51 protein-coding genes and 1 tRNA gene (2 of these 52 running past the window's edge) are annotated in these 55,734 nt (G+C 64.1%); 28 read left to right on the forward strand and 24 right to left on the reverse strand.

The window, feature by feature from the left end; translation table 11 throughout:
* From NCS00_RS14865 to NCS00_RS14880, 4 genes are all read left to right on the forward strand, one after another.
* Window positions 1-1,388: the 3' portion of a GMC family oxidoreductase gene (locus NCS00_RS14865; RefSeq protein WP_250440388.1), read on the forward strand. Its footprint begins 208 nt before the window's first position; the window shows 1,388 of its 1,596 coding nt (coding positions 209-1,596); its start codon lies beyond the left edge, outside the window; it ends in the stop codon at window positions 1,386-1,388.
* Window positions 1,385-2,593 (forward strand): cytochrome c, encoded by a 1,209-nt coding sequence (locus tag NCS00_RS14870; protein WP_250440390.1) that lies wholly within the window; start codon window positions 1,385-1,387, stop codon window positions 2,591-2,593. The genes NCS00_RS14865 and NCS00_RS14870 overlap by 4 nt, the downstream gene beginning before the upstream one ends.
* A 153-nt stretch (window positions 2,594-2,746) precedes the next feature.
* Window positions 2,747-3,484, forward strand: a complete 738-nt coding sequence (locus NCS00_RS14875; protein WP_250440391.1) for a metallophosphoesterase — start codon at window positions 2,747-2,749, stop codon at window positions 3,482-3,484.
* Between the two features lie 73 nt (window positions 3,485-3,557).
* Window positions 3,558-4,886, forward strand: a complete 1,329-nt coding sequence (locus tag NCS00_RS14880) for a DNA topoisomerase IB (RefSeq protein WP_250440393.1) — start codon at window positions 3,558-3,560, stop codon at window positions 4,884-4,886.
* Between the two features lie 13 nt (window positions 4,887-4,899).
* Here NCS00_RS14880 and NCS00_RS14885 read toward each other — a convergent pair whose 3' ends face one another.
* The 3 genes from NCS00_RS14885 to NCS00_RS14895 all read right to left on the reverse strand — a co-directional run bounded on the left by NCS00_RS14885 (window position 4,900) and on the right by NCS00_RS14895 (window position 6,434).
* Window positions 4,900-5,631 carry an RES family NAD+ phosphorylase gene (locus NCS00_RS14885; protein ID WP_250440395.1) on the reverse strand — a complete coding sequence of 244 codons (732 nt, stop codon included), beginning with the start codon at window positions 5,629-5,631 and terminating at the stop codon, window positions 4,900-4,902.
* A complete protein-coding gene (locus NCS00_RS14890; RefSeq protein WP_008353999.1) occupies window positions 5,631-6,068 on the reverse strand; it encodes an MbcA/ParS/Xre antitoxin family protein in 438 nt (145 codons plus the stop codon). The genes NCS00_RS14885 and NCS00_RS14890 overlap by 1 nt, the downstream gene beginning before the upstream one ends.
* A 93-nt stretch (window positions 6,069-6,161) precedes the next feature.
* Window positions 6,162-6,434: a DUF2866 domain-containing protein gene (locus NCS00_RS14895; RefSeq protein WP_008353997.1), complete on the reverse strand. Its 273-nt coding sequence runs from the start codon at window positions 6,432-6,434 to the stop codon at window positions 6,162-6,164.
* Window positions 6,435-6,710: 276 nt separating this feature from the next.
* Here NCS00_RS14895 and NCS00_RS14900 point away from each other — a divergent pair, with 276 nt between their 5' ends.
* Both NCS00_RS14900 and NCS00_RS14905 read left to right on the forward strand, forming a co-directional pair.
* On the forward strand, window positions 6,711-6,935 hold the full coding sequence (locus NCS00_RS14900; protein WP_008353996.1) for a hypothetical protein: 225 nt from the start codon (window positions 6,711-6,713) through the stop codon (window positions 6,933-6,935).
* Between the two features lie 17 nt (window positions 6,936-6,952).
* Window positions 6,953-7,261, forward strand: a complete 309-nt coding sequence (locus NCS00_RS14905) for a hypothetical protein (RefSeq protein ID WP_008353995.1) — start codon at window positions 6,953-6,955, stop codon at window positions 7,259-7,261.
* A gap of 82 nt (window positions 7,262-7,343) precedes the next feature.
* On the opposite strand, the gene NCS00_RS14910 is transcribed toward NCS00_RS14905, so the two are convergent.
* Together NCS00_RS14910 and NCS00_RS14915 are read right to left on the reverse strand one after the other, a co-directional pair.
* On the reverse strand, window positions 7,344-7,502 hold the full coding sequence (locus tag NCS00_RS14910) for a DUF3309 family protein (RefSeq protein ID WP_008353994.1): 159 nt from the start codon (window positions 7,500-7,502) through the stop codon (window positions 7,344-7,346).
* A gap of 318 nt (window positions 7,503-7,820) precedes the next feature.
* Complete coding sequence (locus NCS00_RS14915; protein WP_250440397.1) at window positions 7,821-9,407, reverse strand: inorganic phosphate transporter; 1,587 nt, start codon at window positions 9,405-9,407, stop codon at window positions 7,821-7,823.
* A 182-nt stretch (window positions 9,408-9,589) separates the two neighbouring features.
* Here NCS00_RS14915 and NCS00_RS14920 point away from each other — a divergent pair, with 182 nt between their 5' ends.
* Together NCS00_RS14920 and NCS00_RS14925 are read left to right on the forward strand one after the other, a co-directional pair.
* Complete coding sequence (locus NCS00_RS14920; protein WP_250440399.1) at window positions 9,590-11,047, forward strand: CHAD domain-containing protein; 1,458 nt, start codon at window positions 9,590-9,592, stop codon at window positions 11,045-11,047.
* 38 nt (window positions 11,048-11,085) lie between these two features.
* A complete protein-coding gene (locus tag NCS00_RS14925) occupies window positions 11,086-11,910 on the forward strand; it encodes a TOBE domain-containing protein (protein WP_034471893.1) in 825 nt (274 codons plus the stop codon).
* A gap of 29 nt (window positions 11,911-11,939) precedes the next feature.
* Here the strand turns inward: NCS00_RS14925 and NCS00_RS14930 are convergent, their stop codons facing one another.
* Complete coding sequence (locus NCS00_RS14930) at window positions 11,940-12,626, reverse strand: phosphatase PAP2 family protein (protein WP_175982511.1); 687 nt, start codon at window positions 12,624-12,626, stop codon at window positions 11,940-11,942.
* A gap of 331 nt (window positions 12,627-12,957) precedes the next feature.
* Between NCS00_RS14930 and NCS00_RS14935 the strand changes: the two genes are divergently transcribed.
* Together NCS00_RS14935 and NCS00_RS14940 are read left to right on the forward strand one after the other, a co-directional pair.
* Window positions 12,958-14,118, forward strand: a complete 1,161-nt coding sequence (locus NCS00_RS14935; RefSeq protein WP_008353987.1) for an extracellular catalytic domain type 1 short-chain-length polyhydroxyalkanoate depolymerase — start codon at window positions 12,958-12,960, stop codon at window positions 14,116-14,118.
* Window positions 14,119-14,257: 139 nt separating this feature from the next.
* Entirely contained in the window at window positions 14,258-14,431 is a 174-nt protein-coding gene (locus tag NCS00_RS14940; protein ID WP_008353986.1) for a DUF3563 family protein, read from the forward strand.
* A gap of 70 nt (window positions 14,432-14,501) precedes the next feature.
* Here the strand turns inward: NCS00_RS14940 and NCS00_RS14945 are convergent, their stop codons facing one another.
* The 5 genes from NCS00_RS14945 to NCS00_RS14965 all read right to left on the reverse strand — a co-directional run bounded on the left by NCS00_RS14945 (window position 14,502) and on the right by NCS00_RS14965 (window position 17,948).
* Window positions 14,502-14,921: an organic hydroperoxide resistance protein gene (locus tag NCS00_RS14945; RefSeq protein ID WP_175982510.1), complete on the reverse strand. Its 420-nt coding sequence runs from the start codon at window positions 14,919-14,921 to the stop codon at window positions 14,502-14,504.
* 131 nt (window positions 14,922-15,052) lie between these two features.
* On the reverse strand, window positions 15,053-15,514 hold the full coding sequence (locus NCS00_RS14950) for a MarR family winged helix-turn-helix transcriptional regulator (RefSeq protein WP_033536081.1): 462 nt from the start codon (window positions 15,512-15,514) through the stop codon (window positions 15,053-15,055).
* A gap of 104 nt (window positions 15,515-15,618) precedes the next feature.
* Entirely contained in the window at window positions 15,619-16,440 is an 822-nt protein-coding gene (locus NCS00_RS14955; protein ID WP_008353981.1) for a BPSS1780 family membrane protein, read from the reverse strand.
* An 8-nt stretch (window positions 16,441-16,448) separates the two neighbouring features.
* Window positions 16,449-17,417: a homoserine kinase gene (locus tag NCS00_RS14960; protein ID WP_250440401.1), complete on the reverse strand. Its 969-nt coding sequence runs from the start codon at window positions 17,415-17,417 to the stop codon at window positions 16,449-16,451.
* 120 nt (window positions 17,418-17,537) lie between these two features.
* Complete coding sequence (locus NCS00_RS14965) at window positions 17,538-17,948, reverse strand: hypothetical protein (RefSeq protein WP_008353979.1); 411 nt, start codon at window positions 17,946-17,948, stop codon at window positions 17,538-17,540.
* 231 nt (window positions 17,949-18,179) lie between these two features.
* Between NCS00_RS14965 and NCS00_RS14970 the strand changes: the two genes are divergently transcribed.
* On the forward strand, window positions 18,180-19,706 hold the full coding sequence (locus NCS00_RS14970) for an AMP nucleosidase (protein WP_008353978.1): 1,527 nt from the start codon (window positions 18,180-18,182) through the stop codon (window positions 19,704-19,706).
* A gap of 57 nt (window positions 19,707-19,763) precedes the next feature.
* On the opposite strand, the gene NCS00_RS14975 is transcribed toward NCS00_RS14970, so the two are convergent.
* The gene (locus NCS00_RS14975; RefSeq protein ID WP_008353977.1) at window positions 19,764-20,513 is read right to left on the reverse strand and encodes an LOG family protein; all 750 of its coding nucleotides are present in this window, start codon (window positions 20,511-20,513) and stop codon (window positions 19,764-19,766) included.
* Window position 20,514: 1 nt separating this feature from the next.
* On the opposite strand from NCS00_RS14975, the gene polA reads away from it, so the two are divergent.
* The 3 genes from polA to NCS00_RS14990 all read left to right on the forward strand — a co-directional run bounded on the left by polA (window position 20,515) and on the right by NCS00_RS14990 (window position 25,834).
* A complete protein-coding gene (polA, locus tag NCS00_RS14980; RefSeq protein WP_250440402.1) occupies window positions 20,515-23,253 on the forward strand; it encodes a DNA polymerase I in 2,739 nt (912 codons plus the stop codon).
* 151 nt (window positions 23,254-23,404) lie between these two features.
* Window positions 23,405-24,769: an NAD(P)/FAD-dependent oxidoreductase gene (locus NCS00_RS14985; protein WP_008353974.1), complete on the forward strand. Its 1,365-nt coding sequence runs from the start codon at window positions 23,405-23,407 to the stop codon at window positions 24,767-24,769.
* A gap of 189 nt (window positions 24,770-24,958) precedes the next feature.
* Window positions 24,959-25,834 carry a dienelactone hydrolase family protein gene (locus NCS00_RS14990; RefSeq protein ID WP_250440403.1) on the forward strand — a complete coding sequence of 292 codons (876 nt, stop codon included), beginning with the start codon at window positions 24,959-24,961 and terminating at the stop codon, window positions 25,832-25,834.
* A gap of 6 nt (window positions 25,835-25,840) precedes the next feature.
* On the opposite strand, the gene NCS00_RS14995 is transcribed toward NCS00_RS14990, so the two are convergent.
* Together NCS00_RS14995 and NCS00_RS15000 are read right to left on the reverse strand one after the other, a co-directional pair.
* Complete coding sequence (locus NCS00_RS14995) at window positions 25,841-26,710, reverse strand: sulfurtransferase (RefSeq protein ID WP_008353971.1); 870 nt, start codon at window positions 26,708-26,710, stop codon at window positions 25,841-25,843.
* Window positions 26,711-26,815: 105 nt separating this feature from the next.
* Window positions 26,816-27,922: an aromatic ring-hydroxylating oxygenase subunit alpha gene (locus tag NCS00_RS15000; protein ID WP_008353970.1), complete on the reverse strand. Its 1,107-nt coding sequence runs from the start codon at window positions 27,920-27,922 to the stop codon at window positions 26,816-26,818.
* A gap of 310 nt (window positions 27,923-28,232) precedes the next feature.
* Here NCS00_RS15000 and NCS00_RS15005 point away from each other — a divergent pair, with 310 nt between their 5' ends.
* The 4 genes from NCS00_RS15005 (at window position 28,233) to folE2 (ending at window position 32,410) form a co-directional block, all read left to right on the forward strand.
* Window positions 28,233-28,568 carry an exodeoxyribonuclease VII small subunit gene (locus NCS00_RS15005; RefSeq protein ID WP_008353969.1) on the forward strand — a complete coding sequence of 112 codons (336 nt, stop codon included), beginning with the start codon at window positions 28,233-28,235 and terminating at the stop codon, window positions 28,566-28,568.
* The gene (locus NCS00_RS15010; RefSeq protein ID WP_008353968.1) at window positions 28,565-29,452 is read left to right on the forward strand and encodes a polyprenyl synthetase family protein; all 888 of its coding nucleotides are present in this window, start codon (window positions 28,565-28,567) and stop codon (window positions 29,450-29,452) included. Before NCS00_RS15005 ends, NCS00_RS15010 begins: the two co-directional genes overlap by 4 nt.
* 88 nt (window positions 29,453-29,540) lie before the next feature.
* On the forward strand, window positions 29,541-31,457 hold the full coding sequence (gene dxs, locus NCS00_RS15015) for a 1-deoxy-D-xylulose-5-phosphate synthase (protein WP_008353967.1): 1,917 nt from the start codon (window positions 29,541-29,543) through the stop codon (window positions 31,455-31,457).
* Between the two features lie 146 nt (window positions 31,458-31,603).
* Window positions 31,604-32,410, forward strand: a complete 807-nt coding sequence (gene folE2 / locus NCS00_RS15020) for a GTP cyclohydrolase FolE2 (RefSeq protein WP_175982504.1) — start codon at window positions 31,604-31,606, stop codon at window positions 32,408-32,410.
* Between the two features lie 4 nt (window positions 32,411-32,414).
* Here the strand turns inward: folE2 and NCS00_RS15025 are convergent, their stop codons facing one another.
* Window positions 32,415-33,332 carry a LysR substrate-binding domain-containing protein gene (locus NCS00_RS15025; protein WP_175982503.1) on the reverse strand — a complete coding sequence of 306 codons (918 nt, stop codon included), beginning with the start codon at window positions 33,330-33,332 and terminating at the stop codon, window positions 32,415-32,417.
* Window positions 33,333-33,437: 105 nt separating this feature from the next.
* Here NCS00_RS15025 and NCS00_RS15030 point away from each other — a divergent pair, with 105 nt between their 5' ends.
* Both NCS00_RS15030 and NCS00_RS15035 read left to right on the forward strand, forming a co-directional pair.
* Window positions 33,438-34,661 (forward strand): MFS transporter, encoded by a 1,224-nt coding sequence (locus NCS00_RS15030; RefSeq protein WP_250440404.1) that lies wholly within the window; start codon window positions 33,438-33,440, stop codon window positions 34,659-34,661.
* A gap of 39 nt (window positions 34,662-34,700) precedes the next feature.
* The gene (locus tag NCS00_RS15035; protein WP_175982501.1) at window positions 34,701-35,327 is read left to right on the forward strand and encodes a glutathione S-transferase family protein; all 627 of its coding nucleotides are present in this window, start codon (window positions 34,701-34,703) and stop codon (window positions 35,325-35,327) included.
* Window positions 35,328-35,333: 6 nt separating this feature from the next.
* On the opposite strand, the gene tsaD is transcribed toward NCS00_RS15035, so the two are convergent.
* Window positions 35,334-36,362 carry a tRNA (adenosine(37)-N6)-threonylcarbamoyltransferase complex transferase subunit TsaD gene (tsaD, locus tag NCS00_RS15040; RefSeq protein WP_008353961.1) on the reverse strand — a complete coding sequence of 343 codons (1,029 nt, stop codon included), beginning with the start codon at window positions 36,360-36,362 and terminating at the stop codon, window positions 35,334-35,336.
* A 75-nt stretch (window positions 36,363-36,437) separates the two neighbouring features.
* Here tsaD and NCS00_RS15045 point away from each other — a divergent pair, with 75 nt between their 5' ends.
* From NCS00_RS15045 to NCS00_RS15070, 6 genes are all read left to right on the forward strand, one after another.
* Window positions 36,438-37,664: a BaiN/RdsA family NAD(P)/FAD-dependent oxidoreductase gene (locus NCS00_RS15045; RefSeq protein ID WP_250435481.1), complete on the forward strand. Its 1,227-nt coding sequence runs from the start codon at window positions 36,438-36,440 to the stop codon at window positions 37,662-37,664.
* A gap of 213 nt (window positions 37,665-37,877) precedes the next feature.
* On the forward strand, window positions 37,878-38,324 hold the full coding sequence (locus NCS00_RS15050; RefSeq protein WP_008353959.1) for a GatB/YqeY domain-containing protein: 447 nt from the start codon (window positions 37,878-37,880) through the stop codon (window positions 38,322-38,324).
* Window positions 38,325-38,343: 19 nt separating this feature from the next.
* Window positions 38,344-40,221: a DNA primase gene (gene dnaG / locus NCS00_RS15055; RefSeq protein ID WP_008353957.1), complete on the forward strand. Its 1,878-nt coding sequence runs from the start codon at window positions 38,344-38,346 to the stop codon at window positions 40,219-40,221.
* Window positions 40,222-40,630: 409 nt separating this feature from the next.
* Window positions 40,631-42,688: an RNA polymerase sigma factor RpoD gene (gene rpoD / locus NCS00_RS15060; RefSeq protein WP_075583507.1), complete on the forward strand. Its 2,058-nt coding sequence runs from the start codon at window positions 40,631-40,633 to the stop codon at window positions 42,686-42,688.
* 125 nt (window positions 42,689-42,813) lie between these two features.
* Window positions 42,814-42,890 (forward strand) — tRNA-Ile (locus NCS00_RS15065).
* Between the two features lie 285 nt (window positions 42,891-43,175).
* Window positions 43,176-43,802 (forward strand): hypothetical protein, encoded by a 627-nt coding sequence (locus tag NCS00_RS15070; RefSeq protein WP_250440405.1) that lies wholly within the window; start codon window positions 43,176-43,178, stop codon window positions 43,800-43,802.
* A gap of 13 nt (window positions 43,803-43,815) precedes the next feature.
* Here NCS00_RS15070 and NCS00_RS15075 read toward each other — a convergent pair whose 3' ends face one another.
* The 4 genes from NCS00_RS15075 to NCS00_RS15090 all read right to left on the reverse strand — a co-directional run bounded on the left by NCS00_RS15075 (window position 43,816) and on the right by NCS00_RS15090 (window position 48,591).
* Window positions 43,816-44,946, reverse strand: coding sequence for an amidohydrolase family protein (locus tag NCS00_RS15075; protein ID WP_250440406.1), 1,131 nt, complete (start codon window positions 44,944-44,946; stop codon window positions 43,816-43,818).
* A 2-nt stretch (window positions 44,947-44,948) separates the two neighbouring features.
* A complete protein-coding gene (locus NCS00_RS15080) occupies window positions 44,949-46,256 on the reverse strand; it encodes an MFS transporter (protein ID WP_250440407.1) in 1,308 nt (435 codons plus the stop codon).
* A gap of 80 nt (window positions 46,257-46,336) precedes the next feature.
* Complete coding sequence (locus tag NCS00_RS15085) at window positions 46,337-47,611, reverse strand: CaiB/BaiF CoA transferase family protein (protein WP_250440409.1); 1,275 nt, start codon at window positions 47,609-47,611, stop codon at window positions 46,337-46,339.
* Window positions 47,608-48,591, reverse strand: a complete 984-nt coding sequence (locus NCS00_RS15090) for a hydroxymethylglutaryl-CoA lyase (protein WP_250440411.1) — start codon at window positions 48,589-48,591, stop codon at window positions 47,608-47,610. Before NCS00_RS15090 ends, NCS00_RS15085 begins: the two co-directional genes overlap by 4 nt.
* 156 nt (window positions 48,592-48,747) lie before the next feature.
* Here NCS00_RS15090 and NCS00_RS15095 point away from each other — a divergent pair, with 156 nt between their 5' ends.
* Window positions 48,748-49,542: an IclR family transcriptional regulator gene (locus NCS00_RS15095; protein ID WP_008353949.1), complete on the forward strand. Its 795-nt coding sequence runs from the start codon at window positions 48,748-48,750 to the stop codon at window positions 49,540-49,542.
* 391 nt (window positions 49,543-49,933) lie between these two features.
* The gene (locus tag NCS00_RS15100; protein WP_008353948.1) at window positions 49,934-50,779 is read left to right on the forward strand and encodes a sugar phosphate isomerase/epimerase family protein; all 846 of its coding nucleotides are present in this window, start codon (window positions 49,934-49,936) and stop codon (window positions 50,777-50,779) included.
* 3 nt (window positions 50,780-50,782) lie between these two features.
* Here NCS00_RS15100 and NCS00_RS15105 read toward each other — a convergent pair whose 3' ends face one another.
* The 4 genes in view from NCS00_RS15105 to NCS00_RS15120 are tightly spaced (at most 20 nt apart) and all read right to left on the reverse strand, a layout consistent with a single transcriptional unit that may run on beyond the window.
* A complete protein-coding gene (locus NCS00_RS15105) occupies window positions 50,783-51,562 on the reverse strand; it encodes an enoyl-CoA hydratase/isomerase family protein (protein WP_250440413.1) in 780 nt (259 codons plus the stop codon).
* Window positions 51,555-53,150: an acyl CoA:acetate/3-ketoacid CoA transferase gene (locus tag NCS00_RS15110; protein ID WP_250440415.1), complete on the reverse strand. Its 1,596-nt coding sequence runs from the start codon at window positions 53,148-53,150 to the stop codon at window positions 51,555-51,557. The genes NCS00_RS15105 and NCS00_RS15110 overlap by 8 nt, the downstream gene beginning before the upstream one ends.
* A gap of 4 nt (window positions 53,151-53,154) precedes the next feature.
* Window positions 53,155-54,315, reverse strand: a complete 1,161-nt coding sequence (locus NCS00_RS15115; protein ID WP_008353943.1) for an acyl-CoA dehydrogenase family protein — start codon at window positions 54,313-54,315, stop codon at window positions 53,155-53,157.
* A 20-nt stretch (window positions 54,316-54,335) separates the two neighbouring features.
* Window positions 54,336-55,734: the 3' portion of an acyl CoA:acetate/3-ketoacid CoA transferase gene (locus NCS00_RS15120; protein ID WP_250435504.1), read on the reverse strand. It continues 125 nt past the right edge of the window; the window shows 1,399 of its 1,524 coding nt (coding positions 126-1,524); its start codon lies off the right edge, out of view — the gene reads right to left on this strand; the stop codon is at window positions 54,336-54,338.

Below are 55,734 nucleotides of genomic sequence, written 5' to 3' on the forward strand. Positions count from 1 at the left end.
CGCGCCCCGAGCCGATGAATCCCGGCGCCTATCTCGTCGATCGCGGCGCGACGCCGTACCAGCCGCAATATCTGCGGCTCGTCGGCGGGACGACGTGGCATTGGGCCGGCGCGGCGTGGCGCCTTTTGCCTTCTGACTTTCGCGTGAAAACGCTGTACGGCGTCGGGCGCGACTGGCCGTTTCCCTACGAGACGCTCGAACCGTGGTACGGGCAGGCCGAAGCCGATCTCGGCGTCGCGGGACCGGACATCGATCTCGGCTCGCCGCGCTCGACACCTTATCCGATGGACGCGCTGCCGCTCTCGTGGATGGACCGGCGCGTCGCCGAGGTGCTCGGCGCGCAGTCGTATCGCGTGGTGCCCGAGCCGATGGCGCGCAACAGCCGTCCGTACGACGCGCGCCCCGCGTGCTGCGGCAACAACAATTGCATGCCGATTTGTCCGATCGGCGCGCTGTATCACGCAGCGTCGCACGCCGACAAGGCCGAACGCGCGGGCGCGGCGCTCGTCGCGCAGGCGGTCGCGTATCGCATCGAGGCGAACGATCGCGGCGAGATCGTCGCGATCCATTGCAAGGACCCGAACGGCCTCTCGACGCGCGTGACCGGCAGGCGCTTCGTCATCGCGGCGAACGGCATCGAGACGCCCAAGCTGCTTCTGATGTCGACGTCCGCGCGGTTTCCGAAGGGCATCGGCAACGGCTCGGATCAGGTCGGGCGCAATCTGATGGATCATCCCGCCGCGAGCGTCAGCTTTCTCGCCAACGAGGCGCTGTGGCCGGGACGCGGGCCAGTGGAGATGTCGTCGATCGTCGATTTCCGCGACGGGCCGTTTCGCGCGCAGCAGGCGGCGAAGAAGCTGCATCTGTCGAACGCGGCGCCGACGCTCGCCGTCACCCGGAATCTGCTGGATAAAGGGCTGACCGGCGGCGAGCTCGACCGGCAGATCCGCGAGCAATGCGCGCGCAGGCTCACGTTCGGCAGCTTTCACGAGCAACTGCCGTCGAGCGAAAATCGCGTGATGCTGTCGGCGCAAAAGGACGCGCTCGGCTTGCCGCGCCCGGAAATCGCGTATTCGATCGACGATTACGTGCGCAAGAGCGCCGCCGACACGCACGCGCAGTTCGCGCGCATCGCCGGGATTTTCGAGGGCACGGAAATCGAGCACGACGATTCGCTCGGCGCGAGCAGCCACATCATGGGCACGGCGATCATGGGCCGCGATCCGAACGATTCCGTCGTCGATGACGAATGCCGCGCGCACGATCATCCGAACCTGTTCATCGCCGGGAGCGCGGTGATGCCCGCGGGCGGCTCCGTCAACTGCACGCTGACGATCGCGGCGTTGTCGCTGCGGCTCGCCGGCACGATCGAGGCGTCCCTGCGATGAAGGCGCGGCTCGCGTGCCTGATCGTTCTGCTGGCGTGCGCGTCCGGCGCCGCCCAAGCGCAAACCAGAGTCGAGCAAGGCGAATATCTCGTGCGCGCGGGCGGCTGCATGAGCTGCCATACCGCCCGCTCGGAATCCGCGCGGCCGTTCGCGGGCGGCAGGCCGATCCCGACGCCGTTCGGCGACGTGTTCGCGCCGAACATCACGAGCGATCGCGAAACGGGCATCGGCGCATGGACCGACGCGCAGTTCATCCGCGCGATGCGCGAGGGCATCGGCAGGAACGGCGAGCGGCTTTATCCCGCGTTTCCGTACACGTCGTACACGCTGCTTTCCGACGCCGATCTGCTCGCGATGCGCGCCTATCTCGCGACCGTGCCGCCCGTGCGGTCCGCGACGCCGCGCAACACGCTCGCGTTTCCGTTCGATCAGCGCTGGCTCATGGCGCTGTGGAATCTTCTCGAGTTTTCGCCGCGGCGCTTCGTGCCCGATCCGTCGAAGAGCGCGGAGTGGAATCGCGGCGCGTATCTCGTCGAAGGGCTCGGGCATTGCGGTGAGTGCCACACGCCGCGCAACCGCATCGGCGGGCTGATGGGGAGCAAGCGGCTTGCCGGGGCGACGGTCGCGGGATGGCAGGCGGGCAATCTGACGCCGGATCGCGTCGCGGGCATCGGCGCGTGGCGCGACGACGAACTGCTGCGCTTTCTGTCGACGGGCGCCGCGCCCGGCCGTGCCTATGCGCTCGGACCGATGGCCGAAGTCGTCGCGACTGGCACGCAGCATCTGACGCCCGCGGATCTGCGTTCGATGATCGTGTATCTGCGCGCCGTGCCGCCCGTCGCGGCGAAAGACGCGCGCGTGAGCGACCCGGCGCGGGCGGACACGACATCGATCGATTCGGAAGGCGCGCGTCTTTACGTCGCCGCGTGCGCCAGTTGCCATGGCGCGACAGGCGAGGGCAGCAAGCCGTTTCCGCCGCTCGCGCGTGATGGCGGCGCGGCGGCGGCGAGCAATCTGGTTCTCGTGATCCTGCGCGGCGTGAATCGCAAGACCCGCGATGCGCACGCGCTGATGCCCGCATTCGACGCGCAATTCACCGACGAGCAGATCGCCGTTCTGAGCAACTTCGTGACGCGTCAATTCGGCGATCCACGCGCGTCGATCGATGCGAAAGCCGTCGCGCGGCTTCGCGTCATCGGGCAATAACTGCGTTGCAAAAAGGTCGGGAACAGCACTTTTTACGTCGACCGGACGCGCCCCGGTAACGCCGCTGTAACGAGTGTGCGCGCGGCTTGCGTATTGCTTGCAAAAGCGATCCACCCCGCACACGGCGTCATTGACGAGCGCTATCATCGGCGCATGAATGGTCCTACCTATCCTATCGTCTGCAGGCATCCCGCCAATGATCTCGGCCGCGATTTCGTGGTCGGGGATCTGCACGGCTGCGTCGATGCGCTGCGTTATCTTCTGAACGAAATCGGTTTCGACGGCGCGCGGGACAGGCTGTTCTCCGTCGGCGATCTGGTCGATCGCGGCACGGATTCGCTCGCGGCCATCGATCTCATCGACAAGCCGTGGTTTTATCCCGTGCTCGGCAATCACGAGGATGCGCTGATCGCGGTCGCGACCGGCGCGATGCGCCGTCAGTCGTGGTACGCGATCGGCGGCGCGTGGGCTGAAACCGTCCCCGACGATCAGCTTGCCGCGCTCGCCGCGCGGCTCTCGACGCTGCCGCTCGTGCGGATCGTCGGCGAGGGCGAGCGGCGCTTCAACGTGCTGCACGCGGAGTTCTTCGGCAACGACGCCGAACTCGATGCCGGCGACTATCACGAAGACGTCCGCGGGCAGATCCTTTGGGGCCGCAGCCTTGCGCTCGGTCACGCGGACCCCGGGCTGCAATTCGGCCTGTCGCCCACTTACTGCGGCCATACGCCGACGCGCGCGGTGAAGCAGATCGGCTCGCAGATTTACATCGATACGTGCGCGTTCGCGCCCGAAGGCCGGCTCACGATCGTGCAGGCCGGCACCGACGAGCGCTGGTCCGTAAAAGAGCGCTGGGCGTCGTCCGAAGGCGCGCGCGAACTCGCGCTGCCGTGACTCCGGTGCAACGCGGCACGCACGTTGCTCGAATCTTCGCCATCGATAGAAGACCAATCAGGCGAGGCGCGCGGTGGCGAAAATCGGAACGAACAACGAGACAGGCGGCGGCGCCGGCGACCGCCTGACGGCCGACGTGCAGGGCTGCCCGGATGATTTGCCGCCCGGCCTGCGCTACGTGGACGATTCGCGGCGCGGCTATACGCGCGAATGGATCGACGGCGCGTTCGCGTACTTCAACACGCAGGGCAAGCGCATCGACGACGAAGCCGAGATTCGCCGCATCAACGCGCTCGCGATTCCGCCCGCTTACACCGATGTGTGGATTTGCCCCGACTCGCGCGGCCATCTCCAGGCGACCGGACGCGATGCGCGCGGTCGCAAGCAATATCGCTATCACCCGCAATGGCGCGAAACGCGCGACGCGAACAAGTACGAACGCATGCTCGCGTTTTCGGCGGTGCTGCCGAAACTGCGCTCGCGGGTTACGCGCGATCTGGCGCTCGACGGCATGCCGCGCGACAAGGTGCTCGCGACCGTGGTGCGTCTGCTCGATACGACGCTGATCCGCGTCGGCAGCGAGGAATACGCGCGCGAAAACCGCTCGTACGGCCTGACGACGTTGAGAAAGCGGCATCTGAAAGTGTCGGCGGGAACGTTGCGGTTCAAGTTTCGCGGCAAGAGCGGCATCGAGCACGATGTCGCCGTGAGCGACGCGCGGGTCGCGCGCATCGTCAAGCGCTGCATGGATCTGCCGGGGCAGGATCTCTTCCAGTATCTCGATGAGGACGGCGAGCGCCATTCGGTCTCTTCATCCGACATCAACGAATATCTGCGCGAGATCACCGGCGCGGATTTCACGGCGAAGGATTACCGGACGTGGGCGGGCAGCGTGTTCGCGCTCGCGGCGCTGAGAAAGCTGAAATGGGAGACGGTGACCGAGGCGCGCAAGCATGTCGTCGGCACGGTGAAGGAAGTCGCGCAACTGCTGCGCAATACGCCCGCCGTGTGCCGCAAATGCTATGTGCATCCGGCCGTGATCGAGGCGTTCGAAGCCGGCGAGCTCGCCGAATCGATGCCCGCGTCGCGCCGTCACGGTCTCAAGACCGATGAAGCCGCGCTCGCGATCTTCCTCGAAAAGGAAGCGAAACGCCGCACGCGCGAGGCGGCGCGCAAAAACCGCAAAGGCGCGACGCCAGGCGACGCGCGCCTGACCCGGCTGCTCGGCGAATCGAGCCGCAAGGCGCGCGCGGGTGCGCTGAAATCGAGCGGCAAGAACGCGGCGTCGCAGGCGCTCGAGCAGGTCGGCAAGAAAGCGGCGAGAAAGGCGGCGCGCCCGGCGTCGAAGAAGCTCTCGCGCACGCGCACCGAAACGGCTGTGGCGATCGGCTCGGGAAGGTGAAACGTTTGCCCGTTCAGCCGACCTGATTCAGCTCGAACACGTAGTCGATCGCCTCGCCGTTCCAGTTGTATTCGAGATACGCCGCGTGCCGGCAGTCGCGCAGCATCGTCGTGCGCAGGGCGGCGAGGCATTCGCCCTGCGGATCGCGCACCGAGGGATACACGATCCCCGGCGCACCGGCCGCCCGCACCGCGCGTCCGAGCGCCTTGCCCGGGCCGTAGTCGTCCGGCGCGAGGATGCGCGGATCGAGGCCCGTTCGCGCGATCGCGTCGCCGCGCAGATCGACGACATCGCCGTGCGCGCGCACTGTGTAGAGACGCATCTGCTGGCGCGTCGGCGCTTCGTTCGTCGCGGCGAGAAAAAGCCCGGAGTGATAGCGCGTTTCCGCGATCGCCGTCTGCCGCTCGCGGCCGCAGTAAAACACGCCGTAGCTGCCGTCCGAGAAGCGGCTGCCGCTCGGGTTCAGATGCGTGAACGCCGCCATGATCGGCCCGCAGCCCGGCCCGAAACAGCGCTCTTCCGCGGGCACGAGATCGAGTTCGCCGATTTCGGTGCGCAGGCGGTCGTTGGTCATCGCCTCCAGTGCGTAGAGCGCTTCGAAATCCTGCGGCGACGCCACGCGATCGAAGAGATTGACGGCAGGAAAGCGCGTGGGAATCACGCGATACGCCGGCGACCAGTCGAGCAGACTGTGCGGCCACTGTTCGCGCCAGTTCGGTGTGTCCTTGCTGAATGCAATTCCCATCACGCCCAGCCGCCCCGCATCGCGTCGAGATATTGGCGCACGGCAACGAGATCGCTGATATTGCCCGCCAGCAGCCGATCGAGCGCCGGACGCCCGCCGAACGGCGGCGCGGCATTGGGGCGGCGGATCCAGGTATCGGCGGCTTTCGGATCGGGGAGAAGGATTTGCAGCGCCTTGTAGATGCCGAGAATCAGCGAAAGGCGCTCGAGCGTGTCGCGAGCGAGGCGGGCGGATTCGGGGTCCTGCTTCCATTTGAAATAGGTGGAGCGCCCCGGCGAGCCGAGCAGCGTGATCTGCTCCTCGGCGGATAGCGCCCAGTCGCGGGCGATATTGAAGAAGGCGCGTAGACCGGCAGCGGATAGATCACCCGAATCCAGCGCCGGACGCGGCACCGGACGGCCGGCCGACGCATGTTCGGCGCGTGCGGCGTTGGGCATGTCGTTAAGTCTCCAAAGGAACTTTGCGATAATATTAGTCCACATTTGGATTAATGCAAGCCCGCTATGCGCTTTTTGACTCGAAGCGCCGGATCAGTCTTCGTCGTCGGTCGGGCCGTAGCGGCGGCCCGGTACGTGGGATTTGAGCGCATCGGCGATTTGCGACGGCGTGCAGTCGGCGGGAAAGACGCGTCGCTGCACGCGCTGGTCGGTCTTCGACGCCCATTCGACCATTCGGTAAGGCGCGCCCCACGGCGGCTCGACCGGCAGGGAAAGACGGCATTCGCGCAGGGTGAGCGCGTATTGTTTGCGCATCGTCGGAGCGAGATTGGCGAAGCTGCGGCGCGCGGCGGTGTTGGCTGGCATGGCACGTTCCTCACGGTGATGGCTCGGCCGTCCGGTGCGGACGGCGGCAACGGAGCCGGATCGCGAGACGAGTGTGTCGGCGCAGAATTAAGAGGGACTTAATCGCGCGCGACGCCGCATCGATGCGCGGCAAAACGCCGCTGCACGCCGCCGAAGGCCGATGCATGCGCCGGTCAAGAGGCGCTTCGGCATTTTCGCCACGACGCGCGCCGCCTGTTTGCCGCGGCGTCGGCTTACTGTATATTCGTACAGCTTGTCCGCAACAGGAGCTCGCCGATGAACCCACGCAACGATCCGCTCGAAGCCGCTGCGCTCGAACGTTTCATGCGCGCGACGCGCGCGGTCAACGCGGCGTTCGACGCCACGCGCGGCGAGCCGGATTTCGAGCGGGACGGGCGCTCCGTCGCGCGCTCGATCGAGCGTCTCGACGCCGCGTTGCTCGAGCTGGAAACATCCGAGCAGACGCTCGACGCCATCCTCTCGCGCAGAGCGGGCCACTAACCGTTGGAGCGAATCACTTGAAGCGCGTATTCCTGATCGTCGTTCTTCTGATCGGCTCGTCGTCGCTTTTTGCGGCCGAGCGCTACACGGAAGTCTGGAATCCTCCCGAAGCACAGTCCGTCAAGGGCAAGAGCAAGACGCACGCGGCGCCGCAGACGGCAGCCAAAAAGAAGCACAAGAGCGCCACGTCCGTGAAGCAGGTCGCCGATAAAGCCGCTATCGAACAGGCGCCGGTCACGCCGCGTTCGAAGGCATCGTCGCCGAAGCAGAGCGAGCCGGTCATCCCGCGCAAGATCGAGCCGAACGGCCAGGTGATGCGCGTCTAGACCGCGGCCGCAATCGACAAAAAGGGGCGTCCCGCCGGGAGCGCCCCTTTTTTCTTGCGCGGCCAACAGCAGCCGCGCGATGTCACAACCGACCCATCAGCAACAGAACGATCACTACGATCAGCACGACGCCGACGATCCCGCTCGGCCCGTAGCCCCAACTGCGGCTGTGCGGCCAGGAAGGAATGGCGCCGATCAAGAGCAGGATCAGGATGATCAGCAGTATGGTTCCGATCGTCATTTCGACTTCTCCTTATTCAAATGATCGCGTGACGGATCGGCGTCCGGCGCAGCCTCCCAACTGTCATCGACAGTCATGCGCCGAAGGAGCGGCGGTTCGTGGCCGCCGGCACGATCAGTCTTGCGATCGACGACTGCATACGAGCAATGGCCGTGCCAGTAGCGACGAAAGCCCGCGGCATCAGGCATTGCGGGCAGTGAGCGAATGTGCGCCAGCGCAGACGAATGTCGAAAAGGAGAGGCGAAACGAGGCGGGACGGGCAAAACTTGCACGGCGCGCGAAAGCCTTCGCGCGCCGCTTTTTACGCAAGCGATCCGCTCAGAATAGGCCGCGGAACGCCCAGAACAGCAGGCCCGCGAGCGCGATCGAAACCGGCAGCGTCAGGATCCACGCGAGCGCGAGGCTGCGCACGGTGCGCCATTGCAGGCCGGAGCCGTTCGCGGCCATCGTGCCCGCGACGCCCGACGACAGCACGTGCGTCGTGCTGACGGGCAAGCCGTAGACATCGGCGGCGCCGATGGTCAGCATCGCGACGAGTTCCGCCGACGCGCCTTGTCCGTACGTCAGATGCGTCTTGCCGATGCGCTCGCCGACCGTCACGACGATCCGCTTCCACCCGACCATCGTGCCCAATCCGAGCGCGACGGCGACGGCGACCTTCACCCACGTCGGGATGAACTTCGTCGCGTGGTCGAGCTGCTTCTTGTAGTTGCCGAGCACGGCGTCGTCGTCCTTGGAAAAGGCGGGCGCTTTCTGCTTCTCCATGATGCGCAGCGCCTCCGACGCGATGTACATCTCGTTGCGCACGTTGCGGACGTTGCCCTGCGGCACTTCGGCCATCGTGTGGCTCGGGCGGATCTGCGCTTCGATCGAGTCGACGACGCGCTTCAGCGACGCGATCGTGTCCGGCGCGAGCGTCTTCGTCTGCACGTATTTCTCGACCTGCGCGCGCGCGTCGGCGGCGGGCGGAGCGCCGTTGCTGTAGCGCTGCAATACGTCCGATGCGCTGCGGCTCACCGCGACGAACGTCTGCGTTTCGCTCGCCGTCACGGCCTTGTTCAGCGCGTAGGCGGTCGGCACGGTGCCGATCAGGATCAGCATGATGAGGCCCATGCCTTTCTGGCCATCGTTCGAGCCGTGCGCGAACGACACGCCCGTGCATGTCAGGATCAGCAGACAGCGGATCCAGAACGGCGGCGGCGTGTTCTTCTCCGGCTCTTTGTAGAGCGCGGGCACGCGCACGACGAGCTTCAGCACGTAAAGCAGAAAACCCGCGAGGATGAAGCCGACGAGCGGCGAAAACAGCAGCGACTTGCCGACGGACATCGCCTGGCTCCAGTCGACGCCCGACGTGCCGTTCGTGCCGTGCAACATCTGGTTCATGAGGCCGACGCCGATCACCGAGCCGATCAGCGTATGCGAACTCGACGACGGCAGGCCGAGCGCCCAGGTGCCGAGATTCCAGATGATCGCCGCGATGAGGAGCGCGAAGACCATCGCGAAGCCCTGCGAACTGCCGACGCCGATGATCAGTTCCACCGGCAGCAATTGCAGGATGCCGAACGCGACCGCGCCGCTCGAAATCAACACGCCGATGAAATTCCATGCTCCCGACCAGACTACCGCTAAGTTTGGCGTCAACGAGTGCGTGTAAATTACAGTGGCGACAGCATTCGCCGTGTCATGAAAACCGTTGACGAATTCGAAGCCGAGCGCAATCAGGAGCGCGACGCCGAGCAGAATGTATGGAAACGCCGACGATTCGCGCACCGGCGCGAGATCTTCGAGCAGATGCAGGACGCAGTACACCGCGCCCGCGCCGATGGCGAGCAGAAAGAGCAGTAGCGCGAGGCGTTGTCCGAGCGTGCGGCCCGTCTGGGATTGAGGAAAGGCAATCTGGTTCATGAACGCGTCCTTGGGGCTGGTCCTGCGCGAGGTCGTATCGGAAAGGTGAAAAAGCAGACGAGAAGCGTTTCAGAAGCTCAAATGGGCATGTTTCCCGGCGCGTGTGTCGATTTCATGAATCGGGAAACGGCAGCCATTTCGTATGAATTGACGGGCGGCGTCAGATCGCCCGGGGAGACTTCATGACGATGTGGATCGAGGTGACGCTGCACGCGCATCGATCGGACGATGGAGCCGAGGACGCGCTGCATCGCGTGGCCGCAATCGCGGGCGCGGAACCCGTCCGGACGCGCTTCACGACGCGCGAGATTCCGCTGAAAACGCCGCGATGGCGGTTGTCGATCGAAACGCTCGAGGGCGCGCGCACGCTGTGCGCCGTGCAAAAAGAGAGCGTGCCGATGCCCGGCTTCACGCGCTATCGGACTTTCGCGCGGCCCGCGGGTGAGGATCTGGCGGCGTCGCTGGTCGAATTCGCGCATGCCGACGACGCGCTCGCCGAGCCGCTCGCGAACGCGCATCGGGATATGGCGGCGGACTCGGAAGCCGGGCGCGAGATCGAACGCATCGAATGGCGCGTCGATGCCGGCGGCGCGGACATTCTCGCGTCGCTCGAAACTTCGGAAGGGGAACCGCCGATCTTGCGGCTCGCGGCGCCCGCGGTGAACGGCGCGCTGGACGCCGCCTTCGGGCTCGCGGGCGAGGTGATCGACGCCGCGCCGTTTTTCATCGCGCCGGACGACGAGCACGCATCGCAAGCGGAACCTGTGCATGCCGCGAAACTCGACCTGCCGCGCACGGCGACGCGCCGCGAAGCGTTCGTCGCCATCGCGGCGTCGGTGGCGGGGCAGTGGTTCGGCAACGCGGCCGCGTCGCGCGCGGGTCTGGGCGACGAGCACGTGCATCAGTTGCGCGTCGCGCAGCGTCGGCTGAAGACGCTGCTGAAGCTCTTTCGCGACGATATCGACGACACGTGGAATGCGCGCATCGCGCCCGATCTGAAGTGGTTCGGCGACCTGCTCGCCGATGCACGCGACTGGGACGTCTTCACCGACAGGACGCTGCCTGCCTACGCCGAATCGGACGACGACGCCGCGCGCTGGCAGCCGGTCATCGCCGCTGCGGACGTGAAGCGCCGCGTCGCGCGCGACAAGGTGCACGACGCGCTGGCGTCGAAGCGCCATGCACGCCTGATGCTCGCGTTCGTCGAATGGCTCGCGCGGTTCTCATCGCAGGAAGACGAGTCGCCGATGCGCTTTGTCAGCTTTGCCGAAAAACGCATCCGCAAGGACTACCGGCGTATCGCGCGCGCGCCCGATCTCGCGTCGCTCGAAGCGCATGAGCGGCATCGCGTCCGCATCCATGCCAAGCGCCTGCGATATGCGCTCGAATTCTTCCGCTCGGTGACGTCGCGGAGAACGCGTACCGACACGGCGAAGCTGCTCGGCGAATTGCAGACGGTGCTCGGCGAAGCAAACGATGCAGCCGTCGCCGCCGATCGGCTCGCGGCGCTCCCCGAAGCCACCGATTATCAGCGCGGTTTCGCGCGGGCCTGGGGTGCGGCGTCGGCGCGCAAGGACGCGCGCGAAGGCGAGCGGCTGCTGCGTTCGATGCACCGTCCGCGTGTGAAGGCATCGATATAATCCGTCCCATTGTTTCAGCACGATCACAGAGGCTAGAGATGAGTAAAACAGCACCGTCGAAGGTGCGCGATCCGCTGGAACTCGGTGGCTCCGTATGGCTGCGCAGCGGCACGGAGACGCTCGGGGGCGCGGCGCGCATTGCGCTTCTGGCCGCGATCCGCGACACGGGATCGATCACCGCCGCGGCGAAGGCCGTGGGCATGAGCTACAAGGGCGCGTGGGACGCCGTCGACACCATGAACAACCTTGCCGGCGAACCGCTCGTGACCAGCGCGGCGGGCGGCAAGGGCGGCGGCGGCACAACGCTCACGCCGTCAGCGTTGCGTCTCATCGACACGTATCACGCGATCGAACGCGAGCATCGGAAATTTCTGGAACGGGCGGGCGCGGCCATCGAAGGCTTCGCCCACGATTGGGAACTGATCGGAAGATTGGGAATGAAAACAAGCGCACGCAACCAACTGGCCGGCAAGGTGACGAAGGTCACGCGTGGAGCGGTGAACGACGAAATCGAACTCGGCTTGCCCGGCGGGCAGACGATCGTCGCGGTCGTCACGCACGAGAGCACGCAGGCGCTGGGCCTGAAGGAAGGCAGCGATGCGTTCGCGCTTATCAAGGCGTCGTGGGTCATGCTGATGGAAGACACCGGCGCAAAGCTGTCGGCGCGCAACCAGTTGCGTGGCACGGTTGCCAGTCTGACGAAGGGCGCGGTGAACGCGGAGGTTTCGCTGTCGCTCGACGGCGGCACGACCATCACCGCGATCATCACGAACCAGAGCGCGGACACGCTCGGCCTGACGCAAGGTCAGAAGGCCGTTGCGGTGATCAAGGCGTCGAGCGTGATTATCGGCGTGAACGATTAAGGCATCATGCAGTGAACGCAGCGGCCGCGTCAGGCGGCCGCGCGGTCGTCCTGCGGCAGTTCAGTGCGGCGTTCCGGCGCGCGAAATTTCTTCGACTTCCAGCTTGCCCGCACATACGGACGCTCATGGCCCGACAGCCCGAGCGCGATTTCCGTGATCCATTGCTGCGTCGGCACGGGCACGCCGTGCAGCGCCACGACGACCGCCGCGAGACTCGCGGCGACGGGCGCCGGCGCGAGCCTGCCGGACTCGGCGCGCCACGTGAACCACACGAACGCGAGCGCGACGACCGCGCCGAGCGCGCAACCAGCGACCACTTCCGATACCGAATGCGCGTCGAGCACGACGCGCGACACGCCCACCCATACGCCCAGCAACAGACCGAGCGCGACGCCGATGGCGCGCCACGCGCCGCGCGCCGGCAACAGCGCGACGAAAATCGCGACGGGCAGCACCGCTGTGGACATCAGCGCATGTCCGCTGACGCCGGTGAAGTCGAGATGGCGCACGCCGATACCCCAGCCGATAAACGCGATCTTGCTCAACGCGACGAGGCCGCTCGCCGCGCCGAGCAGTGCGAGCCACGCGACAGAATATTTCCATCGATAGCCGACGGCGAGCCATGCGGCGACGATGAGGGCCACCGGCCCCATCACGCCGACGCTGCCGAGCGCGGTCACGGAGATCCAGGCGGAAACGGGTAGGTCTACGGTCATTGGTTTCTGGGAATAAGGGTTGCTGCAGTGCGGCAGCGGCGAGGGGGCCGTTCTGCCGGCGGCTGGCGCTTCGACACGCTGCCGCAAATTCGCTCCAGTATAACGCTTGGGAACATACTGAATTATCCGACATTGCTTAACGCGAGTTGACGGTTACATCGCGTAACTATCGTCTAATTTTGGCTATCTTCGCGATTTGCTGTTAATTCATCCCGAGATCTGTGCGCTCAAGGCAGGTTATCCAGCCGTTTTAATGTTATTGTGCAATGCACAACACAGCGCGCGTTTTCGTCGCGCCATCCCATTGCATGAAGTGGAGGACCCAGCCGAAATGTCCAAAAGCCTTACCAAGCTCTGGTTGCGCGGCTTGAGACGCCTGGTCGCCGGCCAAGTCGAAGCGATCCGCACACCCAAGCCCCGTGCGGCGGCCAAGCCCGCGCGCGCGAAAACCGTCAAGTCGAAACTGAAATCGGGGGCGTCTGCGAAGGCGGCAACAGCGCCCCGCGCCAGCGCGCGTCCCGTGCCGCGCGAATCGCGTGTGCGTCCGCGCGCGTCGGCGTGGGCGCGCGGGAAGTGGGCGCGCTCGTATCATTCGGCCCCGCCGACGAGCGGCCGCTTCGTCAATCACATGTCCTACGCGCTCTATCTGCCGCCGAAAGCCGGGTCCGAGCCGGTTCCGCTCGTGGTCATGCTGCACGGTTGCAAGCAGAACGCCGACGAATTCGCGCAAGGCACGCGCATCAATCTGCTTGCCGATCGATACGGATTCGCGGTGCTGTATCCGGAGCAATCGAAGCACGATCACGCGCATCGCTGTTGGCGCTGGTATGACGATTCCGGTAGCGCCGGCGGTGGCGAAGCTGCGTCCGTCGTCTCGCTGGTGAACGCGATGGTCGAGCAGCACGATCTGGATCCGGAGCGCGTCTATCTTGCGGGCATGTCCGCCGGTGCGGGACTCGCGGCGCTGCTCGCCGTGCGTTATCCGCACGTGTTCGCGGCCGTCGGCCTGCACTCGGGCGTGGTGTTCGGCGAGGCGCGTTCGGCCATCGGCGCGATGGACGTCATGCGCCGCGGCGCGCGCAGCGATCCCGTCACGCTCATCGACGCGGCTGTCGACGTTCGCGATTATCCGGGCATGCCGGCGATCATCGTGCACGGAGAACTGGATTCGGTGGTCGCGGCCGCGAACGCGGAGCAGCTCGCCAAGCAGTTTCTGCGGCTGAACGGCTTCATCGACGCGGCAGGCAATCGCCGCGCGGGCGAGGCGCGCGAGGAAGCGCATCCGGATGGTGTCGTGACGGACTATTTCAAGAACGGCCGACGTGTGGTGAAGACGTCGATCGTGCGCGGCCTGGGCCATTCATGGGCCGGCGGCGACGATACCGTCGCTTTCCACTCGTCCAAAGGACCAGATTCTTCAGCGGTGATGTGGGAGTTTTTCAAGCATCAGCGGCGTCCGAGCGAGGCCGCGCGCGATGCGTACGTCGCCTGACGCCCGGCGCGCCGTGTTGCAGGTGTTGCAATTTAGTCTTTAGTATCAGCGTTCTAGCGATTAGGGCTGGCGTTGGATCAGGGATTACCCTATAATCCGCTTCATAGGTAGTAACCCCAGTATTCAAGCGAGGCCCACCATGTTCCTGCTCAGCCGCATTTTCCTGTTCCTGACCAAATCCGCCGATGAACGCGATCGCGCGCGCGACGACGCTTATCTCGCCGAAGCCACGGACATCTACGATCTCGAATATCGTATGAAGAAGCTGGATCAGCGTGCTACGGCGCGTCACCCGGCGTGGATGTCCAACTAAGCTCTGCCTTCGACGGTTCTGGAACATGCCGGCCTTTTAGGCCGGCATTTTTGTTTCCGCTCGCGTCGTCTCAGACGAGCTTCACGCGCACATCCACGTTGTTGCGTGTCGCGTTCGAGTACGGGCAAACCTTGTGTGCTGCATCGACCAATGCCTGAGCGTCGGGCGCGTCGAGGCCCGGCAGCGACACGCGCAGCTCGATATCGAGCTTGAATCCGCCTGCATCGTTGGGACCGACGCCCACGTCCGCCGTTACGCTTGTATCGGCCGGCACTGCGCGCTTTTGCTGACCCGCGACGAACTTCATCGCTGAGAGAAAGCAGGCGGAATAGCCCGCAGCGAACAATTGCTCGGGATTCGTACCCGGTGCGCCCGTTCCGCCCAGTTCCTTCGGCGCGCTCAACTTCACATTCAATTGCTCGTCCGAGGAAATGGCGCGGCCATCGCGTCCACCGGTGCTGGTTGCCGTCGCCTTGTACAGGATGCTCATCGTTTCTCTCCTTATGTTTCGGTAGTCAGATCAATGTTGCGTTCACCACGGCGCAAATATATCGCGCTATTAATTAGTGTGCAAATTAATATTCGACGATGGGGCCGATAGCGTGTTGCTATCGGTTCGGATCAGTCGTCGATGTACTCGCCGAGGGAGGCGCGCAGCCGCACCAGATCGTTGCGCAGACGCAGCATCGCGTCGATGTCCGAACCGGAGGCGCAGTAGATTTCGCTGGGAATCGCGCGGGCGGCTTGTTTCAGCGCGGCGCCGGCGTCGGTCAGTCGGATGTGAACCTGGCGCTCGTCTTCCACGCCGCGCACGCGCTCGACATAGCCCTGCGCTTCGAGACGCTTGAGAAGCGGTGTCATCGTCGCGGAATCGAGCGAGAGACGCGCGGCGATTTCCTTGACCGTGAGGTCGTCGGATTCCCAAAGCACGAGCATCGCCAGGTATTGCGGATACGTCAGCCCGAGCTTCTCCAGCAGCGGCTTGTACGCCTTCGTCATCGCGAGCGAAGTCGAATAGAGCGCGAAGCACAACTGCTGATCGAGTTCGAGCGGAAACTCAGGCAAAGCGTTTGACGAGGTCATGACAGAGGCGCGGCGAAAGGCCGGGATGGCCGATCTCGCTAGTGTACGTGCAATGCTTCGCGCACGAATCATCGCCGCGCCCGTTCGAAGAGCGCGGCATCCGGTCAAGCCTTGGGCGTGCCCGGTGCGTCGGGAATGTCCGGCGAATCGGGGGACTGCACGCCGAAACAGCCGCGATAAGTCGCGTAAAACGAGCAATACAGCGCGGTCGTGACGATGATCGATGCCGGCATCAGCACCGCGAGCGCCATTTCCTGTCCCACGCCGAGCGCCTGCATCAGCGTGGTCAGGCCGAACGAGACCGCGAGCGCGATCACGATCCACAGCACGCCGTAAAAAATGAACGCGCCGCGATTGCGCCAGCACGAGACGAGGCTGAAGAACAGCGCCTTCGCGGGCGGCACGTCGTGCCACGCGACGAGGATCGGCGCGAACCAGAACAGCATCGCGATCGGGACATAGCACGCCATCGCGACGAGCACCGCGAGCGGACTGAAGCTCGCGGCAACCGTTTCCGGATCGCCGCTCGGGCCGTCGCCCATCATGATGCTGAGCAGCGTGCCGCCATCCACGAGCGCCGACGCCATGAAGATGACCATCATCGCGACGATGTACAGCGCGCCCAGCGCGAGCAGCCTGCGCGCGACGACGCTGCCGTACGAGCGGAATCCGTCGACGAGAATGGTCGGCCAGACGGGCTTGCCCGCGATCGTGTTGCGGCACGCCGCCATGAAGCCGACCGCGACCCCCGGAATGAACAGCAGCGGCAGCAACGGGCCGACGAGCGGCACACGGGAGATCAGCGTCATCACGAACAGATACGCGAAGAACACCGTGAGGAAGGCAAACGGGTTGCGGCGGAACAGCCAGATGCCCTGACGGAACCACACGTAGCCGGTCTTGGCCGGAACTTCGATCAGTCGCATGTTGCTGGTTATCGATTGGCGGGAGAAGCGGCTTTGACGCGTTCGCGCAGAATGCGTTCGAAATGGCCGGGATCGTGCGCTTTGAGCATTTGCGCTTCGCGCGGGCGATGAAAGTCGAAAAGGCGCGAGACCCAGAAGCGCATCGCGCCGGCGCGCAGCATGTCGTTCCAGTGACGCTCTTCGGCGGGCGTGAACGGACGCACCGTCTGATAGGCGCGCAGCATCGCATCGACGCGCGCGGGATCGAGCACGCCGGTGGCGAGATCGATGCACCAGTCGTTGACCGTTACGGCGACATCGAACAGCCACTTGTCGACGCCCGCGAAGTAGAAGTCGAAGAAACCGCCGAGGCGCGCGTGCTCGCGGCCGTGCGCGAACAGCACGTTGTCGCGGAACAGGTCGCAATGGCACGGGCCTTCCGGCAGCGACGCGTAATCCGCCGAGCCGAAAAATTCAGCCTGATGCGCGAGTTCGTCTTCGAACAATGCCCGCTGCTCGCCGCTTAAAAATTCGGCGATCGACGGCGCCTTCTGCTGCCACCATGAAAGGCTGCGCAGATTCGGCTGATGCTGCGCAAAGTCGCGCCCCGCGAGATGCATGCGCGCGAGCATCTGCCCCACTTCGATGCAATGCGCGGACGTCGGCACGAGTTCGGGCGCGCCTTCGAGCTTCGTCACGATCGACGCGGGCTTGCCATGCAGCATGCCGAAGAGCGAGCCGTCGCGGCGCGGCATCGGATCGGGCACGGGCACGCGATGCGAAGCCAGATGGCGCATCAGATCGAGATAGAACGGCAGTTGCGTTGCCGTGAGATTCTCGAAGATCGTGAGCACGTACTCGCCGTGCGTCGTCGTGAGAAAGAAATTGCTGTTCTCGATGCCCGACTGGATGCCGCGAAATTCGACGACATCGCCGAGATCGTAGTCTTGCAGCCAGTCGCCGAGGTCGGCGTTGGTGACGGGAGTGAAGACGGCCATGCGGGAAACGTCGGTCAGGTTGGACGGCCAGGAAGAGGCCGGTGAACGGTGGCGCCGGGCATGCAGCCACGGTGCCGCGACCCGCCCGGAAAGAGCGGGTCCGAAGCCATCTTTAAGTGATCAGTAATGCAGGTTGATCGACGGCAGGCGCGTACTGGCCTTGCCGTTGTCGCGCACTTGCGGCGACGTGTCGGCGGGCGCGCTCATCTGATAGCGCGTGCCGAAATTGGAACGCACGTCGATTTCGACGGGCTTGCCCTTGTCGCGGAATTCGGTGATCTCGGTGCCGTTGGTGCTCAGCTCGTGATAGCTCGGTGTGCGCGGCGGCGAAATCTCGACTTTCGAGCTGACGTTCGCGGGCGGACGGTTGATGGATTTCAGATCGGGCAGGCCCGCCGCTTCTTCCGGCGACATTTTCTGCACCGCCGGTTGGGGTTCTGCGTTCGCGGCTTGCTGCGCCGGCTGCGCGAATGCGCCGAAGCTTGCTGCGGCGAGGACTGCCGCGGCGGCGGCGCAAAGGTGCGGCTTCATGATGGTTCTCCAGGCGATGGCCGGATTCTAACAAAACGGTTGCTGACTGAGCGGCGCGCGCGCAGCCAACGCCTTATTTTGCGCCGCTTTCGCGAAATTTGACTTCGAACGTCAAAAACGTGTTGCGAGGTGTGATCGCACGCACTCACGTGAGGAGGGACTTCATGGTCCGCACATTCTTCCGTGTTAATGTCGATTCATTACGAGGGCATCGAAGAAAGACACAAGATCATGACAAACGACCGGACTCAAAGCACGCAGGGCACGCCTGCCAACGATTTTCCGACCGAATCCTTCGAAGATCCCGCTGCGGCGGTCGCGCGTCTGTCGGCGATCTATGAAGCGAATACCGCATTTCTGCGCGATGCATTCGCGCGCTATCGCCGCAACGAGCAGTTCACGCATCGCGTGCGCGCGTGCTATCCGTTCGTGCGCGTGCGTACCGAGCTCAACTCGCAGATCGATTCGCGGCGCTCATATGGCTTCGTGGCGGGGCCGGGCATCTACGAAACGACGCTGACGCGTCCCGATCTTTTCGGCGATTACTATCGCGAGCAATTGCGACTGCTGACGAAGAACCATCACGTCGGGCTCGAAGTCGGTGTGTCGGCGCATCCCATTCCGATTCACTTCGCGTTCGCGGAAGGCATCCATCTCGAAGGCGATCTCGATCGCGACCGGCTGCTCGCGATGCGCAATATCTTCGATACGCCCGACCTCGCGCTGCTCGACGATCGGATCGTCAACGGCACGTACGAGCCGGGGCCGGGCGAGCCGCACCCGCTTGCGCTCTTCACGGCCGCGCGCGTCGATTTCTCGCTGCATCGGCTGAGGCATTACACGGCCACGTCGCCCACGCACTTCCAGAATTACGTGCTGTACACGAACTACCAGTTCTATATCGACGAGTTCGTGAAGCTCGGCCGCACGATGATGTCGCGCGCCGACGACGAGGAAACGCGCGCGTATCGCAGCGCGTATTCATCGTTCGTCGAACCGGGCGATGTCGTCACGTACAACGCGAATCTCGGCGAGCAGCCGGAGGAAGGCGCGCAGCCCGCGCGTCTGCCGCAGATGCCCGCGTATCACCTGAAACGCGCGGACGGCAGCGGCATCACGATGGTGAACATCGGCGTGGGGCCGTCGAACGCGAAGACGATCACGGATCACATCGCGGTGCTGCGTCCACATGCGTGGATCATGCTCGGACATTGCGCGGGGCTGCGCAATACGCAGCGTCTCGGCGATTACGTGCTGGCGCACGGCTATGTGCGCGAGGATCACGTTCTCGATGACGATCTGCCGCTTTGGGTGCCGGTGCCTGCGCTCGCGGAAGTGCAGGTTGCGCTGGAGCGCGCGGTGGCGCAGGTGACGCAGCTCGAAGGCGTCGAACTGAAGCGCGTGATGCGTACGGGCACCGTCGCGAGCGTCGATAACCGCAACTGGGAGTTGCGCGATCATCGCGAGCCGGTGCGGCGTTTGTCGCAAAGCCGCGCGGTGGCGCTCGATATGGAGAGTGCGACGATTGCGGCCAATGGATTCAGATTCCGCGTGCCGTACGGAACGCTGCTATGCGTGTCCGATAAGCCGCTGCACGGTGAATTGAAGCTGCCGGGAATGGCGGATCAGTTCTATCGCGCGCAGGTGGATCAGCACTTGCAAATCGGCGTCAAGGCGATGGAACTGCTGCGCGAGAATGGGTTGTCGAAGCTGCATTCGCGGAAGTTGCGCAGCTTCGCGGAAGTGGCGTTTCAATGATGCCTTCTGCGTGAGACGATGCGGGCGGTTCATGAAACCGCTCGCATCGAGTCTCGATTAAAGATAGAACATCCGATCCTCATCCGACTTGCTCTCAGCCGGCTGTTCGACCGATTCCTCGCGATCTTCATAGAAGCGCAACACGGCTTCGAGCACCTGATCCGGATCGTCGATGACTTGCATCAGGTCGAGATCCTTTTCGCTGATGACGCCGTTGGTCAGCAACGTGTTCTTGAACCAGTCGAGCAGGCCGGCCCAGAACTCCGCGCCGACGAGCACGATCGGAACGTGACGTGACTTCTTCGTCTGGATGAGCGTGAGCACTTCCGCGAGCTCGTCCAGCGTACCGAAGCCGCCCGGCATCACCACGACCGCGTCCGAGTTCTTCACGAACGTGACCTTGCGCGTGAAGAAGTGACGGAAGCGGAGCGAAATGTCCTGCCACTGATTGCCCGATTGCTCGTGCGGCAACTCGATGTTCAAGCCGACCGAAGGCGACTTGCCCGCGTGCGCGCCTTTATTCGCCGCTTCCATGATGCCCGGCCCGCCGCCGGATATGACGGCGAAGCCCGCGTCGGAGAATTTCTGCGCGATTTCGATCGTGAGTTGATAGTACGGCGACTCCGGTTTCAGACGCGCCGAACCATAGATGCTGATGGCAGGGCGGATCTCCGAGAGGTACTCGGTCGCCTCGATAAACTCTGCCATAATCGTGAACATCTGCCACGATGCGCGAGCCTTCTTGGCCGTCGCGCGCTCTTGATCTGCGAGCGATCGCAGACTCGGAATCACTTTTCTCTTGTTCATAATGCCTGAAGAACTAAGTCTTGAAGGTAAGACCCTGCTATTGGTCGACGGTTCTAGTTACTTGTACCGGGCCTACCATGCAATGCCGGACTTGCGAGGCCCCGACGGCGGGCCCACCGGCGCTCTGTATGGAATGATCAACATGCTGCGGCGCTTGCGGCGCGAAATCAATGCAGAGTATAGCGCGTGCGTATTTGATGCCAAAGGCAAGACTTTCCGCGACGACTGGTACGCCGACTACAAGGCCAACCGCCCTTCGATGCCCGAAGACCTCGCGAAGCAGATCGAGCCGATCCACGTCGCCGTGCGCGCGCTCGGCTGGCCGCTCGTGATGATCGAGCGCGTCGAGGCGGATGACGTCATCGGCACGCTCGCGGTCGAAGCCGAAAAGCGCGGCATGAAGGTGATCGTGTCGACGGGCGACAAGGATCTGGCTCAACTCGTGACGGATCATGTCACCCTCATCAATACGATGACCAACGAAACGCTCGACCGCGCCGGCGTGCTCACGAAGTTCGGCGTGCCACCGGAGCGCATCGTCGACTATCTGTCGCTCATCGGCGATACCGTCGACAACGTGCCGGGGGTCGAAAAATGCGGTCCCAAGACAGCGATCAAATGGCTCACGCAATACGAAACCCTTGATGGCATCGTAGAGCATGCGAACGAGATCAAGGGTGCGGTAGGAGACAATCTGCGCAAGGCTCTGGACTTCCTGCCGATGGCGCGAAAGCTCGTTACCGTGCACACGGAATGCGACCTTACATCGCAAATCGAATCGATCGATGCGACGCTTCAATCGCGTCCCGAGTCGCGCGACGAACTGCGCGACGTGTTCCTGCGTCACGGCTTCAAGACGTGGCTGCGCGAAGTCGAAATCGCCGATGCCGTCGAAGGCCCGACCGATACGCCGCCCGCCGAAGTCACCGAAATCGTGCATCACTACGAGACGGTGCAGACATGGGAGCAGTTCGATGCGTGGCTCGAGCGCATCAATGAAGCGGAGCTCACATCGTTCGATAGCGAAACCACGTCGCTCGATCCGATGACCGCGCAGATCGTCGGCATGTCGTTCTCTGTCGAGCCGGGGCATGCGGCGTACATTCCGGTCGCGCATCGCGGGCCGGACGCGCCCGAGCAACTGCCGCGCGACGAAGTGCTCGCGAAACTCAAGCCGTGGCTCGAAGATGCATCGAAGAAAAAGGTCGGCCAGCATCTGAAGTACGACGAGCAGGTGCTCGCCAATTACGGCATCGAAATGCGCGGCGTCGAGCACGACACGCTGCTGCAATCGTACGTGCTGGAATCGCATCGTCCGCACGACATGGACAACCTCGCATTGCGTCATCTCGGCGTGAAGACGATCAAGTACGAAGACGTCGCGGGTAAGGGCGCATCGCAGATCGGCTTCGATGAAGTGCCGCTCGACAAAGCCTCCGCGTATGCGGCCGAAGACGCCGATATCACGTTGCGTCTGCATCAGGCGCTCTATCCGCAAGTGGCGCAGGAGGAAGGCTTGTTGCGCGTGTATCGCGACATCGAAATGCCGACTTCGCGCGTGCTGCGCAAGATGGAACGAAACGGAGTCCTGATCGATCGCGAACGGCTCGAAGCGCAGAGCAACGAGATTGCGAAGCGGCTCATCGATTTGCAGGCGCAGGCGTACGAATTCGCGGGCGGCGAGTTCAATCTCGGCTCGCCGAAGCAAATCGGCCAGATCTTCTTCGAGAAGCTGCAATTGCCGGTCGTGAAGAAAACGCCGAGCGGCGCGCCTTCCACCGATGAAGAAGTGCTGCAGAAGCTCGCCGAAGACTATCCGCTGCCGAAGGTGCTGCTCGAGCATCGCGGGCTGTCCAAGCTCAAGTCCACTTACACGGACAAGCTGCCGCGCATGGTCAACGCATCGACGGGACGCGTGCATACGAACTATGCGCAGGCCGTCGCGGTGACGGGGCGTTTGTCGTCGAACGAGCCGAACTTGCAGAACATTCCGGTGCGAACGGGCGAAGGGCGGCGCATTCGCGAAGCGTTCATCGCATCGCCGGGCTGCCAGATCGTATCGGCGGATTACTCGCAGATCGAGCTGCGCATCATGGCGCACATTTCCGGCGACGAATCGCTGATGCGCGCGTTCAGGGAAGGCGAAGACGTGCACCGCGCGACGGCGTCGGAAGTGTTCGGCGTCACGCCGCTCGAAGTCGACAACGATCAGCGCCGCATCGCGAAGGTCATCAACTTCGGCCTGATCTATGGCATGAGCTCGTTCGGGCTCGCGTCGAATCTCGGCATCACGCGCGATGCGGCGAAGCTTTATATCGACCGCTATTTCGCGCGTTATCCCGGCGTTGCCGCGTACATGGAAAATACGCGCGTGATCGCGAAGGCGAACGGCTTCGTCGAAACTGTGTTCGGCCGGCGTCTGTGGCTGCCCGAGATCAATGGCGGCAGCGGGCCGCGCCGTCAGGCGGCGGAGCGCGCGGCGATCAACGCGCCGATGCAGGGCACCGCCGCCGATCTCATCAAGCTCTCGATGATCGCGGTGCAGGACTGGCTCGAAGCGTCGGGCATCGGCGCGAAGATGATCATGCAGGTGCACGACGAACTCGTGCTCGAAGTGCCCGAAGAGGCGCTGCCCGAGGTCAGGAAGCGCTTACCTGAACTGATGTGCGGCGTCGCGAAGCTGAAAGTGCCGCTCGTCGCGGAAGTGGGCGTCGGCACCAACTGGGAAGAAGCGCACTGAAATTCCCGGTGCAAGGACATATGCGCGGATGTCGCATATGTCCGACATGTTGGTGACTCGCTTGTGACTGTCACCGAAGCTCCGCACAATGTTTCAATCGAGGAAGATAAGCACGAAGGCCGATCGAATATAAAAGCACAGGGAGAGTTCCATGCATCGCTTCATCATCATCGGCGGAGGCGCAGGCGGCCTCGAACTCGCAACTCGTCTCGGCGACCGTTTCGGCTCGACGGATTCCAAAACGCCGCCGAAAGCGCAAGTCACGCTCGTCGACCGCAACCCGACGCATATTTGGAAACCGCTCCTGCATGAAGTCGCGGCGGGCAGCATGGATCCCTTCACGCAGGAACTCGAATACGCGGCACAAGCCCTGTGGCACGGCTTCGAGTTTCAGCAGGGCGAACTCGTCGGACTGAATCGGGCGGCGAAGCGCATCACGATCGGCGCGTTGCGCGATGAAGAAGCCGGCGAACTGCTGCCCGAGCGCGAGTTGGAGTACGACACGCTCGTCATCGCGATCGGCAGCACGACGCATTTCTTCGGCGTCGAAGGCGCGCAGCAGAATTCGATCGCGCTCGATACCGTCGGTCAGGCGGAGCTCTTCCGCAAGCGCCTGATCGCGGCCTGCATGCGCGCGGAGCATTTCGCACCGGAACCCGTCGCGGCGGGCGTGGACGAAGTCGACGAAGAGCCCGGCGTCGATCCCGTGCCGCGCATTCAGGTGGCGATCGTCGGCGCGGGCGCGACGGGCGTCGAATTGTCGGCGGAATTGCGCAATACCGCGCAAGTGCTTTCCGCATACGGCTTGCACAAGCTCGATCCGAAGCACGATATCGGCATCGTGCTGATCGAGGCCGGGCCACGCATTCTGCCCGCATTGCAGGAACGCGTGTCCAGCGCGACGGCGGAACTGCTGATGAAGCTCGGCGTAAAGCTGATGACGGGCGAAACCGTCGCGCAGGTCTCGCGCGACACGATCCGCACGGCGAGCGGCAAGACGATTCGCGCGGATCTCACAGTCTGGGCGGCGGGCATCAAGGCGCCCGCGATTCTCAACAATCTCGACGGACTTCCGACCAATCGTCTCGGCCAGCTCGTCGTGCGCCGCACGCTGCAAACCGAAACCGACGAGAACGTCTTCGCGCTCGGCGATTGCGCCGCGTGTCCGTGGCCCGGCAACGAGCGCAACGTTCCGCCGCGCGCGCAGGCCGCGCATCAGCAGGCGAGCTTCCTTTTCAAGTCGTTCGAGCGGATGTTGCAGGGCAAGCCGTTGCCCGAGTACACGTATCGCGATTTCGGCTCGCTGGTGTCGCTCGGCCATTACAGCGCGGTCGGCAATCTGATGGGCGGGTTGATCGGCGGCAACATGCTGATCGAAGGCCTCTTCGCGCGCTTCATGTACATGTCGCTGTATCGCCTGCATGTGGCCGCGCTGCACGGCTATGCGCGCATGGTGCTCGATACTGTCGCGCACTGGCTGCGCCGTTCCACCGCCCCGCGTGTCAAGCTGCACTGACGGAACAGATCCGCTGCGCCGTTCGTTTAAAGCTGTTTAGAATGAGCGGCGCGCTTAATGCATAACGCGCGTTCATCGTCGTGCAGCGCCGCGCGTCGTGACGCCTCGATCGCGTCGCGCGGATTTCAACGATCCTCGCCGTCGCGCGATCGAGTACGCGCCGCGACGGCATTGCCGCGGGAGCTTCGTATGCTAGACCCTGAAGTCGACAGCCTCATTCCGCACGTCCCGTTCAACCGACGCAATTTCATCAAGGCGACCTTCGGCACCGGCTTCGCGGCCGCCGTGCTGCCGGTGTCCGCGCAAACCGTTCACACCGACAGCGATGGGCTGGAAGCCGGCGCCATCGGCATACGCGGCGCGGATGGCACGCTCGTGCCGGCGTATCGCGCGCAGCCCAAAGGCAAGACGCATTTGCCGGTCATCATCGTGATTCACGAGATTTTCGGCGTGCACGAGCATATCGCCGACGTCTGCCGGCGCTTCGCCAAGCAGGGTTATCTCGCCATCGCGCCGGATCTCTACACGCGTCAGGGCGATGCATCGGCCTACAAGTCGATGCAGCAGCTCAACGAACAACTCGTGTCGAAAGTGCCCGATGCACAAGTGATCTCCGACATCGATCAGACGGTCAAATGGGCGGGCGAGCATGGCGGCGATCCGAAGCGCGTCGGCATTACCGGGTTTTGCTGGGGCGGGCGCATCACCTGGCTCTATGCCGAGCACAATCCCAATGTGAAGGCGGCCGTGGCGTGGTACGGACGGCTCGTCGGCAACAAGACCGAGAACACGCCGGCCAATCCGATCGACCTCGCGGGCCAGCTCAAAGTGCCGGTGCTCGGCCTATATGGCCGGCAGGATCAGAGCATCCCGCAGGATACGATCGAGCAGATGAAACAGGCGCTCGCGAACGACCCGCCGCCCGCGAAAGACTCGCAGTTCGTCGTGTACGACGACGCGCCGCATGCGTTCTTCGCGGATTATCGGCCGAGCTATCGCAAAGCCGACGCCGAGGACGGATGGAAGCGCGCGCTCGCGTGGTTCCGCGAGCACGGCGTCAAATAACGGCGTTCACGGATTCGGGCCGGTCGCGACGGGCCGGCCCGGATCGGCGCTCCACTCGCTCCACGAGCCGGGATAGAGCGCAGCGCCGTGCAGGCCGGCGATCTCCATCGCGAGCGCGTTATGGCATGCCGTCACGCCCGAGCCGCATTGCAGGACGACGCGGTCCGCCGGCGTCGTGCCGACGAGCGAACCGAACGCCTCGCGCAGTTCGTGCGCGGTCTTGAAGCGGCCTTCCGCCGTCAGATTGTTCTTGAAAAAGTGATTCAGCGCGCCGGGAATGTGCCCGCCGACAGGATCGATCGTCTCATTCTCGCCGCGGTAACGATCGGCGGCGCGCGCATCGATCAGCAGATGATCGCGCGTGCCGATGCTGCGCTCGATCGCCGGGGCGTCGATCGTCACCTGAAGCGGCGCGCCGGCCTTGAACGTGCCCTGCCTCTTCGGCGGCACGGCGGTATCGAGCGGATTGCCCGCGGCTTCCCAGGCCTGCAGGCCGCCGTCGAGCAACGCGACGGAATCGTGCCCGAGCCAGCGCAGCAGCCACCAGAGACGCGCGGCGTACATGCCGCCGTGGGCATCGTACGCGACTACTTGCTGGCCCTCGTTCAGGCCGAAGCTGGCCAGTTTGGCGACGAGCGCGGCGCGCTCCGGCAGCGGATGACGCCCGTTCGTGCCCGTCTTGACGCCGGACAGATCTCGATCCAGATGAAGATAGTGCGCGCCGGGAATATGCCCTTGCGCATAGGCCGCTTCGCCGGATTCGGGCGCGGCCAGATCGAAGCGGCAATCGAAGACGAGCATGCTGCCGGGCGCGGCGGCGAGCCGTTCGGCGAGATTCGCCGCCGAGATGAGCGTGGTGTAGTGGGTGTGCGGCATGACGGCTCCTGTGCGTCGCTCATGTGCGAGACTTGAACCGTTAGTCTAAACAAAAAGGCGGGCCTGAAAGCCCGCCTTTTCGTAACTCTGGCCGAACGGCCTATATCAGATCGCGCCGAGCTGATGCCGCAAGAACTCGTGGAAGTGCTGCATGCCGGATTCCATCGGGCTCTGATACGGCCCGACCTGATTCTCGCCGCGCGACATCAGCGCGCGCCGGCCCGCGTCCATGCGCTCGCCGATTTCGTCGTCCTCACGCGCGGTTTCCATATACGCAGCGCGCTCGGCCTCGATGAACTCACGCTCAAAAAGCGCGATTTCCTCGGGGTAATAGAACTCGACGATGTTCGTCGTCTTCTGCGTGCCTTGTGGAATCAGCCACGACACGACCAGCACATGCGGATACCACTCGATCATCAGACCGGGGTAATACACCATCCAGATCGCACCGAACTCGGGCGGCGCGCCGTTGCGAAAGCGCAGGACTTCGTCGTGCCACTTGCGATACGTCGGGCTGCCCGGCTTTTCCAAGTTCTTGTGGACGCCCACGGTCTGGACGCTGTACCAGTCGCCGAATTCCCACTCGAGGTTGTCGCACGACACGAAGCTGCCGAGTCCCGGATGGAACGGCGCGACGTGATAGTCCTCGAGATAGACTTCGATGAACGTCTTCCAGTTGTAATTGCACTCGTGCACTTCGACGTGATCGAACATGAAGCCCGAAAAATCGAAGTGCTTTGCGGTGCCAAGCCGCGCGAGATCCGCGGCGACGTTGCGGCCCTCCGATTCGAAGAGCAGGCCTTGCCAGTTCTGCAGCGAAGTCTTGCCGAGGTTCAGGCAGGGCTTGTCCGCGAAATGCGGCGCGCCGAGCAGTTGACCGTTGAGATCGTAGGTCCAGCGATGCAGCGGGCAGACGATGTTGTCCGCGCTGCCGCGGCCATTGAGCATGATCGCCTGGCGATGGCGGCACACGTTGGACAGCAGTTCGATATTGTTCTGCTGATTGCGGACGAGCACGCGCCCTTCGCCTTCGCCCGGAAGCGCGAAATAGTTGCCCGCTTCGGGAACCATGAGTTCGTGCCCGACGTAGCGTGGACCTTGCTTGAAAAGTGTGTCGAGTTCGCGCGTAAGAAGCGCTTCGTCAAAGTAAGCCGTGACTGGCAGCTGACTGTGAATGGCGTTCAGCTGCAATGCATTGCTCAGATTGGACATTCCCACTCCCGTTAAGACGTGAAAGCAGTGAACAACCCAACCATCGAAGATTCGATTTAGGGAGCCCGCGATTATACCGAAATCCGCATCCTTGGGGTGCTTAAGGTCTTGATTTGGGTATAAATTGTCGCGAGAGTTCCTCGCAATCGTTGCGCCCGCGCGCTTGAATCGCACGTTCCTTCCCGATTGGCGGAGAATCCGGCAAAGCAATCTCGACGGTCCCGCGTGGACGGGATGCGGGTCGAAAATTTGGCTTTTGCCGTAGAATGTGCGACTTGGTTCCAAAAATTCAATTGCACATCCACGATTCATGGCGAAGACCGCTGTCCAGGAAACAGGCGAGCAAACCGGCGCAAGCGCACAGAGCGCGGACGCCGCCCCGCTTCCCGAGAATTACGAGGCGGCGCTGGCAGAACTCGAATCGCTCGTCGCGCGCATGGAAGAGGGCGCGCTGAGCCTCGAGGAATCGCTTGCGGCATACCGCCGCGGCGCAGCGCTTGTCGGCTTTTGCCAACAGCAACTCGAAAAAGTTGAGCAGCAGGTACGCGTTCTCGATGGCGAGACGCTCAAACCGTTGCCCGCCGAGGTGCAGCGCGCCACGCAGGGTGCCGGAGCGACGAACGACGACGGGGACGACGACCTATGACCTTCGAACAATGGATGCGCGCGACGCTCGATCGCGTCGAGACGGCGCTGGAACACTATCTTCCGGGCACGGACGTCGCGCCGGCGCGCCTGCACGAAGCCATGCGCTACGCGGTGCTGGGCGGCGGCAAGCGCGTGCGGCCCCTGCTCGTCCACGCGGCGGGCGAGCTGACCGGCGCGAGCGCGCAGGCCGTCGAAGCGGCGAGCGCGGCACTCGAGATGATCCACGTCTATTCGCTGGTGCATGACGATATGCCCGCCATGGATGACGACGCGTTGCGTCGCGGCAAGCCTACCGTACACATCCAATATGACGAAGCGACGGCACTGCTCGTCGGTGACGCGCTGCAATCGCAGGCGTTCGTCGCATTGACGGCGGAAGGCAACGGTTTGAGCGATGCCCAGCAAGCCGCGCTCGTGCGCGAGCTGGCGGTCGCGAGCGGCTCGCTCGGCATGGCGGGCGGTCAGGCGATCGACCTGGAAAGCGTCGGCCGCAAGCTGTCGCGCCCCGAGCTCGAGACGATGCATCGCAAGAAAACAGGTGCGCTGCTGCGCGCATCGGTCCGCATGGGCGCGCTCGCGGGCACGCATCCCGGCGCGGAAGCGCTGACGTCGCTGGATCGGTATGCGGCAGCGATCGGTCTCGCATTCCAGGTCGTCGACGACATCCTGGACGTCACCGCCGATTCCGCCACGCTCGGCAAGACCGCCGGCAAGGACGCGCAGCACGACAAGCCCACTTACGTATCGATCATCGGGCTCGATGCGTCGCGCGAACTCGCTGCGCAACTGGGCCGCGACGCGCACGCCGCGATCGAGCCGTTCGGCGCGCGCGGCCAGCGTCTCGCCGAGCTTGCCGACCTGGTCGTGAACCGGGTGAATTGATTGTTGAACGCGTGACGAACCCCACGGTGCGAAGAAAGAAACAATCGCACCGAACGAATCACGCCAGTTTTCCTAAAATGGGACGACGATGTACGACTTGCTGAAAACCATCGACGATCCGGCCGATCTCCGCGCCCTCGATCGCCGCCAATTGCAACCGCTGGCCGACGAGCTGCGAGCCTACGTGCTCGATAGCGTGTCCCAGACGGGCGGCCATCTGTCGTCCAATCTGGGCACGGTGGAGCTGACCATCGCGTTGCACTATGTGTTCGATACGCCTAATGACCGCATCGTCTGGGACGTCGGTCATCAGACGTATCCGCACAAGATCCTGACCGGCCGCCGCGATCAGATGCCGGGGCTGCGCCAGCTCGGCGGCATCTCCGGTTTCCCGCGCCGCGCCGAATCCGAATACGACACCTTCGGCACCGCGCATTCGAGCACGTCGATTTCGGCTGCGCTCGGCATGGCGATCGCCAACAAGCTGCAGGGCGACAACCGCTTTTCGATCGCCGTGATCGGCGACGGCGCGATGACCGCGGGCATGGCCTTCGAAGCGATGAACAACGCGGGCGTCGCCGACGACGTGCCGCTGCTCGTCATCCTCAACGACAACGACATGTCGATTTCGCCGCCGGTCGGCGCGTTGAATCGCCATCTCGCGCGTCTGATGTCGGGCCGTTTCTACGCCGCCGCGCGCGCGGGCGTCGAACGCGTGCTGCGCCATGCGCCGCCCGTGCTCGATCTCGCGCGCAAGCTCGAAGAGCACGCGAAGGGCATGATCGTACCGGCCACGCTATTCGAGGAGTTCGGCTTCAACTACATCGGCCCGATCGACGGTCACGATCTCGATTCGCTGATCCCGACGCTGCAGAACATCAAGGAACTGCGCGGCCCGCAATTCCTGCACGTCGTCACGAAGAAAGGCCAGGGCTACAAGCTCGCGGAAGCCGATCCGGTGCTGTATCACGGTCCGGGCAAGTTCAATCCGGCTGAAGGCATCAAGCCGTCGACGGCGCCATCGAAGAAGACTTACACGCAGGTGTTCGGCGAATGGCTGTGCGACGCCGCAGCGCAAGACTCGCGCGTGGTCGGCATCACGCCGGCGATGCGCGAAGGCTCCGGCATGGTCGAGTTCGAGAAGCGCTTCCCGGACCGCTATTTCGATGTCGGCATCGCCGAACAGCACGCGGTGACCTTCGCGGGCGGCCTGGCCGCGGACGGCATGAAGCCGGTCGTCGCCATCTATTCGACCTTCCTGCAACGCGCGTATGACCAACTGATCCACGACGTCGCGCTGCAGAATCTGCCAGTCGTGTTCGCGATCGATCGCGCGGGCCTCGTCGGCGCGGACGGCGCGACGCACGCGGGCAACTACGATCTCGCGTTCCTGCGCTGCATCCCGAACATGACGGTGATGGCCGCGTCGGACGAAAACGAGTGCCGCCAGATGCTCTACACGGCGCTGCAGCAGCCGAACCCGACGGCCGTGCGCTATCCGCGCGGCGCGGGCACCGGCGTGGCGACGGTCAAGCAGATGACCGCGATTCCGGTCGGCAAGGGCGAGATTCGCCGCGAGTCGTCGCAAAAGCTGGGCTCGGGCAAGCGCATCGCGATTTGCGCGTTCGGCACGATGGTCGCGCCGTCGCTCGCCGCCGCCGAGGAACTGGATCTGACCGTCGCCAACATGCGCTTCGTGAAACCGGTCGACGCCGATCTGCTGCGCGAACTCGCCGCCACGCACGACGCGATCGTCACGATCGAAGAAGGCACGATCATGGGCGGCGCGGGTTCCGCGTGCGTCGAAGCGCTGCTTGCAAGCTCCATCGTGAAGCCCGTGCTGCAACTCGGCTTGCCGGACGTGTTCATCGATCACGGCGATCCGGCCAAGCTGCTGTCGAGCGTCGGACTGGACGCGGCTGGCATCGCCAAGTCGATTCGCGAGCGCTTTATCGACGCAATCGAAAGCGCCAACGCAGGGAAGCTGACGAAGCGCGTCGCCTGACGACGCTTCGCTCGAACGGCGCGCTCGGGGTGCGCCGTGCATCAACGCTTTGGCACACGGCGCGGGCATCGTCCCGCGCCGTGTGCGCTTGAACGTATCGACCCGCTCGCGTCTTGCGCGACGCGCGGCGCATAAGGACAAAACAAATGAATCAGATGAATCCCGCCTTCGTGATGCCCGACGTCCAGAGCACGCCCGACACGCGTCAGATCGCGATTCAGCGCGTCGGCGTCAAGGGCGTGCGCTATCCGCTGACGGTGCTGACGGAAGACGGGCTGAAGCCGACCGTCGGCGTATGGAACCTCGACGTGCATCTGCCCGCGGAACAGAAGGGCACGCACATGTCGCGTTTCGTCGCGTTGCTGGAAGAGAACCGGCTGCCGGTCGATCAGCACGCGCTGCGCGGATTGCTCTCGCTGATGCTGGCGAAGCTCGAAGCGCACTCCGGCCGTATCGAAGTGACGATGCCGTACTTCGTCATGAAGACCGCGCCGGTCTCGGGCGTGAAGAGCTTGCTGGACTACGAAGTGACGTTTATCGCCGAACGGCGTGACGGCGACACGCGCATGTCGATCAAAGTGCTCGTGCCGGTGACGAGCCTGTGCCCGTGCTCGAAGAAAATCTCGCAGTACGGCGCGCACAACCAGCGCTCGCACGTCACGATCGCGGCGGAATTGGCCGACGAGATGCCGGTCGAGGAACTGATCCGCATCGCCGAGGAAGAGGCGTCGTGCGAACTGTGGGGCTTGCTGAAGCGTCCGGACGAGAAGTTCGTCACCGAGCGCGCGTATGAAAATCCGAAGTTCGTCGAGGACCTCGTGCGCGATGTCGCGACGCGCCTGAACGCCGACGCGCGCATCGTCGCCTATACGCTCGAAGCCGAGAACTTCGAGTCGATCCACAATCACAGTGCGTATGCCGTGATCGAGCGCGACAAGCGCCGCGACGCCTGAACGTCTAGGCAAGCGCCGTTTCCGCGGAAACGTGCGCTTCCCGCACCGATTCCACCACGAGCGACGCCAGCCGCTCGACGAGCGGCGAGCCCTTTCCCGACGCGCGATGCAGCGCGAGCGGAATCGACGGCAGCGCGGGCAAACCGCCTTCGCCGCCATCGAGCGGACGAACGGTCGACGGCAGGCCGTAGCTCGTTCGCACCGTCACGCCGAGTCCCGCCGCTGCCGCCGCCCACAGTCCGGACAGGCTCGGGCTCGTGAACGCCACACGCCATTTGATGCCCGCACGGTCGAGCGCCGCCGCCGCCGCGCTGTGGAAGAGACACGGCCGATCGAAAACGATGAGCGGCAAGGGCTCGTCGGCGTCGAAATGCCAGGGAACGGTCGATGACGCGATCCAGCGCATCGGCGGCGCGGCGATCGGCTCGGGCAGATTCGACGCCTGACTTTCATCCGGCACGCCCGCCGCGCCCCACACGAGCGCGAGATCGAGCTGCGCGCCGCCGATGCGCTCCAGCAGTTCCGTATTGCGCGCGACGCGCGCTTCGATCCGCACTTTCGGGTGCGCTCGCGCGAAGCGTCCGAGCACATCGGGCAGCACGACTTCGCCGAAATCTTCCTGCAGACCGAGCCGGATCCAGCCTTCCAGATCGACGCCGCGAACCGCGACCGCGGCTTCGTCGTTCAGCTCGACGAGCCGCCGCGCGTAGTTGAGCATGACCTCGCCGGCATCGGTGAGTGCGAGCCCGCGTCCCGATTTGCGAAACAGCGGTGTGCCCGCCTGTTCTTCCAGCTTGTGAATCTGGGCGCTGACGGCGGACGTCGAACGCCCGACGCGATCGGCTGCTTTCGCGAAACTCCCGAGGTCCACGCCCGCGACGAAGCTGCGCAACACCGCGAGGTCGAAGGTTGTCTGGCTCATGATGACAGTCCCGATTTGATGAACGGTCCGTCGCAAACTTTGCGATTTTCAGGATGATGTTAAGCGTTCAAACTGGCCCCAGTCAACTTTTCGATGGACTGCGACATGGCCATTTCTCTCGCTTTGAACACCAAAACCGCACTCGGCGATGGACACCGCTGGAAAGTGCTCGGCGTGGGCGTCGCGGCGAACGCGAGCGTGTCGGCGGCGGCGACGGGCTTTCCGACGACCGCCGTCTGGGTGCGCGGCGCCTACCATCTGAGCAACGGGCAACTGGGCGTCGTGCTGGGCGCCCTAGGCTTGGGCGTCGCGCTGTCCGAATTGCCTTGGGGCGTTCTCACCGACAAGTGGGGTGACCGTCCCGTCCTGCTGACCGGTCTTTTTTCGACGGCCGCGGTGCTCGTCGCGATGACTTTGTTCGCGACGCCCGCGACGGCGAGCTTCGGCTGGCTCGTCTTCGCGATGTGCGCGCTGGGCCTGCTCGGCGGCAGCGTCAACGGGTCGAGCGGACGCGCGGTGATGGCGTGGTTCGGCGAAGGCGAGCGCGGCCTCGCGATGAGCATTCGCCAGACGGCTGTGCCGCTCGGCGGCGGCATCGGCGCGGCGTTGCTGCCGTGGCTCGCGTCGTCGCATGGTTTCGGGGCGGTATTCGGCGCGCTCGCCGCGATGTGCGCGCTGTCCGCCATTTTCGCCTGGCGCTGGCTTCACGAGCCGGCTGAAGCAGTTCATCGGGCGATTCGGAGCGCAGGCGCCGCGCCGCTGAAAAACGCGCTGGTCTGGCGCGTCGTGCTCGGCATCGGCATCTTGTGCGTGCCGCAGTTCGCGGTGCTGAGTTTCGCGACGATCTTCATGCACGACGCCGCGCACTTCGGCCTGACCGCGATCAGCGCGACGATGGCCACGCTCCAGATCGGTGCGATCGCGATGCGCGTCTGGAGCGGCCGCCACACCGACCGGCACCGCAACCGCCGCACGTACCTGCGCGTATCGACGATCGTCGCGTGCGCGTCGTTCGTCGTGCTCGGTATCGCGACGGCGCTCGGCGCGGTCCATTGGCCCGTTTTGCTCGCGGCGATGCTGATTCTCGCGGGCGTCTGCGTGTCGGCATGGCACGGCGTCGCGTACACGGAACTGGCGACGCTCGCGGGCACCGAACGCGCGGGCACCGCGCTCGGCATGGCGAACACGGCGGTCTTCGTCGGCTTTTTCGTGACGCCGCTCGCCATTCCGCACGTGCTCGCGATCGGTTCCTGGCCGATGGTCTGGCTCGGGGCGGGCGTGTGCGCGTCGCTCGCGTGGCCGTTGTTTCCGAGGCCCGCGCGCGCTTAAACTGGCCGTCCACGTCATCACCACCACGCGGAGCGCATCTTGATTCTCATCGGCCAATACGATTCCCCGTTCGTGCGGCGCGTCGGCATCGCGCTGAAGCTCTACGACATGGCGTTCGAGCATCGCCCGTGGTCGGTGTTCGGCGACGCCGACAAGATCGCGCCGTACAACCCGCTGTGCCGCGTGCCGACGCTCGTGCTCGATTCCGGCGATACGCTCATCGAAAGCACGATGATCCTCGACTATCTCGACGCAGAGGCGGGCGATGCGCGCGCTTTGATTCCATCGGGCGGGCCGGAGCGACGTCAGGCGCTGAAGGTCTGTGCGCTCGCGACCGGTCTCGCCGACAAGGCCGTCGCGCTCGTCTACGAACGCGTGTTGCACAAGGAGAAATCGCAGGCGTGGCTCGATCGCTGCACGGGGCAGGTCGAGCGTGTGTTGAATGCGCTGGAAGCGGACCGCGCTGCGCGCGCGACGCCTTACTGGTTCGGCGATGCAATCGGCCACGCCGATATCGCCGTGGCCTGCGCGCTGCGCTTCGCGCGCGAGGCGCATCCGGAAATTTTCAGCTCGACGCGCTGGCCGACGCTCATCGGCCATAGCGATCGCTGCGAAACGCTGCCCGTCTTCAAGGCGATCGTGCAGCCGTTCAATCCGCCTCGATAAAGTGGCTCAGGCGCGCGCGAGCGACGTGAGATCCCAGCGCGGCTTCACGGTGAACGCGTAGTCGCGCAGGGCCTGCTCCGGCCAGCGCGACAGGCGCAGCGCGCCCGCGAGCGCGATCATCGCGCCGTTGTCGGTGCATAGCGACAGGTCGGGGTAATGCACGTCGAAGCGGCGCTTTTTCGCCGCCGCCGACAGCGCCTCGCGCAACTGCCGGTTCGCGCCGACGCCGCCCGCCACGACGAGCCGCTTCAAACCCGTTTTCTTCAGCGCGGCGAGCGATTTAGCGACGAGCACGTCCACGGCCGCATCGACGAAACCGCGCGCGAGATCGGCCTTGGCCTGCTCGCAGACGTTGTTGCCGAGCTTGCGGCTGTGCGTGAGCACGGCGGTTTTCAGGCCGCTGAAGCTGAAATCGAGATCGCCGGAATGGAGCATCGGGCGCGGCAGCGCGACCGCGCCGGACGTGCCGAATTCCGCGAGCCGCGACACTTCCGGGCCGCCCGGATAGCCGAGGCCGAGCAGCTTCGCGGTCTTGTCGAAGGCTTCGCCGGCGGCGTCGTCGAGTGTTTCGCCTAGCGTCTCGTAGACGCCGACATCGGTCACGCGCATCAACTGCGTGTGTCCGCCGGACACGAGCAGCGCGACGAACGGAAAGGGCGGCGGCGCGTCGACGAGCAGCGGCGACAGCAAATGCCCTTCCAGATGATGGATGCCGACGGTCGGCTTGTCCCACGCCATCGCCAGCGCATTCGCGATGCTCGCGCCGACGAGCAGCGCCCCCGCGAGCCCCGGCCCTTGCGTGAACGCGATGGCGTCGATGTCGCCGCGCTGTGCGCCGGACTTGTCGAGCACTTCCTCCAGCAGCGGCAGCGCGCGGCGGATGTGATCGCGCGAAGCCAGTTCGGGCACGACGCCGCCGTAATCGCGATGCATCGCGATCTGCGAATGAAGGGCGTGCGAAAGCAGGCCGCGCTCGGTGTCGTAGAGTGCGAGGCCGGTTTCGTCGCAGGAGCTTTCGATGCCTAGAACTAGCATGGATTCAATGCGTTAGAGGAACAGAAAAGTATAGCAGCGGGAATGATCGAGCGTGTCGAAGGTAAAATGCGCGCCATGGAATCCTTCGATATCGCCGTCATCGGCGCGGGCGCGGCCGGCATGATGTGCGCGGCCGTGGCCGCTCAATCCGGACGCCGCGTCGTCCTCATCGACCACGCAGAGCGTCTCGCCGAAAAAATCCGCATCTCCGGCGGCGGGCGCTGCAACTTCACGAACATCAACGCGCAGCCTGCCAATTTTCTGTCGGCGAATCCGCATTTTTGCCGCTCCGCGCTCGCCCGCTACACGCCGCGCGATTTTCTCGCGCTGCTCAAGCAATACCGCGTGAAGTGGCACGAGAAGCACAAGGGCCAGCTCTTCTGCGACGACTCCAGCGAGACCATCATCGACGTGCTCAAAAGCGAGTGCGATGCCGGTCGCGTCGCGTGGCGGCGTCCGGTCGCCGTGCATGAGGTCCGTCACGACGGCGCGCGTTTCGCGCTCGATACGAACGCGGGCACGATCGGCGCGGCGGCGCTCGTGATCGCGACCGGCGGCCTGTCGATTCCGAAGATCGGCGCGACGGATTTCGGCTATCGCGTCGCCAAGCAGTTCGGCCACAAGCTCGTCGATACGCGTCCCGCGCTCGTGCCGCTCACGTTCACGTCCGCCGACTGGGCGCCGTTCGCGCAGCTGTCGGGGCTTTCGCTGCCGGTTCGCATCAGCACGGGCAAAGGCAAGACGCGCGGCGAATTCGACGAAGACTTGCTGCTCACGCATCGCGGCGTGTCGGGGCCGGGCGTGCTGCAGATTTCGAGCTACTGGAACACGTCGGAGCCGATTCACGTCGATCTGCTTCCCGACCTCGATCCGACCGCCATGCTGATCGAAGCCAAAGCCGGCTCGAAAAAGCAGATCGGCAATTTTCTGGCCGAGCACGTTCCCGCGCGTCTCGCGCACGCGTGGCTCGAAGCGCAGCGCGTGCCGGTCGACGCGCGCCTCGCCGATCTGCCGGATCGCACGCTGAAAGCGATCGGCGCATCGCTGTCGGACTGGACGCTCACGCCGAGCGGCACCGAAGGCTATCGCAAGGCGGAAGTCACGCGCGGCGGCGTCGACACGCGCGAGCTTTCATCCGCGACGATGATGAGCGAGCGCGTCGCGGGGCTCTATTTCATCGGCGAGGCGGTCGATGTCACCGGCTGGCTCGGCGGCTATAACTTCCAGTGGGCGTGGGCTTCGGGCGTCGCCGCGGGCAAGGCCGCCGCGGAGTACGCGCGAGACGCGGCGACGACCGCCTGAGGGCGTCCGTCCGGGGGTTTTGGCGAGTCTCGAAACGCGGGCCCGTTTGCTATACTCGGACGGTCATCGGAGGATTCTCTCCGCTTTCCGCTGGCGCCAGGAAGGCTGTCTGCTAATCCCGCTTGAGGAGGCGTTCCCAAGCGGGTTTTTGCTTTCGCGGGACCGCCGCGCGCCGGCCGGAATTCAAACTTTCGCAATTGCACCGGGTGAACGATGAGCCTCAAAGACCAGATCAACGACGACATGAAGACTGCCATGCGCGCGAAGGAAACCGAGCGTCTCGGCACGATTCGCCTGCTGCTCGCGGCAATCAAGCAGCGCGAAGTCGACGATCGCGTCACGCTCGACGACGCGGGCATCACCGCCGTCATCGACAAGATGATCAAGCAGCGCAAGGATTCGATCAGCCAGTTCGAAGCCGCGAGCCGCACCGATCTCGCCGACAAGGAAAAAGCGGAGCTGGCGGTGCTGGCGGCGTATATGCCCGAACAGCTTTCCGCCGAAGCGATCGCTGCCGAAGTCCAGGCAGCCGTCGCCGCGACCGGCGCCGCCGGGCCGCAGGACATGGGCAAGGTGATGGGCGTGCTGAAGCCGAAGCTCGCCGGCAAGGCCGACATGACCGCCGTCTCCGCGCAGGTGAAAGCCGCACTCGCCAAGTAACGTCCGCAGCTTTCGATCGGTGATTCCGCACGCTTTCCTGCAGGATTTGCTCAACCGCGTCGACATCGTCGACGTGGTGGGCCGCTACGTCCAGTTAAAAAAGGGCGGCGCGAATTTCATGGGCCTTTGCCCATTTCACAACGAGAAAAGCCCGTCGTTCACGGTCAGCCCGACCAAGCAGTTCTATCACTGCTTCGGCTGCGGCGCGCACGGCACCGCGATCGGCTTTCTGATGGAGCATACCGGGCTCACGTTTCCCGAGGCCGTGAAAGACCTGGCGCAAGGCGCCGGCCTGACGGTTCCGCAGGAGCCTTCCAACTCGTTCCGCGGTGGCGGCGGCGACAGCGCACCGAGCAAGGCGGTCAGCGTCGCGTTGACGGACGTCATGCAGACGGCGTGCGATTTCTATCGCAAGCAGTTGCGCGGCGCGCCGAACGCCATCGAATATCTGAAAAAGCGCGGCTTGACCGGTGAGGTCGCCGCGCGCTTCGGGCTCGGCTACGCGCCGGATGGCTGGCAGAACCTCGAGGCGGCCTTTCCCGATTATCGGGATGAAAACCTGGTCGAGTCGGGTTTGGTGATCGTCAGCGAAAAAACGGATTCCCAAGGACAGGCGCGACGTTACGATCGTTTTCGCGAACGCGTGATGTTCCCGATCCGCAATGTGAAGGGCAACGTGATCGGCTTCGGCGGGCGCGTGCTCGACGGGGGCGAGCCTAAATATCTGAACTCGCCGGAGACGCCGCTGTTCAGCAAGGGCAGCGAGCTGTACGGCCTGTTCGAAGCGCGCTTGGCGATTCGTGAACTGGGTTACGTGCTCGTCGTCGAAGGGTACATGGACGTCGTCGCGCTCGCTCAACTGGGTTTTGCGAACGCCGTGGCGACGCTCGGCACGGCGTGTACGCCGATCCACGTGCAGAAGCTGTTTCGTCAGACGGATACCGTCGTCTTCAGTTTCGACGGCGATTCGGCCGGGCGGCGAGCCGCGCGTCGCGCGCTGGAAGCGGCGCTGCCGCACGCTGCGGACAACCGGACCATCAAGTTCCTCTTTCTGCCGAAGGAGCACGATCCGGACAGCTACGTGCGCGAGTTCGGCACGGACGGGTTCGGCGAGCAGGTCGATCGCGCGATGCCGCTGTCGCAGTTCCTGCTGAACGAGGTACTGAACGACAAGGAGCTGGAGCAGCCCGAAGGCCGAGCGAAAGCGCTCTTCGACGCTAAACCGCTGCTGCAGGCGCTGCCCGCAAACGCGTTGCGGGTGCAGATCCTGCATATGCTCGCGGACCGGCTCGACACGCCGTTCACCGAAATCGCCGCGCTATGCGACATCGATTCGCGCGCTGCGGCCGTCGCGCGGGCAAACGTGCCGAAGAGCGAGCGGCGCCGCGTCACCGGACAGGAACAGCGCGCGCTGCGCAATCTGGTGATGTATCCGGGCATCGCGGTTTCGCTCGATCAGGACAGCGAGCGCACCCTCGTAACGATGACCGAGCACGGCGAATTGTTCAGCGAAGTGATCTCGCACGCGCGCGAACTCGGCGATGCCGCGCAGTTCCAGTTGCTGTCGGAGATCTTGAGAAATGCAGCAAACGCGCCCACATACGACGATATCTTTCAGGAAATTCTCGCCTATGATGAAAACGTTCGCGATTTGCTGATGCGCGATCCGTCCGATGAGGACGCGGCGCAGCGAGTCGAGGAACAAAAGCGTCTGCTGGCGGAAGAATTGCAAGCAACAGTGGTGAAGCTGAGGCACGACAGCTACCGGGCGCGGCTGGATCAACTGGCGCGGCAATCGAGTCTGTCGGCGGAAGAGGTCGCGGAGTTCTCGGAGTTGTCGGCGAGAGTGGCGCAGATCAAGGCTGGGCGGGGCGCCGGCGCGGATGGCGCAAGGTGAGAATGCTATAATAAAAAGTTCAAGTGAATTGCTTTTTGTCAACTGTTCAGGCGCTTTCGTCGTTTTTTCACGGTAGATGGGCGGCAGCGGTCGAGCAGTTGGCAAAGGGCATGTGAAGTTGTTTGCAGAGGGAAGCGAAGCAGGAAGGCGCTGGCTGAATGGGCCGTAGGCGACGAAGGTGGCACACGCCGCATAAGTCACACGAAACGGGCCGATAAGCACGCCGGCGAACAGACGGGCGCAAGGGAAGCGGCTGCTATCGAGGGTAGGGCGAGGAGACGATTCACACTCGTCCGAACCGCGATGGCGCCCCGGGCAGGGCACGCAGGACGAAGCAGCGTGCGCGTATTGGGTATTCACGGTTCCATCGGCTGTTGTCCAGCAGCCGCGAGTCGAGACTAAAGCCGGTATGGCGAACTCCATGACGAAAAAGCTGAACGATGTATCCGTCGAAGACGACGCAATGCAAAACGCAGAGTCTGGCGCCGCTCCTGCGGCGAAGGTCGAAAAGGCGAAGGCCCGCGATCGCCGCGCGAAGGAAAAAGCGCTGCTGAAGGACGCGTTCTCGTCGAGCGCGCCCGGCACCGTCGAGGAATTGGAAGAGCGGCGCGGCAAGCTGCGCGCGCTCATCAAGCTCGGCAAGGAGCGCGGCTTCCTCACCTACGGCGAGATCAACGACCACCTTCCGGACAACTTCACGGAAACCGAGGCGATCGAAGGCATCATCAGCACGTTCAATGACATGGGCGTGGCGGTGTACGAGCAAGCGCCCGATGCCGAAACGCTGCTGCTGAACGACAACGCGCCGAACGCGTCGTCCGACGACGAAGTCGAGGAAGAGGCCGAAGTCGCGCTTTCCACGGTCGATTCCGAATTCGGCCGCACGACCGATCCGGTCCGCATGTACATGCGCGAGATGGGCACCGTCGAACTGTTGACGCGCGAAGGCGAAATCGAGATCGCGAAGCGCATCGAAGACGGCCTCAAGCACATGGTCATGGCGATCTCCGCGTGCCCGACGACCATCGCCGACATTCTCGCGATGGCCGAGCGCGTGCAGAACGAGGAAGTGCGCGTCGATGAACTCGTCGACGGCCTGATCGATCCGAACGCGCAGGACACCGATGGCTTCTCCGAGCAGGAAGCGGAAGCGATCGAATCGGAAGAAGAAGAGACCGCGGAAGAGGGCGAAGAGGAAGAGGAAGAAGAGGACGACGGCAGCGCGCAGGCAAGCGCGAACGCCGCTCAACTCGAAGCACTCAAGCTCCAGTCGCTCGAGAAGTTCGCGCTCATCAGCGAATGGTTCGACAAGATGCGCCGCGCCTACGAGAAGGAAGGCTATAAATCGAAGGCATATCTGAAGGCGCAGGAAGCCATTCAGACGGAGCTCATGAACATTCGCTTCACCGCGCGTACCGTCGAGCGCCTGTGCGATACGCTGCGCGCGCAAGTGGACGAAGTGCGTCAGGTCGAGCGGCAGATCCTGCATACGGTTGTCGACAAGTGCGGCATGCCGCGCGCCGAGTTCATCACGCGATTCCCCGGCAACGAGACGGATCTCGAATGGTCCGACAAGGTCGTCGCCGAGGGTCACGAGTACAGCGCGGTGCTGGAGCGCAATATTCCGGCGATCCGCGAGCAGCAGCAGCGTCTGCTGGATTTGCAGGCGCGCGTCGTTCTGCCGTTGAAGGATCTGAAGGAAACCAACCGTCAGATGGCGGCGGGCGAGTTGAAGGCGCGTCAGGCGAAGCGCGAAATGACGGAGGCGAATCTGCGCCTCGTGATTTCCATCGCGAAGAAGTACACGAATCGTGGCCTGCAGTTCCTCGATCTGATCCAGGAAGGCAACATTGGCTTGATGAAGGCGGTGGACAAGTTCGAATATCGTCGCGGCTACAAGTTTTCGACGTACGCGACGTGGTGGATTCGTCAGGCGATCACGCGTTCGATCGCGGATCAGGCGCGCACCATTCGCATTCCGGTCCACATGATCGAAACGATCAACAAGATGAACCGTATTTCGCGGCAGATCTTGCAGGAGACCGGGCTCGAGCCGGATCCGGCGACGCTCGCCGAGAAGATGGAAATGCCCGAGGACAAGATCCGCAAGATCATGAAGATCGCGAAGGAGCCGATCTCCATGGAAACGCCGATCGGCGACGACGACGATTCGCATCTCGGCGATTTCATCGAGGATACGAACACGGTGGCGCCGTCCGATGCCGCGCTGCATGCATCGATGCGCGACGTCGTGAAGGACGTGCTCGATTCGCTGACGCCGCGCGAGGCGAAGGTGCTGCGCATGCGGTTCGGGATCGAGATGAGCACGGATCACACGCTGGAAGAGGTCGGCAAGCAGTTCGACGTGACGCGTGAGCGGATTCGCCAGATCGAGGCGAAGGCGCTGCGCAAGCTGCGGCATCCGAGCCGGTCGGACAAGTTGAAGTCGTTCCTCGAAGGCAACTGACGGGACTTGTTTTGAGAGGCGTTGTGAGGCAAACTCGCTACCCTTCGTAGTCGCCTCGCGCAATGTTCTGAAGTGACAGAAAGCGCCGTTTGCGGCGCTTTCTTTTTGCACGCTCTGCCTGCACAGGGCCGGAAGCTTAACTGGTATAAGCTGTCGACTCATAATCGACCGATAGTGGGTTCGAGCCCCACCCGGCCCACCAGCACTTGCTCAAAAGTATCAGGGGGTTAGCGGATTTGCGTTTCTGATAAGGCGCTTTCGGGGACACTCGGGGACAAAGTGGGTCACGTGACCCACTCGGGCTTTTTGACACTCGCGCATCTCACCGCCGCCGGTTCAAGAGACGTTCACGCTTGCCGATACGCTTGAGCATATTTGCGAGATCGCCGAGGAGCGCGGCGGGCTATGCCTGTCGAGCGAATGCAGAACGATATGCAGGTACTGGCAGCAAAACATAGCGGGCGCTGTGTTTCGAAGCACTATACCGATGCGCAAACGTCTCTGCTTTGGCAGTGCGAAGAAGGACATCGCTGGCGTGCCAAGCTCGGTAAGGTCAACAGAAGCCGGTGTCCGGTGTGTGCCTTCGATCGCAAGCGTCTGGGCATTGGAAACACGCACGAAATTTGCCGCAGGTTACGGCGGAAAGTGCCTGTCCGACGATTACACAAACAATAGTGTCCTATTGCGCTGGGGATGTGCAAAGGGGCATACGTGGCAGGCGAAGCCCGTGAAGATCATGATCGGCCATTGGTGCCGGACCTGTGCGGTCGAACGGACACGTCTAGGCGTTGAGAAGATGCACGACGCCGCTGCGATGCACGGTGGCAAGTGTTTGTCGGAGACCGACGTCAACACCATCACGCCGTCGGAATGGCAATGCATGGACGGGCATACCTGGAGTGCAAGGCCCGAGAGCATCATTCGGACCGGAAGCTGCTGTCCGGTGTGCCGAGCGGTGAAAATAGCGCAGGCCGGAAAAATCCGGCTTAAATTTGAAGAAGGTTTCGAAGGGCAAAGTCCCGATTCTGCTGTGAAGAGTCCGGATTGGTTCTCTGATGGCCCTGGTGGGTCAAACGCGGTGACGCTTGCGGGTCAGGGGCGATCTCGCCCCTGACAGCTCAGCCAACTCAGCCCAGGCGATACACCCTCGAAACCGTCCCCCGAAACAACGCCTGACGTTCCTCAGCACTTGCCTGTGAAGTCAATCGCTTGAACGCGTTCCAGCCGTTACTGAACGGGTAAGAACCCTTATCGACCGGAAAATTGCTTTCGAACATGCAGCGATTCGCGCCGAACGCTTCGATGCAGGTCAGCATCCACGGCTTCCAGGCTTCGGACAATTCAATCGATGAAGGTGGCCGCTCACCTTTTTCGAAGTCGAAACCGTTGATACGCATTCCGAGTCCGCCCACCTTCACATAAACGTTCGGCAACCGCGCAAGTTCGCGCATCGAACGCGACCATGCATCGAAGACCTCCTTGCGCTGATCCGCGTAGCTGGCGATTCTGACCACTCCCCCACAGTGATTGACGATGAACGGCGTGTCGGGATTTGCCTTCGCCAAATCGAACAATTCGGGAAGCTGAGGGAAAAACAGCCATGCGTCGTAGGAGAGGCCCAAGGCTTTCAACTGCGCGACGCCCGCACGATAACCGGAGTCGAGCAGAAGCCCGCGAGGAACTGCCGAAAGCGGGTTCACTAGCGTGGCGTCCGCATCCCAGGTTACGAGGTGCCGTACACCGCGCAAGCGGCCGTCGCCGGCCTCGAGTTCCGCTTCGAGTACGTTTCGCACGGCAGCGCCGCGACGGAGATCCGCGTATCCGACGATGCCCTTCGCTACCTGCGGCTTCTCTTCCTGCATCGGCGCGGTGACTTGAGCCACATACTCCACTTCGCCGATCGGCCGCATCGGTTCCGGACCCGTGGTGCGGTACCGCGTAAGCGCCTGCATGAAGACAGACGCGGTAATGTTGTGCCCGGACCGTGCATCCTCGAGATACTCGTTGAGCAAATACGTCCAACCCGGGCGCTCATAAAAGTGGTGATGCGCGTCGATGATCGGCATCTCCGGTTCGAGCGCCGCTTCCGTTCCGGATGCAAGCCACTCTGCCCGAACGGGCAGGTAATTGCTGGTCGTACTCATACTGCGCGTTTCCTCTTTGGCGAATGCGTGGCGCACGCTCAGCGCGGGCATCGCGATGGATGCGGCGACCGCGCCAAGCAGCCGGCGCCGGTGAATCGATTGAAGAGTTTGCATGGTCACTTTCCCTTGTTGAACGCGTAGAGGGAAAGCGTCAGCAACGTCGTGAACGCGAGTACGACGGCCAGACCGATCATGCCCGCGGTGAACGTGCCGAAACTATCCTTCAGATAGCCGACCAGATACGGACCGGCAAAGCCGCCCAGCGCGCCGATGGAGTTGATCAGCGCCAGTCCGCCGGCGGCCGCCTGACCCGACAGGAACCGGGCAGGCAGCGTGTAGAAAATCGTTCGGCCTGCGATGGTGCCGATCAACGCCAGCGTGATGCCCGTCAACGCAGGCACCAGTTGCTGAAAATATGTCGAGATGCCGAGCGCGACCGCGCCGATGAAAAGACCAGCCGCGAGGTTGGCGATATGGCCACCGCGGCGATCGACGCGCTTCGCCCACCACAAGAGCGCGATGGTCGCGAAGAAATACGGCACCGCCGATACCCAGCCCGTCTGCGTCACGCTCATGCCGTGCGCCTTGAGCATCTGCGGCAGCCATATGCCGATGCCGTAGGAGCCCATCGTGAAGCCGAAGGAAATCATCGCGAGGATGTACATCCGCACATCTTTGAGCGCTGCGCCGAAATCCTTTTTCTTCTGGCTCGCAGCGCCCTCGCGATCGAACGCGCTTTGCAGCGCCTGACGCTCCTCGGGCGAGAGCCACTTCGCATCGGCGGGTTTGTCCGCGAGCATCTTCAGGACGAAGAAGCCGAGAATGCACGCCGGCAGGCCTTCGACGATAAACATCCATTTCCATCCGGCAAGGCCGAGCAAGCCGTCCATCTTCAGCAGCCAGGTCGACAGCGGTCCGCCCACTAGCGACGAAAGCGGCGTCGAGACCGTGAACCATGCGAGCACCCGAGTGCGATAACTGGCCGGAAACCACACTGCGAGGAAGAAGATCACGCCAGGGAAGAATCCGGCCTCGCCGATTCCCAGCAGAAGACGAATCACGTAGAAGCTCGTCGGTCCAACCGCGAGCGCCGTCGCGGCGGCGAAGAAGCCCCATGTGATCATGATGCGCGCGAGCCATCGCCGGGCGCCGAAGCGATACAGCGCCAGGTTGCTCGGCACTTCGCACAGGCAATAACCCGCGAACATGATGCCCGCGCCCCAGCCGAACTGCGTCGCGGTCAAGCCGAGGTCGCGGTTCATCGTCAGCGCGGCGAACCCGACGCTGGTGCGATCGAGATAGTTGAAGAAATAGGCGAGCGCAAGCAAGGGGATGAAACGCCACGCGGCCTTTCTGACGGCCTGCTGTTCGAGCGTCGTATCGACCGCGCTCTCGGCCGTCATGTTCGATGAAATGGATGTCATGCTTCGTCTCCGGACGGAGCACCCAACGCGCGGGCTCATGCCGGCCTACGCGAAGCGGCGTTCCTTTTATGCTGTTGTGCTCAGGCGCTCGCCAGTTCGTTGGCGGAGGGACTGGAAGGATCGTGGGAAAAGGCCGCCTGGCACTTCACGATGCCGGCGTCCGCCAACTGCCTCAGGTCTTCCGATGAGTAACCCAGCTCCAGAAGCAGCGCCTGCGTGTCCTGACCCAGCGAAGGCGGACCTGCGCGAAGTCGCAGACGCTCGCCGCCAAGGGTCAAAGGCAGCAATGCGGTCTTCGTCTGTACTGCTTTGCCCGCGCCGCTTGCGTCGGATGGCAGGGTGACATCGGCAAGTCCGTCCGTTGCGAGCAGATGCGGATCGTCGAAAAGATCCTGCGGCTTCGTGATCGGCGCGTACGGCAGCCCGCAGCGCTCGAAGATGGCGCCGATCTCGGCAGCAGTGAACGCTTCCATGTGGGCGCGAAGCCGCGGCATCAGCCATTCGCGGGCTTGCACGCGCTGATTGTTGCTGGCGATACGCGCGTCGGCCTTCAGATCGTCGAGGCCGAAGGCATCGCAGAAGAGCGCCCATTGCGTATCGGAGACGACCGCCAGGAAGATCTGATCGCCGTTCTTCACCGAAAAGACGTCATAGACTGCCCAGGCCGAAATGCGGCTTGGCATCGGCGCGGCGGTTTGTCCCGTCACGGCGTATTGCATCATGTGCTGCGCCACGAGAAACACGTTGTTCTCGAACAGGGCGCTCTGCACCTCTTGTCCGCGGCCGGTCCGCTCGCGTTGTGCCAGCGCCGCCATTGCGCCGATCGCGCCGAACATGCCGCCCATGATGTCGTTGACGCTCGTGCCTGCCCGCAAGGGTCTGCCTTCGGGACCGGTCATGTACGCGAGACCGCCCATCATCTGCACGACTTCGTCGAGCGCGGTGCGATGGTCGTAGGGACCGGGCAGGAAGCCCTTGTGCGACACATAGATCAGACGAGGATTGAGTCTGGACAAGGCCGAATAGCCGAGGCCGAGCTTGTCCACGGTGCCGCTCTTGAAGTTCTCGCTGAAGACATCGGCGTTCGCAAGCAGCTTGTGCACGATCTCCACACCGCGCGGGTCTTTCAGATCGACGGCGATGCTTTTCTTGTTGCGGTTGAACGTGCTGAAGAAGCCTGCTCCCGAGCCTCGCAGATTGCGGGTGCTGTCGCCGGTGATCGGCTCGACCTTGATCACTTCCGCGCCGAGGTCCGCCAGCACCATGCCGCACGTCGGCCCCATCACCATGTGCGTCATCTCTACGACGCGCACGCCGCTGTACGGCAAGGACTGGTCCGAATGCACTTCGCTCATTGCGCCGCTCCCAACAAACAGCCTTCCGGCTGGGGCGCACTCGGCGCGCGCCCGTCTGCGTACGAGAAACCTTTCGGCAGTCCCGCGTCCTGTACGTGTCCGTAGAGCGCTTCGCCCGGAAGCGCCTGTGCGAGGATCGAGCGCGCGGCAATGAGCTTGTCGATGTCTATGCCCGTGTCGTAGCCCATCGCCTCGAGTAGAAACGCGAGGTCTTCGGTAACGATGTTCCCCGTCGCGCCCGGCGCGTAGGGACAGCCGCCGAGGCCCGCCTGACTCGAATCGATCGTGGTGACGCCGGCATCGAGTGCCGCCACGACATTCGCCAGGCCTTGACCGCGCGTGTTGTGGAAATGAGCGCCGCCCGCCTTCGCGCCGACTTCCGATTGCAGCCGGCGAAACAGGCGGCGAACCTGAACGGGGTTGGCATAACCGCTCGTATCGGACAGGCCGATTTCGTCGACACCGCATTCGGCCATCGCGAGGCACATGCGCATCGTCTGGTCGTCGGTCACGGTGCCCGCGATCGTGCAGCCGAATGCGACCGATACACCCGCTTCGATTTCTGTTCCGGGGAACTGCTCATCGCGCAGCGCGACGATGCTGCGCACCTCATCGATCAACTGCGCGGTCGTTTTGCGGACATTAGCCAACGCGTGTTCATCGGTGACGGACACCGGCAACGTGACTTTATGGACGCCGGCTTCGAACGCGCTTTGCGAGCCGCGCAGGTTCGGCGCCAGGACAGCGACACGAAGGTCCGGAATGGATAACGCGTGAGCGACGACTTCGCGGATATCGGCCATTTGGGGCAGAAGTTTCGGCGGAACGAACGATCCCACTTCGATCTCCTTGAGTCCCGCTGCCGCCAGCGCGGATATCCATTCGAGTTTCGCGGACGTCGGCATGACGCTTCGGATGCTCTGCAAGCCGTCGCGCGGGCCGACTTCGCTGATCAGGATTCGGCGATGTGAGGCGCTCATTTCGCTCCTTTGTTCTGTCAGATAGACCTGTGTTTTGTTAGAGAGAACTTTAGGCGAAGACGTTTATCGCTGAAAGCGGGGTTAACCCCGGATTTCAGAACTAGAGTTCTACCGGATAGAACTGTATAGTCGTGGAATTTGATTCGGGAGCGGTGCATGACCAAGGAAGACCAGCCGTCCGATACGAACGAGGCGTCGAGCGGCGTCGCCGTTCTTGACCGGGCGTTCGCCATACTCAATGCCTTCGGGCCGACCGACGACCGGCTGACCCTGACCGAGCTTTCACGCCGGACCGAGCTTTATAAGAGTACGGTTTTGAGACTGCTCGGCGCTTTGGAGCATGGCGGATTCATCCGGAAGTTGAGCGACGGGCAATACGCAATCGGTCATCAGCCGTTGCGGCTTGCGACGCTCTATCAGCGGTCGTTTCAGGTGGGGCCTGTGATCGAACCGTTGCTTCAGCAGTTGAGCCGGGACTTGGGCGAAACGGCCAGTTTCTACGTACGCCAGGGCGATCAACGTCTCGTGTTGTATCGCGTCGAACCTAGCCGCAGCGTTCGGGTATCGATTCGCGTCGGAGAGGAGTTCGCGATCGATAAGGGCGCCTCCGGCAAAGTCCTGCTCGCGTTCTCGGAGACACAGGATCCGCGCTGGCAAGAGATCCGCGAACGGCTATGGGCCACCTCGTTTGGCGAGAGGGATCCGGAAACGGCATCGGCCTCGGTGCCCGTGTTCAATTCGACCGGCGAGTTGCAGGGCGCGTTGACGCTTTCAGGACCAAAGGGCCGTTTCGATGCTCCGGCGGTCATCGATGCAGCATTGGCGATGTTGCTCGATAGCGCGCGGCGAGCGACCGTCGCACTGGGCGGAAACGGATCGAGATATGACGCGAGCATCGCGAGCTTCGTGAAAGCGCCGCCAGCCGCCGATGGAAGCGAGCGCTCTGCCTGAAGGACGGCAGTCACATGCTTTCACGCGCACGCCGCACGGATGAAGTCGGGAATCTCGACGGCTTTCAGCTTTCCATCGGCTTGCTTGACACACAGCGCGCGCGTCGCGCGAAATTCGCAGATCAGCGTTTCACCGCACACGATCCGATGCCGCTGAACGTAACGCGGCCGCATAGCACTTGCTAGATCGATCTACTTGCCTTAGAGTCTTTTGACCAGGCCGAGCGTGCCCTGACCGCCCCGCCCAGGTCGACGCACGAACAATCTGCTCGCCGATAACGCGACCCCGACGCGGCCGCCGCGCTCGGCCTCGCGGGCAAACGTGGCCCGCGTGATCCGCACGATGGCTGCGTCGACGGCGGCCCGATGATCCAACGTTTCTGAGGTGAACCATGCGTGAACTTAACGGGCGCGGCGATCTCTGCTGCATCAACACGGGCACGCTCGGCTATCGCGAGCCGATCGAAGTCACGGCCGGACGCATCGCCGAACAGGGCTTCGGCTGGATCACGCCGTGGCGTCAGGAAATCGACGAGAACAATCCGCAAGCAGCCGCCAGTGCGATCCGCGCGGCCGGCCTGAAGGTCGGCGCGTATTGCCGCACGGCGTATTTCGCGGCCAACGACGCCGCGGGCCGTCGCGCCGCGATCGATTCCAACCGCCGCGCGCTGGAAACGGCAGCCGTGCTGGGCGCGCCGATGCTCGTCGCCGTCGTCGGCGGATTGCCGCCCGGTTCGCGCGATATCGACGATGCACGCGAGCAGATTCTCGACGGTCTCGCCGCCTTGCAGCCGACGATGAACGAAACGGGCGTGCGCGTCGCGCTCGAGCCCTTGCATCCGGTGTACGCGGCCGATCGCAGCCTGCTCAATACGCTCGACCAGGCGCTGGACTGGTGCGACCGGCTCGACCCGTCGCGCGAGGGAGGCTTCGGCGTGGCCATCGACGCTTACCATGTCTGGTGGGATCCGGCGCTGATGCCCGCCATCGCGCGCGCGGGCGACCGCATCCTCGCGCTGCACGTATGCGACTGGCTGGTCGAAACCCGCGATCCGTTGCAGGACCGCGGAATGATGGGCGATGGCGTCATCGATCTCAAGCGGCTGCGCGCGGCGGTGGAAGCCGCCGGTTACGACGGTCCCGTCGAAGTGGAGATTTTTTCCCGGCTCGACTGGTGGGCGCGCCCGGCCGACGAGACGTTGCGGATCTGCCGCGAGCGCCTGTTCGAGTGCTGCTGAGCATCAACGTCCGACGTAAATCGGCGGCCGCTTCTCGCTAAAACTGCGGATGCCCTCCGCGGCATCCTCGGTGCTCGCGGCGAGCGCGCCCGCCATCGCTTCGAGAGTCGAGCCGGTTTCCTCGCCGCTCGCGGCGTTGAGCAACTGTTTGGTCAGTTGCAGCGCCACCGGCGCGCGCGCCGCCATGTCCAGCGCCAGTCGATGCGCACGTTCCAGCACGCGGTCCTGCGGCACGACCTCGTGCACAAGGCCGCACGCCCGCGCGTCCGCGGCCGTCACGCGCGCGCCGCTCAAGGCGAGGAATTTTGCGTGGCTCGCGCCGGTCAGACGCACGAGCCGCTGCGTGCCCGACCAGCCGGGGCAAGTGGCAATCGATGCCTCCGGCAGCGCGAAACGGGCCTCTTCGGCCGCGATACGCACGTCGGCCGTGATCGCCAGTTCCAGCCCGCCGCCGAAGGCATGACCGTTGATCGCCGCGATCACGGGCTGACGCAGCCGCGCCCATTGGTCGAAGACCTGATGACCTCGCCGCACCCAGTGGCGCCACATGTCCAGCGGCCCGAGCGCGGCCCATTCGTTGATGTCCGCGCCGACGCAGAACGCCTTCACGCCGCCGCCCGCGAGGATGACGACGCGCGTCTCATCGTCGGCTTCGATCGCGCGGGCCGCATCTTCGAGTTGATCCAGCATGGCGGGCGTCAGCGCATTGAGCTTGTCCGGCCGGTTCAGCGTGACGATGGCGACAGCCGCATCGCGAACGATGGAAACGAAGCGATCAGTCATGGCGTCCTTCGCGAGGTTTGAGCCGGAGTCCGAAGGGCGCATCGGTGAAAAGCGCTGCATCCATCTGACGCAGATCCGAGGCGACCTTTAGCGCAACCTCGGCCTGATCCAGAATGTCGCGCTGCAAATCCACGCCGGGAGCGATCTCGCGCACGGTCAGCCCGTCATCGAGAAGATCGATGACGCAGCGTTCGGTCACGTAGGTCACGCGCTGCCCGCGCTCGCGCCCCACGCGGCCGCTGAACGTGATCTGCTCGGCCGTCCGGACGAACTTGCGCGTGCGGCCTTCCTTGACGATCGCGAGCCTGCCGCCGCCGACTTCCAGCTGCGCGCCCGCGGTGAAAAAGCCCGAGAACACGATGCGGCGCGCATGAGCGGTGATATCGACGAAACCGCCGCAGCCCGCCGTCAGATACGGTTTCGACGCGAGCCGGGAGACATTCACGCTGCCATCGGCGTCGACTTGCAGAAAGGACAGCAGTGCGATGTCGAAGCCGCCGCCCTGAAAATACGTGAACTGATTCGGCGACGCGACGATCGCGTCCGCGTTCGATGCGCAACCGAAAGCGAACCCGAGCAAAGGCATGCCGCCGACCGCGCCCTGTTCGATCGCCCACGTCACTTCGCCGTGCAAGCCTTCCTCGAGCAGGATGCGCGGGACATTGGCCGAAATGCCGAAGCCCAGATTGGCCGCGTACCCATGCGCGAGCTCCATCGCGGCGCGGCGGGCGATGACCTTCTCCGGTCCCCACGGCGTCGGCTCGAAGGAATCCATCGGAAGCGTGATTTCGCCGCTGATCGCGGGATCGTAGGGCGTCTGCGTGGTCTGCCACTGGTCCGGATCGACCACGACGTAATCGACCAGATTGCAGGGCAGCCGCACGTCGTGCGGCCGCAGCGTGCCGGATTTCACCACGCGCTTGACCTGCGCGATCACGATGCCGCCGTTGTTGCGCGCGGCCAGCGCCTGATCGATGCCGCCCAGCAGCGCGCCTTCGTGTTCGTAGCCGAGATTGCCCGCTTCGTCGGCCGTGGTCGCGCGGATGATCGCCACGCGCGGCGCGATCGCCGGGAAGTAGAGCCAGTCATCGCCATCGAAGGACACCTTGCGCACGACCGGACGCGCGGCGGCGGCGGCGTTCATCGCGCAGCCCTGTAAATCGGGATCGACGAACGTGCCCATTCCGACCTTGGTCAGCACGCCGGGACGCTTCGCGGCGGCGTCGCGGTGCATGTCGAACAGGATGCCGCTCGGAACGTTGTAGGCCTCGATTTCGTTGTCGGCGATCATGCGCCAGATGTTCGGCATCGGCAGCGACGACGGGCCGCTCGGATACGAGCCCGCGAGCGTGCGCGCGAGCAGCCCGGGCCGGGCGAGATGATCGATGCCCTTGACGCCGTACATGTCGCCCGCGGCGATCGGGTTCAGCGTCGTGAGGTCGCGCGGCTGTCCCTCGCGCTCGAAGCGCTCGCCGATGGCCGCGAGAATCTTGTCGGGGCAGCCGAGCGCGCTGGACGAGCTGATGCTGACGACATCGCCGGTTCGCACGAGCCTGGCCGCCGCGTCCGCGGTAATGAGCTTTCTCATGTTTTTATCGATGAAGGTCGAACAGCGCTGCGCCGCGCTTCATCGCGTTGCGGGCGATGATGCCGCGATGAATCTCCGAGGTGCCGTCGAAGATGCGATAGACGCGCGCATCGCGGTAATAGCGTTCGATGGCCAGCTCCTTGCAGAAGCCCATGCCGCCGAAGACCTGCACCGCGCGATCGACGACGCGCCCAAGCGTCTCGGAAGCCTGCACCTTGACCATTGAAATCCAGTCGCGCGCGTCCTGTCCCGCGTCCATCATGCTCGCGGTGTTGAGCAGCATCAGCCGCGCCGCGTTGATCTCCATCACGCTGTCCGCGATGAGTTGCTGGATCATTTGAAAATCGCCGATGCGCGTGCCGAACTGCCGCCGTTCGCCGGCGTACTCGATCATCATTTCGAGCACGTGCGTCGCCTTGCCGATGCCGCGCGCGCCGATCAACGCGAGGCGCACGCGGCCGAGCATGTTCATCGCGAGTTTGAAGCCTTCGCCCTGTCGTCCGATGAGGGCCATCGGCTCTAGCGGGACGTCGTCGAAGAAGAGTTCGTGGTGCGGCGTGCCGCGAAGACCCATCATCCGTTGATCGCGGCCGACAGTGAAACCCGGAAGATTCTTGTCGACCGCGAAGAGCGAGATTTCCTTCTCGCCGGTGCGGGCCGAGACGAGAAAGAAATCGCTCCATTGCGCATCGCTGATGAAGTGCTTGCTGCCGTTCAGCGCCCAGCCGAACGACGTCTTGCGCGCCGTGGTTTCGATGCCCTGGGCGTCCGAACCCGCGCCCGTTTCGGTGATCGCGAGGCCGCAGGTTCGCGCGCCGGCAATCGCCGGTTTCAGCCAGCGGTCGATCTGTTCGCCTTCGCAGGCGAGCAGCGCGTCGTAGACGTTGCCGAACGCGCGCCGCACGAGTATGTCGGAGCTGTGGCCGAACTGCTCCTCGCATAGCATCGAATCGACCGTGTTCAGTCCGCCGCCGCCGAGTTCGGCGGGCATGTTCACCGCATAAAGACCCAGCGCACGCGCCCGCGCCTGCAAGTCGCGGGCGATCTCGGGCGCGAGCGCGCCTTCCTCTTCCACTTGCTGTTCGAGCGGCTGCAACTCGGACCGGACGAAGCGGCGCGCGGTCTCGATCATCATTTTCTGCGTGTCGCTCAGCGTGAAGTCCATCGATCTCTCCGATTCGAGTTTTAGTCAGCACTGGTCGCGGCGACACGCAGCGACGGATGCAACGAGACTTCGAAGGGCATACGTTCGAGCACGTCGCGAACGAGGTCGACGCCCGGCGCGATTTCGATCAGCCGCAAGCCTTCGGGCGCGAGTTCGAAGACGGCACGCTCGGTGACGTAAAGCACTTGTTGGCCGTCCGCGCGGGCGCGCTTGCCGCTGAACGTGATGTGGCGCACTTGCTCGACCAGCTTCGGGACCGCGCCGTGACGCCGGATGCGCACTTGCCCGTCTTCCAGCTCGACTTCAAGCCCCTTCGCCTCGAACGTGCCGCAAAAGACGACCTTGCGCGTGCGCTGCGTGATGTCGACGAAGCCGCCCGGCCCGACGATGTTCTCCCCCAGCCACGAGACGTTGACGTTGCCTTGCGCGTCGAGTTCGCCCATGCCGAGGAACGCGATATCGATGCCGCCGCCGCTGAACAGGTCGAACTGATCGGTGGACTTGAGGATCGCGCTCGCATGGCGCGTGGCGCCGAACAGATCGCCGCCCAGCAGTTCGCCGTTGTGCGATCCCTGCTCGATCACGGTCCAGCTGATGTCCACGCCTTCCGCATGCGCCACCGCGGGAATGCCATCGGGCAAACCGTAACCGAAGTTGACGCACGCGCCGGGTTCCAGCTCCTTCGCGGCGCGTTTCGCGATGATGTAGCGGATGCCCTCGGGCAGCGGCGGCGGCATGCGCGTGTCGGGCGCGGGCGCTTCGCCGCTGATGGCCGGATCGTAGTGCCCGCTGGTCGTCTGCTTCTGATCCGCGTACACGCAGATATCGTCGACGAGAACGCCCGGCACGGTGACCGCGCGCGCCGGCGTGATCGGCGTGGCGCATACGTCGCGCACCTGCGCGAACACGCGGCCGCCGCGGTTGTGCGCGGCGAGCGCGGCGGCGAAAGCGTCGATATCGGCCGGCTCTTCGCGCGATGTCAGATTGCCCTGCATGTCCGCCGTGGTGCCGCGCACGATCGCGAAGTCGATTTCGAAGGGCTTGTACCAGAGCAGTTCCTTGCCGCCCAGCGTGACGACTTCGACGAGATCGTCCCGCGCGCGCAGGTTGACGCGCCCGCCGCCGTGGCGCGGATCGGCGAAGGTATCGAGGCCGATGTGCGTGACGAGCCCGTGGCGGCCCGCGCCGGCTTCGCGGATCAGCGTCTGGATCACGCCGGCGGGCAGGGTGTAGGCCTCGATGCGTTCCTCGCGCGCGAGCTTCTGCATCGGCTTGGACCAGGTCCAGTGGCCGCCGATCACGCGCTTCACCATGCCTTCGTGCGCGAAGCGGCTGATGCCGCTCTTGACGCCGTCGCCGATGCCGAGGCCGTGGATCAGCGTGAGATCGCGCGGATGGCCCGTCGCGAGAAAGCGGCGC

The sequence above is a fragment of the Caballeronia sp. AZ1_KS37 genome (genome assembly GCF_023631165.1).
Lineage (GTDB): Bacteria > Pseudomonadota > Gammaproteobacteria > Burkholderiales > Burkholderiaceae > Caballeronia > Caballeronia zhejiangensis.

What these genes read in the sequence shown, in the direction of transcription:
- NCS00_RS15005 (WP_008353969.1), top strand. Translation starts at nt 28,233, where the DNA reads ATGGCGAAGACCGCTGTCCAGGAAACAGGCGAGCAAACCGGCGCAAGC.
- NCS00_RS15050 (WP_008353959.1), top strand. Translation starts at nt 37,878, where the DNA reads ATGAGCCTCAAAGACCAGATCAACGACGACATGAAGACTGCCATGCGC.
- NCS00_RS15045 (WP_250435481.1), top strand. Translation starts at nt 36,438, where the DNA reads ATGGAATCCTTCGATATCGCCGTCATCGGCGCGGGCGCGGCCGGCATG.
- NCS00_RS15105 (WP_250440413.1), bottom strand. Translation starts at nt 51,562, where the DNA reads ATGACTGATCGCTTCGTTTCCATCGTTCGCGATGCGGCTGTCGCCATC.
- NCS00_RS14875 (WP_250440391.1), top strand. Translation starts at nt 2,747, where the DNA reads ATGAATGGTCCTACCTATCCTATCGTCTGCAGGCATCCCGCCAATGAT.
- NCS00_RS15100 (WP_008353948.1), top strand. Translation starts at nt 49,934, where the DNA reads ATGCGTGAACTTAACGGGCGCGGCGATCTCTGCTGCATCAACACGGGC.
- NCS00_RS15110 (WP_250440415.1), bottom strand. Translation starts at nt 53,150, where the DNA reads ATGAGAAAGCTCATTACCGCGGACGCGGCGGCCAGGCTCGTGCGAACC.
- NCS00_RS14940 (WP_008353986.1), top strand. Translation starts at nt 14,258, where the DNA reads ATGTTCCTGCTCAGCCGCATTTTCCTGTTCCTGACCAAATCCGCCGAT.
- NCS00_RS15010 (WP_008353968.1), top strand. Translation starts at nt 28,565, where the DNA reads ATGACCTTCGAACAATGGATGCGCGCGACGCTCGATCGCGTCGAGACG.
- NCS00_RS15115 (WP_008353943.1), bottom strand. Translation starts at nt 54,315, where the DNA reads ATGGACTTCACGCTGAGCGACACGCAGAAAATGATGATCGAGACCGCG.
- NCS00_RS14895 (WP_008353997.1), bottom strand. Translation starts at nt 6,434, where the DNA reads ATGCCAGCCAACACCGCCGCGCGCCGCAGCTTCGCCAATCTCGCTCCG.
- NCS00_RS15085 (WP_250440409.1), bottom strand. Translation starts at nt 47,611, where the DNA reads ATGAGCGAAGTGCATTCGGACCAGTCCTTGCCGTACAGCGGCGTGCGC.
- NCS00_RS14985 (WP_008353974.1), top strand. Translation starts at nt 23,405, where the DNA reads ATGCATCGCTTCATCATCATCGGCGGAGGCGCAGGCGGCCTCGAACTC.
- rpoD (WP_075583507.1), top strand. Translation starts at nt 40,631, where the DNA reads ATGGCGAACTCCATGACGAAAAAGCTGAACGATGTATCCGTCGAAGAC.
- NCS00_RS15030 (WP_250440404.1), top strand. Translation starts at nt 33,438, where the DNA reads ATGGCCATTTCTCTCGCTTTGAACACCAAAACCGCACTCGGCGATGGA.
- NCS00_RS15025 (WP_175982503.1), bottom strand. Translation starts at nt 33,332, where the DNA reads ATGAGCCAGACAACCTTCGACCTCGCGGTGTTGCGCAGCTTCGTCGCG.
- NCS00_RS14935 (WP_008353987.1), top strand. Translation starts at nt 12,958, where the DNA reads ATGTCCAAAAGCCTTACCAAGCTCTGGTTGCGCGGCTTGAGACGCCTG.
- NCS00_RS14970 (WP_008353978.1), top strand. Translation starts at nt 18,180, where the DNA reads ATGACAAACGACCGGACTCAAAGCACGCAGGGCACGCCTGCCAACGAT.
- NCS00_RS15080 (WP_250440407.1), bottom strand. Translation starts at nt 46,256, where the DNA reads ATGACATCCATTTCATCGAACATGACGGCCGAGAGCGCGGTCGATACG.
- NCS00_RS15090 (WP_250440411.1), bottom strand. Translation starts at nt 48,591, where the DNA reads ATGAGCGCCTCACATCGCCGAATCCTGATCAGCGAAGTCGGCCCGCGC.
- NCS00_RS14960 (WP_250440401.1), bottom strand. Translation starts at nt 17,417, where the DNA reads ATGGCCGTCTTCACTCCCGTCACCAACGCCGACCTCGGCGACTGGCTG.
- NCS00_RS14965 (WP_008353979.1), bottom strand. Translation starts at nt 17,948, where the DNA reads ATGAAGCCGCACCTTTGCGCCGCCGCCGCGGCAGTCCTCGCCGCAGCA.
- NCS00_RS14890 (WP_008353999.1), bottom strand. Translation starts at nt 6,068, where the DNA reads ATGCCCAACGCCGCACGCGCCGAACATGCGTCGGCCGGCCGTCCGGTG.
- NCS00_RS14955 (WP_008353981.1), bottom strand. Translation starts at nt 16,440, where the DNA reads ATGCGACTGATCGAAGTTCCGGCCAAGACCGGCTACGTGTGGTTCCGT.
- NCS00_RS14910 (WP_008353994.1), bottom strand. Translation starts at nt 7,502, where the DNA reads ATGACGATCGGAACCATACTGCTGATCATCCTGATCCTGCTCTTGATC.
- NCS00_RS14950 (WP_033536081.1), bottom strand. Translation starts at nt 15,514, where the DNA reads ATGACCTCGTCAAACGCTTTGCCTGAGTTTCCGCTCGAACTCGATCAG.
- tsaD (WP_008353961.1), bottom strand. Translation starts at nt 36,362, where the DNA reads ATGCTAGTTCTAGGCATCGAAAGCTCCTGCGACGAAACCGGCCTCGCA.
- NCS00_RS14930 (WP_175982511.1), bottom strand. Translation starts at nt 12,626, where the DNA reads ATGACCGTAGACCTACCCGTTTCCGCCTGGATCTCCGTGACCGCGCTC.
- NCS00_RS14870 (WP_250440390.1), top strand. Translation starts at nt 1,385, where the DNA reads ATGAAGGCGCGGCTCGCGTGCCTGATCGTTCTGCTGGCGTGCGCGTCC.
- NCS00_RS14975 (WP_008353977.1), bottom strand. Translation starts at nt 20,513, where the DNA reads ATGAACAAGAGAAAAGTGATTCCGAGTCTGCGATCGCTCGCAGATCAA.
- NCS00_RS14945 (WP_175982510.1), bottom strand. Translation starts at nt 14,921, where the DNA reads ATGAGCATCCTGTACAAGGCGACGGCAACCAGCACCGGTGGACGCGAT.
- NCS00_RS14915 (WP_250440397.1), bottom strand. Translation starts at nt 9,407, where the DNA reads ATGAACCAGATTGCCTTTCCTCAATCCCAGACGGGCCGCACGCTCGGA.
- NCS00_RS14995 (WP_008353971.1), bottom strand. Translation starts at nt 26,710, where the DNA reads ATGCCGCACACCCACTACACCACGCTCATCTCGGCGGCGAATCTCGCC.
- NCS00_RS14900 (WP_008353996.1), top strand. Translation starts at nt 6,711, where the DNA reads ATGAACCCACGCAACGATCCGCTCGAAGCCGCTGCGCTCGAACGTTTC.
- NCS00_RS14920 (WP_250440399.1), top strand. Translation starts at nt 9,590, where the DNA reads ATGACGATGTGGATCGAGGTGACGCTGCACGCGCATCGATCGGACGAT.
- NCS00_RS15000 (WP_008353970.1), bottom strand. Translation starts at nt 27,922, where the DNA reads ATGTCCAATCTGAGCAATGCATTGCAGCTGAACGCCATTCACAGTCAG.
- NCS00_RS15075 (WP_250440406.1), bottom strand. Translation starts at nt 44,946, where the DNA reads ATGCAAACTCTTCAATCGATTCACCGGCGCCGGCTGCTTGGCGCGGTC.
- NCS00_RS14990 (WP_250440403.1), top strand. Translation starts at nt 24,959, where the DNA reads ATGCTAGACCCTGAAGTCGACAGCCTCATTCCGCACGTCCCGTTCAAC.
- folE2 (WP_175982504.1), top strand. Translation starts at nt 31,604, where the DNA reads ATGAATCAGATGAATCCCGCCTTCGTGATGCCCGACGTCCAGAGCACG.
- NCS00_RS15070 (WP_250440405.1), top strand. Translation starts at nt 43,176, where the DNA reads ATGCGCAAACGTCTCTGCTTTGGCAGTGCGAAGAAGGACATCGCTGGC.
- NCS00_RS14885 (WP_250440395.1), bottom strand. Translation starts at nt 5,631, where the DNA reads ATGGGAATTGCATTCAGCAAGGACACACCGAACTGGCGCGAACAGTGG.
- polA (WP_250440402.1), top strand. Translation starts at nt 20,515, where the DNA reads ATGCCTGAAGAACTAAGTCTTGAAGGTAAGACCCTGCTATTGGTCGAC.
- NCS00_RS14925 (WP_034471893.1), top strand. Translation starts at nt 11,086, where the DNA reads ATGAGTAAAACAGCACCGTCGAAGGTGCGCGATCCGCTGGAACTCGGT.
- dxs (WP_008353967.1), top strand. Translation starts at nt 29,541, where the DNA reads ATGTACGACTTGCTGAAAACCATCGACGATCCGGCCGATCTCCGCGCC.
- NCS00_RS15095 (WP_008353949.1), top strand. Translation starts at nt 48,748, where the DNA reads ATGACCAAGGAAGACCAGCCGTCCGATACGAACGAGGCGTCGAGCGGC.